The following is a 57,671-nucleotide window of genomic DNA, read 5'->3' on the forward strand; positions in this document are numbered from 1 at the left end:
GCCGGTGAACTCCGGCCGGTTGAAGCGCGGCAGCAGGCCGATGCGGGTTTCGAACACGCTCGGGTGCGGGATTTCCGCCGGCAGCAGCAGGGTGATCTCCTCACTGCCCGGCAGCACCGGCAGGGAGATGCCGCCCAGGGCGGAGGTGCGTTCGCCGTCGGCGGAGGCGAGGGCGGTGGCCTCGACGATCTCGAACTCGCCCTCTTCCACCGACCAGATCAGGCGGTGCACATGACCGGCCCAGTAGGGCTCGCGCCGCAGGTCGATCTCGTAGACGTGCTCTTCGCCATCGCCGATCACCGGAAAGGAGAGGGCGCGGTATTTCGTGGTCGCCGCCTCGTTCGACAGCTTCCAGCCGAGCTTGACGATTTCCGAAGTGCCGCGGCCTCGCACCTGGAGGCGGTCCACCCGCACCGCCGATAGGTCCACCTGCTGCACCCAGGGCTCCGCCGCCACCGTCTGACCGGTGGCGATCACCCGCGGTTCGGCCGCCTCGCGCTCGACATGCTCCGTCAGGCGGATGAAGGGCGGTCCCGGTTCTCGCGTGCAGCCGGCGGTGGCGAGCAGGATGAGGAGGAAAGAGGCGGCCAAGGCAGCGCGCCGGGCGAGGGTTCGCGCCGGGCGCCGCCGGAGCGCCGTCGCGGTGGAGGGACGTGCCATGGCGTGCCCGCTACTCGACGGTGACGCTCTTTGCCAGGTTGCGCGGCTGATCGACGTCGGCGCCGCGTCGCACGCCGATGTGGTACGCCAGAAGCTGTAGCGGAATCACGTTGACGATCGGTTGCAGCAGGCGCGAAATCCTGGGTACCCGGATCACCGAGTCGGCCACGCCGTCCAGCTCCGCCGGATCGCGGTCCGTCACGGCGATCACCTGGCCGTCGCGGGCCTTGACCTGCTGCATGTTGCTCACCACCTTGTCGAACACCCGGTCGCCGGTCGCCAGCGCCACTACCGGTACATCTTCGTCGATCAGGGCGATGGGGCCGTGCTTCATCTCGCCGGCGGGGTAGCCCTCGGCGTGGATGTAGGAGATTTCCTTCAGCTTCAGGGCGCCTTCGAGGGCGATCGGGTAATTCACCCCGCGACCCAGGTAGAGAAAGTTCTCCGCCCGTGCATAGTGCCGCCCCAGTTCGGCGATCTCGTCTTCCTGGCGGAGCACATCGTCCACCGCCTTCGGCAGGTGGGCGAGATCCGCCGTCAGCTCCGGCGCCAGTTCCAGGCCGCGCAGTTGCCGCAGATGCAGGCCGAGCAAGTAGATGGCGACGAGCTGGGTGGTGAACGCCTTGGTCGAAGCGACGCCGATCTCCGGCCCGGCGTGGGTGTAGATCACGCCGTCGCTGATGCGCGTCGCCTGGCTGCCGAGGACGTTGCAGATGGCGACCAGCTTGGCGCCGCGCTCGCGCGCCGTCTCCATCGAAGCCAGAGTGTCCGCCGTCTCGCCGGACTGGGAGATGCCGATGGCGAGCACCGAATCGTCGACGATCGGGTCGCGGTAGCGGTACTCGGAGCCGTAGTCCACCTCGGCGGGGATCTTCGCCAGCTCCTGGAGGATGAACTTACCCGTCTGGGCGGCGTGCCAGGAGGTGCCGCAGGCCACCAAGTGAATGCGGTCGAGGGTTTGAAGGTCGGCCTCCGAGAGGGCGAAGTCGTCGAGCTGGGCACCGCCCCGCACGAAGTCGACGCGCCCGGCGAAGGTGTCCTGGAGAGCCTGCGGCTGCTCGTGAATCTCCTTCGCCATGAAGTGCTTGTAGCCGCCCTTCTCGGTTTGGATGGGGTCCCAGTTGAGCACCTGTTCCGGCCGTTCGACGGCTTCGCCTTCGCGGTCCACCACTTCGATCGAGTTCGGCAGCAGCCGGGCGCGGTCGCCGTTTTCGAGAAAGAGTACCCGCCGCGTGTAGGCGAGGAGGGCGGCGGGATCCGAGGCGAGGAACTGCTCCTCGTCGCCCAGGCCGAGCACCAGCGGCGGACCCTGGCGGGCGGCGACGATCTCATTCTCGGCGCCCACCGCCATCGCCGCGAAGGCGTACATTCCCACCAGTTGCCGGCGGGCGGCGTCGACGGCGGTGGCCAGGTCGCCTTCAAAGAGGGACGACACCAGGTTGGCCACCACCTCCGTGTCGGTCTCCGAGGTGAAGGTCCAGCCCGCCTTTTGGAGCTGCTGTTTCAGCGTCAGGAAGTTCTCGATGATGCCGTTGTGGATGATGGCGATGCGCCCGCGGCTGTCGAGCACCGGGTGGGCGTTGCGTTCATTCGGTGCGCCGTGGGTGGCCCAGCGGGTGTGGCCCAGACCGTGGCTGCCGGAAAGGGGCTGAGCGTCGATCTTCTCGACCAAGCGGTCGAGCTTGCCCTCGGCTTTGAGGGTATCGATGTGGCCGTTCTTGGCCACGGCGATACCGGCGGAGTCGTAGCCGCGGTACTCGAGCCGCCGCAGGCCATCGACCAGTAGGGGGACCACCTCGCGGTGGCCGACGTATCCGACGATCCCGCACACGGTGTGTCAGTCCTCCTCGTTCGCTTTGCGGGCCTGGCGTTCGCGCCAGCCGGGAATGTTCCTCTGCCTTGCACGACCGACGCCGAGGTTGCCTTCGGGGACGTCCTGGTGGATCACGGAGCCGGCGGCGGTGGTGGCGCCCGGGCCGACCTCGACCGGCGCCACCAACATCGTATCGCTTCCGACGAAGGCCCGGTCGCCGATGGTGGTGCGATGCTTGGCGCGGCCGTCGTAGTTGCAGGTCACCACCCCGGCGCCGATGTTGGCGCCGGCGCCCACCTCCGCATCGCCCAGGTAGGCCAGGTGCCCGGCCTTGGCGCCGGGACCGAGGCGGGCGTTCTTGACCTCGACGAAATTGCCCACCCGGCTGCCGGCAGCGAGGTGGGCTCCCGGCCGCAGCCGAGCGAAGGGGCCCACCAGGACCTCGTTCTCCAGCCGCGCGCCGTCGAGCACGCTGTAGGGCAGCGCCTCCACGCCGTCGCCCAGGGCGCTGTCGGAGATCCAGCAGCCGGCGTGGATCTCACAGCCGGCGCCGACGACGGTGCGCCCGAGCAGGTGGACCCCCGGGTGCAGCACCGTGTCGAGACCCACTTCAACGCTGTCCTCGATCACCGTGCGGGCCGGCTCGAGCACCGTCACGCCGGCGGTCATCAAGGATTCGATCTTGCGGTCGACCAGGCGGCGATGGACCTGTGCCAGCTCGCTCCGGCGGTTGACCCCGAGGGTCTCGGAAGGATCTTCCAGGCGGTGGAGGGCCACCGTCTCACCGTTCTCGCGGGCGGCGCCGGGGGCGTCCGTCAGGTACAGCTCGCCCTGGGCATTGTCGGTGCCGAGGCGGCGCAGGTAGTCGAAGATCTCCGGCGCCGGCAGAGCGTAAAACCCGGTGTTGACGGTGGTCACCGCCAGTTCCTCGGCGGTGGCGTCGGCGGCTTCGACGATGCGGTCGAGTTGGCGGCCCTCGCCGCCGAGGGACAGCACCCGGCCGAGGGATGCGGGCTCTGCCAGATCGGCCACCGCCAGGGCGCCCCAGGCCTCGCCGCTCTCCACCCTCCGGGCGAGGGCGTCGAGGGTGGCGGCGGTCACCAGCGGAGCGTCGCCGGGCATCACCAGCAGGGTCGCCGGGGAGGCGACGAGCGGCTCCGCTTGGGCCAGGGCGTGGCCGGTTCCGCGCTGCTCTCGCTGCTCCACCCAGCGGAGATCGTCCGCGTCGCCGGCAGCCGTCAGCTCCTGGCGTACCGCCTCGGCGCCGTGGCCCACCACCACCAGGATCTCCCGGCAGCCGGCAACGCGCGCCGCCTGGACAGCCCAGGAGACCAGTGCCCTGCCGCCGGCCCGGTGGAGTACCTTGGGCCGGTCGCCACCCATGCGGGTGCCCTTGCCTGCGGCGAGTACGACGGCAATGCGTGGTGGGCCGATGGGCGGCGGCGAGCTACCGCCGGCGGACGGCGAGTGGGTATGCTCGTTCATGAGGCTTTCGGGACCAGGCCGGCGACCACCCGGGCGAGTCGTGCCGGATCATGACGGATCAAATCGCCTTCCGCCAGCAGGTCTTCTTCGATCACATCGACTCCGACGCTCTCGAAGGCCGCGCGGTCGACGGTCACCGGGGTGGATCCGCTGTCGGCATAGTTGCGCACCAGTTGCTCCGGCGGGGGAGCGGCGTTCGCCAGCACCGTGTCGACCAGCGATTCGCCGGCCAGGTTCTGGATCGCTTGCAGGTGGCCGATGCCGTCGAAGCCGTCCGTCTCGCCTGGCTGGGTCATCAAGTTCAACAGCAGAATCACCCGGGCCGAACTGCCGCGGATGGCGGAGCGAACACCGGGGATCAGTAGGTTCGGCAGGATCGAGGTGTAGAGGGAGCCGGGCCCCAGGAGGATCAGGTCGGCGTTGCGCAGGGCCTCGGCGGCGGGCGGGAAGGCCGGCGGCGCCGGCGGGTCGAGCACCACCGCCTCCATCGGCTCGCCGGAGGTGCCGATAGCGGATTCGCCTTCATACACCCGGCCGGAGGTGCCCCGGGCGCGCAGGCGAACGTCCTCTTGGGTGGCCGGTAGAATCCGCCCGCGCACCGAAAGGACCGACTCGGCGGTCAGGATCGCCTGGTAGAAGTCACCGGTGATGCCGGTCAGGGCGGTGAGGAACAGATTGCCAAAGGAATGGCCGGTCAGACCGGCGCCGTTCGGGAAGCGGTACTGGAACAAACGGGCGAGCAGGTCTTCGTCATCCGCCAGGGCGGCGATGCAGTTGCGGATGTCGCCCGGCGGCAGCACGCCGAATTGGCGCCGCAGGCGGCCGGACGAGCCGCCGTCGTCGGTCACCGTCACCACCGCCGTCAGCCGCGGCGCGGCCGGATCCGTCGGGTCAACGCGGGCTTTCAGGCCACGCAGCAGCACGGCGAGGCCGGAGCCGCCGCCGACGGCGACTAGCGAAGGCCCCCGCCCCTCCCCGGCGGTGCTGCCCTCAGCCAAGCTCGAAAAGCTGGTCGTGTTCGCCGGAGGTCCGCAGTGCGTCGAAGTCCGAATCGTGGAACGCGTAGACGCGGTTCTTCGGATTCTCGTCGATCGCCTTGCCGAGCAACTCGGCGGCCTGGTCGTCTGCTCCCTGGGCCGCCTGGATGGCCGCGGCCAGGTACAGGAAGCGCTCGTCTTTCTTGAGGCGGTCGCCCTTCTCGCACAGCGCCTGGGCGGCTTTGAAGTCCCCCAGATTGTGGTGCAACACGGCCGCCAGGAAGGGGTCGACATCCTTGTCGTTTTTCGCTTGATCGATCCGCCGCTCGGCGGAAACGAGGAGCTGGCGGGCCCGCTCGGCGAGTTCCGGTAGATCGGTTGTCTCGACGGCCTTTTCTAGCAGCGCCGTGGCCTTTTTCCAATCGCTGGCGTAGAGGCGGTCCATCGCCTCCTCGTAGATGCCGATTGCCGGATCCGTCGCAACCTCCGGCTCGGGCTTGCCGTCCTTGGTGACCAGACCGAGCTCGATCAGTTTGCTGGAAATCTCCCCGTGATCGACCTCGAAACGCTTCGCGAGTTCGTCGAGGGTCTTGGTTTTGGCGTAGCGGTTGAGGTAGCTGACTTCGGTGGTTTGCCAGGTTCTCGCCATGATCTTCCTTCCGATGTAGAGCGACAAGGGCGTGCTGTCGGAGCGCCCTACGCTGAAGTGACTGGAATGTACGAACCGCGAACGGCGGCGTCCTGCCTCGGCGACGGGCGTCGGTCTACCGTTTGCGCAGCTCGATCAGAATCTGTTTCGCGACCGACTTGAGGGTGTCGAACACCCCTTCGCCGGTCGTCGCGACCGCCTCGAAGGTGGGTTCGCGCTTGAAGTTGAGTATGCGGTACATCTTTTCCACCGGCTCCGCCGACGGCAGGTCCCGCTTGTTGAATTGCAGCGCGTACGGGATCTCCCGCAGGTCGAAGCTGAATTCCTGCAAATTGGCTTCCAGGTTGCGGATCGATTCGATATTCGCTTCCATCCGCTCGGCTTGACTGTCCGCCACGAACACCACCCCGTCCACGCCCTTGAGGATCAGCTTGCGGCTGGCGTCGTAGTAGACCTGCCCGGGGACGGTATAGAGGTGAAAACGCGTCTTGAAGCCGCGAATGGTGCCGAGGTCGAGCGGCAAAAAGTCGAAGAAGAGCGTGCGATCCGCCTCCGTGGCGAGGGAGATCATCTTGCCCTTCGCGTCCGGGGCGGTCTTGTTGTAGATGTACTGAAGGTTGGTGGTCTTGCCGCCAAGGCCCGGACCGTAGTAGACGATCTTGCAGTTGATTTCTTTGCTGGCGTAGTTGATGAACGTCATGCTAGGTGCCTCAAGCTCACAAAATCGCCACCGGTTGCTGTTTCTAGCTCAGTCCCGCGCCATTCGCAACTGCGCGTAACCGAGCCCGACAGGGGCTCGGCGGCAGCGTTAGCTGCCGAGGACGGGGTGAGCCCGAAAAAGCTGTGCTTTTTCGGCTGAGGGGGCGCCCAGCCCCCTAGGAAAACAGACTAGCAGGCGTGCTGAAATCATCGGCGAAGCACTTTCAGCCGCCTGCTAGTCGCTAAATAAGGCGTCGATGTCTTCGTCGGTGATCTCGGCGAAGGGACTGCTTTGGGAGTGGCCGGCTACCGTTTCCTGGCCCTTCCGCTGCATGGAATCGAAAATGGACTCCATCTCCGCGCTGGCGCGCTTGACCCGCAGCCGCACCAGGCCGAGGGATGAGCGTTCATCGAAGATGACCACCAAGATCGCTCGCTTCGCGACGATCGAAATGTGGATGTGGTCCTGTTCACCTTCATGGAAGAGGACCGAAAACTCGCGCTCGCCAATCAGCTTCGCCAAGCCGTCCGTCGCGGCGACGTTGCCGGCCGTCAGGGATGCGAGGGAGGTGGTGTCGAACTGCTCGATCTCGCCCTCCGAGGCGATCTGCTGGCCGTTCTTGTCGATCAAGAAGATCGCCCGGGCATGCGCATCGTGACGCAGCCGGCGCAGTGCTTCTACGAGCGCCTGCAACTCCTCCTCGAAGAGCACGAAATCTGTCGAAACCATGGTAGCGAACCCTTTCCCTCTGGCGCGAATCCGGCTTGAAAGCCGGCAAAGTGGTGACTCTACTGTATTTTGGCGATGCAGGGAACCGCGGTCACGTAGCTGGCAGGTCGCTGAAAAAGGCCTTCGGCCTATGATCTCAGCCTCCCTGCCCGCTTCTTTCAGGGGGGCTCAGCGCCCGCCCGCGGTCCGCCCCTCGCCCGAAAGGTACTGATTTTTCGGCCCCAACCCCATCTCCGGCGGCAGAGCCGCCGTCTCGCCTTTCAGGCTCGGAGCAGGGCGCTGAAGTGTGTTGAGAATTCTCTCAGCACCCTGCTAGCGAAAGTAGCGCCAGCCCCGAAGAATTTCGGACTCCTGCAAGACCAGTCGATCGCCCTCGAGCCGATGGGCCAATGGTACCGGTTTGCAGCCGCCGCCGCCATCGTTGACCTCGGCCAGGCGAAAGGCCTTGTCGCAGACTCGGCAGACCATCCATTCGCCGTCGTGGCGGTAGCCGCGCTTGCGCTTGAAGCAGATCTCGTTGGCGTCGAAGGCGGCCTGCACGGTGCCCTCGGAGTCGCGGCCGACGAAGAACTTGACCTCTTGGTTGCCGTAGTTCAGGAATCGGAAGAAGCGCACCGCGCCGGGGTCGAGGCCCGCGAGATCGATTTCCACCACGCCCTGGCGGTCCGGACTGACGCGCTCGAAGTCCGAGCCGCCGGGCAACACCTGGTAGATCGCCACCCCCATCATCACCAGGCCGATGAGAACGGCGCCGTGCCACGGGCGGAAGCGCGAGGGAGACTCGGCAGAGGACATAGGGGGGCTAGAAGAGGGTGTAGATGAACGGCGCGCTCGCCTGACTGGTCACCACCAGGAAGACCACCAGGGCCAAAACGAGGAAAAACGGCACCATCCAGTAGGCCTTGTGCTCGCGGGCAAAGGCCACCACCTCTTTGAACAGGGAACCGATGTAATTCAGCTTGCGCATGGAGCTGTCACCTTCTCCGAAATTCTACCCCAGGCGGAAGTCGCCTAATCGAGAGGATACTCGTCCTGCCAGTCCTCGCGCGCCTCGACCGCCGCCTGGTCCTTTTTGTCGAGTAGGAAGGAGCCGAGCACCAGGTAGTCCATCTCGGTACGCATAAAGCAGCGATAGGCGTCCTCCGGGGTGCAGACGATCGGCTCCCCGCGCACGTTGAAGCTGGTGTTGACGATCACGCCGCAGCCGGTGAGGGCCTCGAACTCGCGGATGATGGCGTGGTACTCGGGGTTCGTGTCGGCGGAAACGCTTTGTACCCGTGCCGAGTAGTCCACATGGGTGATGGCGGGGATCTCCGAACGCGGCCGATTGACCCATTCGCGGATGTCGAGGTCTTGCTCGTCGCCGCGCGGGGCGGTGCGCAGATTCTCCTCGACCCCGGCCACCAGCAACATGTAGGGAGAGGCGCGGTCGAGGTCGAAGTACTGGCTGACCCGCTCTTCGAGCACCGTTGGGGCGAAGGGCCGGAAGCTCTCCCGGTACTTGATCTTCAGGTTCATCACCGACTGCATGCTCTGGGAACGCGGATCGCCGATGATCGAGCGGTTGCCGAGCGCCCGGGGCCCGAACTCCATTCGCCCCTGGCACAGGCCGACGACGTTTTCCTCGGCGATGATTTGGGCGATGCGCCGGGGGCGCTCGTCCGCCGACAGCTCCTGGTAGGCGTAGCCGTGATGATCCAGGAACTCGCGGATTTCGTCGTCCGCAAAGCTCGGCCCGAGCTGCGCGCCGCGCATCGAGTCCTTGCCGGGCAGCGTCGTCCGGGGGTTGCCGAGGGCGTTGTGCCACACCGCCAGGGCGGCCCCCAGGGCGCCGCCGGCGTCGCCCGAGGCCGGCTGGATCCACACCTCGTCGAAGATCCCTTCGCGCAGCAAGATGCCGTTGGCGACGCAATTCAGGGCCACGCCGCCGGCCATGCACAGGTTCCGCTGGCCGGTGGCCTCCCGGGCGTGCCGGGCGAGGCGGAGTACCGCCTCCTCGGTGACCTCCTGGATCGACTTCGCCAGGTCCATCTCGCGCTTGGTGATCGGCGTTTCCGGTTCCCGCGGCGGCCCGCCAAAGAGCTCAGCGAACTTGGCATTGGTCATCCTGAGGCCGCTCAGGTAGCCGAAGTACTCCATGTTGAGGCGGAAGGAGCCGTCGTCGCGCAGGTCGATCAGGTGTTCCTTGATCAGATCCGCGTAGCGGCCCTCGCCGTAGGGCGCCAAGCCCATCAGCTTGTACTCGCCGGAGTTCACCCGGAAGCCGGTGAAATAGGTGAAGGCCGAGTAGAGCAGTCCGAGGGAGTGGGGAAAACGAATCTCCTCCAGCAGTCGCAGCCGCGAACCCTCGCCGAGGCCGACGGTGGTGGTGGCCCATTCGCCCACGCCGTCCAGGGTCAAGACCGCTGCCTCGTCGAAGGGCGAGGGGTAGAAGGCGCTGGCGGCGTGCGACTCGTGATGCTGGGTGAACAGAACCTCGCCCGGCTTCTCGATGCCGCACTGGGCGAGGGAGTCGTGAATGCGCGGCGGAATCCACAGTTTCTCCCGCAACCACACGGGGACCGCCTGAGAGAAGGATTTGAGGCCCCGCGGGGCGACGCTCAAATACGTCTCCAGGATGCGGTTGAAGGTCAGCAGGGGCTTGTCGTAGAAGACCACGTAGTCGAGGGACTCGCCCTCGCCCACTCCTCCCTCGGCCAGGCAATAGCGCACCGCCTGCAAGGGGAAGTCGGGGTCGTGCTTGCGGCGGGTGAAGCGCTCCTCCTGAGCGGCCGCGACGATCTCGCCATCGACCAGCAGGCAGGCCGCCGCATCGTGGTAATAGCAACTGATCCCGAGAAGTCTCACTGGTTGGGCACTCACGGGGTTCTCTCCGGGATCCGGCGCGGCTCGGTCGTCGTAGTAGGGACGGGCGCCATCAAAACTGGCGCCGGTAGGGCGCGAGGGAGGCCTCGATCTCGGGTGACTTTTCCCAATAGGACGTCCGCTCGGCTTCGGCACCGAAGGTCAGCCGCAGCCGCCCGAAGGCGCGCAGCAGCCAGCCCGCTGGCGTCACGAACAGGAAGTACAGCCCGGTCATCAACACCCAAGTGACCAGCCGAGCAACCCACAGGGCAAACACCGCCAGGCCCTGGGTGAGGGCGCGGTAGGCGGTGAGCGGAGCGACGAGGGCGAGCAGCAGAATGAACGCCGTCAGGCCGCCGGCGACCATGCCGAGGGTCGGCTTCCAAAGGTAGAGCAGGGCCGCAATGGTGAAGCCGATGAGGGCTCGAATCAGGCCCTCGCGACGGGCCCTCGAGGCCGCCTGGCGAGAGTCCGCGGCGGTTTGTTCGCTATGCCGCCAATTCCACGCCACGGTGGAGACGGCAGAGGACGATTTGTGTTCCGACATGGAGGACGCGGGTTCTCGGTTGGTAATTCAGGTCGTGGCGCCCATTTGGGGACGGATGGACGGCCGGAGCCGTATGTTACTCGATAAATCGTGTGGACCACCCCGAAAAGTGCCGTGGAACCTCCGGAATTGCACAAAAATGGTTGCAAATCATGAGAAAATCCCATACGGTGGAAATCCAGCCAGGAATGTCGTTTTCAGTCAGCTACAGGAGGTTGTACCCCCATGCCGAATAGGACTCTAAGACTTTGTGTTGTTCTCGCCTTCGGAACGCTCGCTCTGTGCACCACGGGAGTGGCGTGGGCGGAAGGCGTTTACGTGCCCGTCGCGACCAGCGTCGTGGACGACGGCGAGTTCAATCAGACCCGCCTGCTGGTGACCAACGAAGGCACCGAGGCGCGCCGTTTCCGCGCCCGCTTCATCCCTACCAACACCGACGGCGTGCCGCCGGAGGGCGACCCGATCGGGGACCTGATCTCCGTGCAGCCGGGGTCGACTTTGGTGATGGCGAGCGTCGCGCCGGAGGGCCAGGCCGGCATTCTCGAACTGGACGGCGCGCCGCAGCTCAGTTTCGCGGCCGAACTGGTGCGCCGCTCGGCATCCGGTGGCATCAGAACCGTCACCCCGATTCCGGTGGTGGGGCTCGATCAGGTGGCGAACGCCGAGGAAGCCCAGGAGATTCTCGGCCTCGGTCGCAGCCTGGATGGTGAAACGACCGACGTGGGGGTGGTGACCTTCGGCGCCGAGCCGGCGCAGTGCGACATCTCCCTCTTCCGCGCCGACTCGGGCCAGGTCGCCCAAACCGCCGTCATCACGGTGCCGGCTTCGGGCCACCGCCAGTTCGATGCCGCCTTCAACATCCTCGGTGTGGAGGAAATTGCGCTGGCGCGGATGAACGTCAAGTGCAGCCAGCCGTTCTACGCCTACGCTTTGAACCACAAGGTCGAGCCCGAAGACACGGTCTTCCTGTCACCGGCCACCAATGCTTCGCGGCGGGTCGGTCCGGGCGCCCCGGGTTCTGTCGGCATTCTGCGTTTGAACGGCGAGTTCTTCCGCAGCACCCTCGACGAGCCGGTGTTCCGGGTACCGCTGGACAACATCCAGCCGGGAGTCCAGTACTCGCTGATCACCTTCGAGTTCGACATGCGGGTGGAGCGCTACCGCGGGCCGCTGTTCAACGCGGTATTCAACTTCGTGCGCAACGGCGGGCCGCTCTACGGCGCTTTGTTCATTCGCGGCGACCGCAACAAAACCATTCTCGATCTCGGCAATGAGCGCGAGGTGCAGGGGCCGACCAACTGGTCCGAGCGCACCAACTACCACGTCGAGTTCACCTATGACGTGGCGGCGGGCCGGGCGACGCTGCTGGTCTTCCGCGGTGGCGAGGGCGGCGAGTTGATCCAGCAGGTCACCGGGGGCATCACCAACTCGAACGTGTCGCACAATGGCCAGGGCATCAACCTGATCTTCGGCCTGTCGCGGATCTTCGACGGTGCCTTCTACCCGCCCCTGAACTGGCGCTACTCCAATCTGGAAGTCCAGGCTTTCCCGCTGGAGTAGGACCCGGCGCAAAACCTCTGTAGCCTGACGGGCCGGTTCCTTCGGGAACCGGCTTTTGTTCGTTTTGGCCTAGCAGGGTGCTGATAGATCCGATTAGAGCTTCAGCATCCTGCGACCGAGCCCGCAGGGTGAGGCGGCGGCTAGGCGCCCCCGCCAGCGCTGCAGGGGTAGGCCGAAGGCCTTTCTCAGCGACCTGCTAGGTGCGGATCACCAGCGAGAAGCGGAAGGGAAACCGCCGACGGATCTGCGGATCCGGCCAATCCCTGACCAGGCGGCGGAGGTCGTCCAGACGCCAGCTCCGGCGCACCGAAACGATGCCGTCGTGGCGGGTAATGCGGCAAACCCCGAGGGCCGGAAGTAGGAGGCGCACGAGCAGGCCGGCGAGCGGATTCCGGCGGAGATCGACCACCGCGAGGCCACGCCGTGAGACGCGCCGCATTTCTTTGAGGATTGCGCGATTGGCCGAGCCGTCGAAGTGGTGAAAGAACAAGGTGGAGATCGCCCAGTCGCAGGTTCCTTCGCGAAACGGCAAGGCGGCGGCGTCCGCCACCACCGGCAGGTGACCGAAACCCGCCCGGCGACCGGCGGCCAGATGGGCGATCTGCCGGTCAACCGCCACCAGCGAGAGATCCACCCCGCGCCGGGCGAGGGGCCGGCGCAGTCGTTCGACCATCTCGCCGGTTCCGGTGCCGAGATCGATCGCCACCACCGGACCGGCCACCTCCGCGAGTAGCGGCACCAGCGTGCGGAGGATCGAGGTCGAACCGAAGAGCCACCGGTTCACCCGGCTCAGGCCCGCCAGGGCGCGCTCGCGCACCTGGGGATCGAGGTCCGTCCGGTCGAGCAGCTCCGGTTCAGCGAAATGGGGGTCGGCGGTCGCCATCGCGCTGAGTGTACGGCATCGCTGCTAGCATCTGTGGGTCGATTCCGCCATGCCGATTTCCCCCAGGCTTCGCGCCTTTCTCGTGACCGGTTTGCCGCCGCTGGCGGGTGGCGCCCTGGTGCTCCTCAGTCTTCCTTGGGGCGTTGCGCCGGCCACCCGCATCGTGCCCGGAGTGGCGAATCCTTCTACCCTTGTCGGATTGTGGATCGTCCTGACCGTGGTCGCCGCCGTCGCCGCCATCCATCGGCCCCTCGGCGGACGCACCCTGGCGGCGGGAGCCATCGTGGTGCCCGCGGCGCTCGCACTCTTCGGTCCGCCCTTTGCGGCCCTGCTGGCGGGGCTGGCGGTCGGGGTGGGTGGACTGGCCTCGGACGCCCGTCCCCCATGGAGCCGATGGCTGCTGCGCCACGCCCGCGCCGCCATGCGCTACGCCGTAGCGGTGCTCGCGGCGGGCTTCCTCGCCGGTTTCCATCGTCCGCAGGTAGCTGCCAGTTTCGCCGCTTCGGTCAGGCCCCTGCTCGCTGCGCTGGTCGGCTACTTGTTGCTGCAACTCGCCTTTACCGCGGCAGACCGCTTGCTGCAGGCGGTCGATCCGCGACCGATGTGGCGGCGGAGTCTCGCCTGGCGGGATCTCCCGCCGCTGGCCATCGAAGCGGTGGCCTGGCTCGCCGGTTGCGCGGCGGTAGTGGCCGGTCGGCGGGCCGGTTGGTGGCCGGTGGCCATCCTGCTCGCCGCGATCGCCGCCGTCTCCTTTGAGGCCGCCCGCAACCGCTGGCGTCTACGGTCCGCCAGCCGTCGCCTCGAAGGTTTCGACCGGGTCCGCCAAGCGTCCGAACGAATGATCGGTCCGGGGATCGAGCTGGCGGCGGTGATCGACCGCATTCGGAGCGAGTGCGTCGACGTGGTCGACTGTAGCTACTTCGCTCTCGCCCTCCACTCGGCCGAGGACGGTGCTGCACGGGAGGGCGCCGAGACTGCGCAAGGCTCGGCGCGCCGTTGGTGGGCCGGCCCGGACGGAGCGCTGCGCGAAGGGATCGTCCAGTTGACGTCTCATCCCCCTCCGATTCCCGGTGTACACCGGCGATCCGAATGGCAAATTCTCACCCGCTCCCTGGGCGAGCGCGAAGGGGTGTCGGCGCGGTTGCGGTTGTGGTGTGATCCCCGCCGTCTGGTGGACGATCAGCTCACCCTGTTCGATGCGCTGCTGCCGCAGATGTCCGCCTCGCTGCACCAAGCGCTACTCGATCGTGAAGCGCGCGAAGATCCCCTGACCGGTGCCGCCGTTCGGCGGGTGCTCGAACGGCGCCTGGCGGAGGCCTACGTTCGGGCGGTCGAGGGCGGCGGCGCCTTCGGCGTCATCCTGTGCGACCTCGACCATTTCAAGGCGATCAACGACACCCACGGCCACGGCGCCGGCGACCAGGCCTTGATCGCCGTCGCCCAGACCCTCGCCACCCACAAGCGAGACCGCGACCTCTTCGCCCGCTACGGCGGTGAAGAGTTTGCCCTGCTGCTCGAGGACATCGATGGGCCCACCGCCCTCACCATTGCCGACCGCCTGCGCCAGCGGGTCGCCGAGATCGATCTCGAAGTCGAAGGCCGGGCCATTCCGCTGCGCATGAGCGCCGGCATCGCCGTCTTCCCGGAAGTCCACATCAAGACCGCCAGCGAACTGTTTCTGCTGGCCGACGAGGCCCTCTACCAGGCCAAAGACCACGGTCGAAATACCTGTCTGCTCCAGCTCGGCGGCGGCCGCTACCGGCACCCGGACGGGCGGGTTCTGGGAGGCGAGGCGGTTCGAGAAGCTCGCGCCCCACAGTTGTTCGCTTGAGACCTTGGTTCCTGGCTGACAGAAATGAGAGCCACGAAGAACCGCAGTAAACTATGTAGGACAATTGAAATTGAACAATCTCTTGGCGAATGTGATGCCGTCGGCGAGGACGCCGGGTGCTCGCTGTACTTTGGGAGACAACGGCTGGAACTATTGACTTTGGAGGCTGCAATGAAACGATTCGCTGCACTGTTTTTGACCATCTTCTCCATCCTGTTCTTCGCTGCTCTCGCTGCGCCGGCTCTGGCTCAGGAGGCGGAAGAAGAGGAAGCGTCGGTCAGTGAGGAGATCGTGTCGGAAGAGATCACCGTCACCGCTCGGAAAAAAGAAGAGACCCTGCAGGAAGTACCCTTCTCGGTCGTCGCGACCACCGAAGAAGTGCTGCGGGATCGGGGCGCGGAGTCGATCGAGGACGTTTCCGCGAACGTCGCCGGATTCACCGTTCAGAACCTGGGACCCGGCCAGAGCCAGGTCGCCATCCGCGGCGTCTCCGCCGGCCAGATCGTGCGCGACCAGCCGGGTGTGAAGGAGCAAGTGGGCGTCTACCTGGACGAGTCGGTCATTTCCCTCTCCCTCTTCACTCCCGACATCGATCTCTTCGACATGAACCGAGTCGAGGTCCTGCGCGGTCCTCAGGGCACCCTTTTCGGTTCGGGTTCGCTGTCCGGTACGGTGCGCTACATCAGCAACCAGCCGGAGATCGGAGTGCAGGACGGCGTCGCCGAACTTTCGATCCACTCCATCACCGACGGTGACATCGGTGGCAGCGCCAAGGTCGCCTTCAACCAGCCCTTGGGGGAGACGGCGGCCATGCGGATCGCCGCCTACTACACCAGCCTCGGGGGCTACATCGATGCGGTGCAGCCCGGTCTGCGGCTGGACGAAGACGTCAACGGTGGGGATCGCACCGGGGTCCGCTGGTCCTTCCTGATTCGACCGAACGAGCGCTTGAAAATCACGCCGCGTCTCCTCTACCAGGAAGTCGACATGGACGGCTGGAATCGTGCCGATGCCTACAACATCCTCGGCAACCCATTCACCACCACCCGGCCAGCCGTCGACTTCGGGGAGCGTGAGCAGTTCACTCAGATCGGGGAGCCCTTCACGGATGAGTTCCTGCTGGCCGATCTCAACATCGAGTACGACTTCGGCGACCTGAGCCTGACGTCAATCACCTCTTTCACCGATCGCGACGTACTGGTGGTGCGGGATGCGACGGCCTTGACCGCCAGCATCACCGGCGGCACCATCGGCCTCGCGGAGCCGGTCTACTCCATCGATGCGCCCCTCGACGACGCGACGACGGCCCAAACCATCACCCAGGAATTCCGCCTGGCCGGTCAGCGAGATCGGTTGGATTGGGTGACCGGTGTTTTCTACAGCACCACCGAGCGCGACTACGACCAGCGCCTCCTGGTGGACGGATTCGAAACCGCATCGGGTATCTCGACGGTTGGCCTGCGGGCGCCTCGTGACGTGTTGTTCTTTTCGGATCTCGACTACGAGTTCGATCAAGTCGCCCTGTTCGGAGAGGCGACCTACGCCGTGACCGACCGTCTCCATCTCACCGGAGGTCTGCGTTTCTACGACTTCAGCGAAGACCGTACCCAGGTGTTCGACGGCATCTTCGGCAACAACGACAACGGGACCGCCCTGGTTTCGACCACCGGCTCGACCTCGGCGGACGGATTCGCTCCGCGGGTGATCGCCAGCTTCGACGTCACGGAAAACACCCAGTTGAACGCCCAGGTGTCCAAGGGCTTCCGCCTGGGCGGGATCAACGATCCCCTGAACGTGCCGCTCTGCACCCCCGAGGATCTCGACACCTTCGGCGGGCGCGAAACCTGGGAAGACGAAGAACTCTGGAACTATGAAGTGGGCGCCAAGTCCACCCTCCACGGCGGGCGCACCACCGTCAACGTGGCCGCCTTTACGGCGGACATCAGCGATCTGCAGGCGACCGTCACGGCGGGATCGTGCTCCTCCCGGGTGGTCTTCAATGTACCGGACGCCAAGAGCACCGGTCTCGAATTCGAAGTGGCTTCGCAGGTCACCAACTTCTTCGATTTCGCCATCTCCGCCAGCTACAACGACTCGGAGTTGGGGTCGACCCTGACCTCCACCGACGCCGCCGGCAACGTCAGCGTGGTGGCGGGCATCGAGGACGGAGCGCGCTTGCCGACGGTGCCTCGTTTCCAGGCCGCTGTGGCGGCCACTCGGCGTTGGGAAATGAGCCGTGGGTGGGCCGGCTACCTCACCGGCAGCTACCAGCACGTCGGCTCGAGGTTCACCCAAATCGGTGACCAGGCGGCGGGCTTCGGAACCGTCAACCTGTTGGCCTTCGATCCCAACAACATCGGCGGTCCGCTGACCCAAAGCGCCTTCAACTTCGATCCGGAACTCCCGGCCTACGACCTCCTCAACCTCCGTCTCGGTTTCCTCAACGAAACCTGGGATTTCGCCGTCTTCGTCAAGAACATCACCGACGAAGTGGCTCTCCTGGCCCTCGATCAAGAGCGTGGAACTCTGGCGCGAGTCGGCTACCTGACCAACCAGCCGAGAACCTTCGGCGCGACGGCCCGGGTCCGGTTCTAGCAGATTGCTGAAAAGGCCTGTGGCTTATGATTTCAGCAACCTGCTGGATTCTTCATTGCCGGGTCTAGGCGCCCCCTCGATCGAAAACACCAGTGTTTTCGGTCTCACCCCATCCACGGCGCCTGCGGCGCCGCCTCGCCTGTCAGGCTTGGTGCAGGGTGCTGATATAGATCTTGAGCACCCTGCTAGAGGGTTGCGGAGGGTGACGAAGGCCTTTGGCTTTGCCTTCCTGATCCTCGCTGTCCAGGCGTGGGCCGCATCCTCCGCGGCTGATTCAGCCGCGGAGGATGCCTACCCGTGCGGCGAGCCGCTCGGAAAGCTGCCGGCGAGTGCGTGCCTGTTGCCGCCCGAGTTCGCCATGGCTTCCGATCCGGTCCAGCAGCAGAACACCTTCTACGACTTCATGTGGCGGTCGTTCATCGCATTGAACTGGCCGCATCAAGAGGGCGGGGAGCGCGGCCAACCGAGCCAGACCGACAGCATCCTCACCCAGGCGGGCTTCGGCCCGCTGGTGCCCTCCGTTTGGGAGACTTACCGTTCACCGGACGAGATCTTTCTGCCGCCGGTGCAGTGGAACGACTATCCGAGCTGGAACACCCCACGGCCGCCGACCGCTGGCGCGCCGTTGCCGGCCGGCGCCAGGCCCCTCATGGGGTACTCCGATTTGGTCGAGTACGCCTCGGACATCCTGCAGCCGGACGTCTTCCCGGACCCCACCGGTCTGCTGGTGGACCAATGCGGTGGTGTCGTTCGCTACGAGGTGGCGACCAACCAGGCGTTCTTCACCTACATCGAGCACTTCCGCTACTTCGACTGCAACCAGCAGATCGCCGACGTGCTGCTGCGGGTCGAGGATCCGAACAATCCGGCCGGCTTCCAGCAACCGCCCTTCGGCACCAAGGCGCAGTTCGGCGCCGGAGGCTACCTGCAAGACCTACCGGTGTGGGCGCGCCAGGGCATGGTCGACGTCAAGGCCGCCTGGCGGCCCCTCGACCCGGTCCGCGACCGCCTCGACCGCTATCTCCATCGCAAGATCGACACCGGCGAACGGGTGCAGCTGATGGGGCTGGTGGCCCTCCACATACTGCGCTTCACGCCAAATGGCGCCAATCGGCAAGGACGGGTGGCGGCGACCTTTGAGCAGGTGGACAACGTCTCCCTCGAAGAGGCCGTCTGCCCGGACTTCGAGCCCACCTCGCCGGCGCCCTCGCGGCCGAGCTTCAACCGCGGCACCTCGCCCTCGAACATCCAGTCCCGTCTCGGATTCGAAGGACCCATCCCCACCACCTCACCGACCCCGGTGGACATCTACCGCGTCACTCCCTTGCCCACCGCGGTCCAAACCGCCAACTGCCGCTACCGCAAACTCCTGCGCGGTTCGGTGTTCGAGCACTACCAGCTCATCGGGACCCAGAACAAGCACCCCGGCAAGACCGTGCCCCAATCCGACCCGGCCAACAACGGCCACGAGGGCCCGGTCACCGGCACGTACACCAACACCAACAACCTCATCAACGCCGCCCTCGAGTCCTACACCCAGGCGAACTACAGTTCTATCCTCTGCCACGTCCGAGCGCGCCCCATCGGCGTGCCCATGAAGGCCTCCGAAGTCGACGACTTCAAAACCCTCACCTTCCTCCTCCAAAGCGCCCACGGCCGCCCGATCAAAGGAGTGTGCAACTGCCGACAGTGTTCGGAGGAGGGGGAGTGAGGCTCAATCCATGGCCGATGCAAGAGTCGAAATAGGCGGTCAAGAGGTTCCTGTGTCATCGGTGGGAACCAATCACTCGCTCAACTTCGGCCGTTTCGAACGCGGGGAGATCACGATCCATCGCTACTGGGCGATGGTCCCCAGGCGTTCTGTCGTGCTGAACCTTGAAGCGAAGTACCTCCGCCTCGTTCGAGAGCTTCAAAACGATGATCACTTCGAGCCCTCCAGGCTCAGCCAGATCGGCTATCCGCCCCTCGAAGAGGTTCTTCTTCATCACCCAGCGCACATCTCCGAGATCGTCGATCACCTGGGCCGGGATCTACTGTCTGCCCTCTTTCCGTTCGGTGCTCAAAGCTGCTACGTGATCAACAGCATTGACGGTTTTGAGACGAAGCAAAACGGATTGACGTTCCGAGGTCGGTGCTTCGAGTTCTCAAACATCCACCCCAATCCAGTCTGAAGTTCTTCGAGAAATCCAGGTAGAAAAAAGTGGTTCGGAAGAAGACGAAGGGATTCGCCCAGAAGAGGAGGGAATCCTTCGAGGAGTAGTGGGTAAGTGTCTGCAGACGGGGAGCTTGCGAGTCATCCTCTGTGCTTGCAGCGATCTGCGGCTTGCGACTGCCTGCGCGCCGTTGCGTCTCTCTTCGCCGGTTTCCCGCCGGTTTCGGGGCAATGTCACCTGAAATGTCACTCGCTACTGTGACGGGTAGACTCCGGCGATGCGATCCGCCCTCACTGCTCCAGGCGCTCTTGGAGTCCTTCGAGTGGTGGTGCTTGCTCGGCTACTCCTGCACGTCTTCTTCGTTCCGGTGTACGAGGGGCCAGACGAGCCGTTCCATCTGGCGCGAGCGATGGCGGTTGCCGGCGGCGAGATCGACTCAAGCGGGCAGGTGTCGAGCGAGATTGTCGCCTCGGTCCTCGCGCATCCCTGCGGGCCTGACCTGACGCGTGCGTTCGGCTGTCCTGCCTTTGGTGGGCAAGGTGCTGCCTTCAACATTCTTGGCAAGCACGACGTAGGCGAGGACGCGGAGCCACGAGACAACTACCAAGCACATCAACCTCCGCTGTACTACCTTTTCTCTGGCGCCGTCCTCTGGCTCTTGGGACTTCCGGCGGGTTCTCTCAGTCCCGAATTATCACTCCTGACACTTCGCCTAATCGCCTTCCTGCTGGTTGGGCTGGGGCTCTGGCGGCCACTCCGGACGCTGGGTACGAGCCACGGACGCTGGTTCGAGGGGCTCTTCTTGGGATCGTTGCTGCTGCCGGGAGCGGCGGAGTCCCTGATTCGCGTAGCGAATGATGCTCCTTTGTTTCTATGGTCACTGCTCGTCCTGGTTGCCCTCGACCGTGGGATAGCCGCAGTGTGGATCGCCTCGCTCCTCGCTCTCGGGCCCTTGTTGAAGCTCACGGCACTGCCCGTCGTGGCTTTTGCGGTGGTGGTTCTCTGGCGAAGTCGAGGCCGGATCGCAGCCGTTCTCGGCATGCTGGCGAGCCTCGCCTTCGTTCCGATTCAGCTTCTCCGTGGCTTCGACCGCGGCGGTGTCTTGGAGCTGAATGCACTCAACGGGCTCGAGGAGACTCTCGCGGTTGTCGTCAAGGGGATTATGCACAGCGCGTACACCTTTGTGAAAACGGCAGCTTGGCTTGGTGGGTGGAGTAGCTTCCGACCACCGCTGTCGGTGCTGGTGACCGGCTTTGTGCTTCTCATCGCCTGGGCGATCTGTTCGCGATCGAAGTCATCCGGCGAGAACAGGTTCGCTCATGCGGTTGCCCTCGTCGTCTTCGCAGGAGGATTTCTTCTGTTCGCTATCGGCAAGCGCCAGCTCTTTGACGTGTGGGGTGCGGTGGGCGGGTGGTACTTCTGGGGCATAGTGCCCTGGGTTGCCTGTCTCTTCTCAGACCAAGTACGCCTCGTGCCAGGCAGCCAGAAGCGTCTCTTGCTGGCTTCGGCTGCCTGGCTCGCAATGGCGAACGGTGCCTGGTTCTGGATTTCGCTGAAGCTCTACGGACTGCCGTGAAGACATCGGGCGCTTGAGCACCCTCGTCCAGCAGAATGTCACTCGGGGTACTGCCGCCCCGCCTGGCGAGAGCCGAACCACTCAGTCTGCAGAAGAAATCGATGGCGTGTTCCTAAATGGGCGGAGAGGTTGGTTATCGGGGGCTTCATAGATTCGCCCTGTAGATCGACAGCTGGGGGCTGTCGATCTACAGACCGAAGCGCTCCCGAACCGTCATGAGCTGAAAGCGAATGGCGGAGAGGGAGGGATTCGAACCCTCGGTCCAGGTTACCCCGGACAACTGCTTAGCAGGCAGCCCCGTTCGACCACTCCGGCACCTCTCCGCGAGGCAGGCGCGTCATTCTATGCAGCCCTCGAGGCGGAGTCAAAGACGCCGCGGGCGAGGCATTGCAGGGAGGCGGCGAAACGGCGAGCAATCCACTAGACTAGGCTTGACCGCCACCGACCCCAAGAGGATCCTGAGCCCATGAATCAAGCCTCCGCTCCGGCGACGGCCGCGTCCGCGGACCGCCTCGCGATCAACACGCTGCGTTTCCTCGCCATCGACATGGTCGAAGCCGCCCGCTCCGGCCATCCCGGTGCGCCGATGGGGCAGGCCGCGTTGGCCTACTGGCTGTGGACCCGCTACCTGCGCCACGATCCGGCGAGTCCGGATTGGCTCAACCGCGACCGCTTCGTGCTGTCCTGCGGCCACGCTTCGGCGTTGCTCTATGGGCTGCTGCACCTTTCCGGCTATGACCTGCCGATAGAGGAGCTTAAAAACTTCCGGCAGCTCGGCTCGAAAACGCCGGGCCATCCGGAGCACGGCCACACGGCGGGGGTGGAGACGACTACCGGCCCCCTCGGCCAGGGCTTCGCCAACGCGGTGGGCCTAGCGATGGGCGAGCGGTTGCTGGCGGCGCGGTTCAATCGCGAGGGCTTTCCGATCTTCGACTACCGGACCTGGGTGATCGCCAGCGACGGCGACCTGATGGAGGGGGTGGCCTCGGAGGCGGCTTCCCTCGCCGGCCACTGGGGCCTGGGCAAGCTCAACGTTTTCTACGACGCCAACGAAATCACCATCGACGGATCCACGGATCTGGCCTTTTCGGAAGACGTGGCCGGCCGCTTCGAGGGCTGCGGCTGGCATACCGAGCGGGTGGACGACGGCAACGACCTCGAAGCGATCGACTCCGCTTTGCGCAGCGCCCGGGCCGAGACGGAACGCCCGAGCCTGGTGCTGGTGCGCACCACCATCGGCTACGGCAGCCCCAACCGGGCGGACACCGCTAAGGCCCACGGCGAGCCGCTGGGGGAGGATGAAGCGCGGCGCACCCGAGAGGCTCTGGACTGGCCGATGGAGCCGAGGTTCCATGTGCCGGAGGAGGCCCGAACGGCCTTCGAGAAGGCGGCGGAGCGGGGGGCGCGGCGCACCTTCGAGTGGAATCGCCTGCTGGAGCGCTACACCGCCGAACACCCGGAACCGGCCGCCGAACTCGCAGCGCGCCGCAGCGGAACCCTGCCGGCAGACCTGTGGAACACCCTGCCGGCCTTCGGCCCGGAGGACGGTCCCATCGCCACCCGCAAGGCGTCCGGCAAGGTGCTCAATGCCCTGGCGCCGCATCTGCCGCAACTGGTCGGCGGGTCGGCGGATCTGACCGGCTCGAACAACACCTGGTTGGCAGACGAAGGTGTCTTCAGCCTGGACGACCCGGGCGGGCGCAACGTCCATTTCGGTGTGCGCGAGCACGCCATGGGGTCAATCATGAACGGCCTCTCGCTCTGCCGGTTGTTTATCCCCTACGGCGGCACCTTCCTGATCTTCTCGGATTACATGCGCCCGCCCACCCGCCTGGCGGCGCTCACCGGCCTGCAGAATATCGCCGTCTTCACCCACGACTCGATCTTTCTCGGTGAGGACGGCCCCACCCACCAGCCGATCGGCCAGCTCGCTGCCCTGCGGGCGATTCCCAACGTCACCGTGGTCCGCCCGGCGGACGGCAACGAGACCGCCGCCGCCTGGCGCATCGCGATCGAGAACCGCACCGGCCCGACGGCCCTGGCGCTCACCCGACAAGGGCTGCCGATTGGCGAGGAGCTGGCCGCCCGCGGTCGCGACGGCGCTCTGCGGGGCGGCTACGTGCTGGCCGATCCGCCGGCCGATGCCGCGCCCCGCGCCATCCTGATCGCCACCGGTTCGGAGGTGTCTCTGGCCCTCGCCGCCTCGGAGGCGCTGGCGGCCGAGGGCGTGCCGGTGCGGGTGGTGAGCCTGCCCTGCTGGGAGATCTTCGATCGCCAGGAGCGCTCCTACCGAGAGTCGGTCCTGCCGCCGGGGATCACCGCCCGGCTGGCGATCGAGGCGGCGAGCCCGCTGGGATGGGAGCGTTACGTGGGCCTCGCAGGCGACGTCCTGGCCATGGAAGGCTTCGGCGCCTCGGCGACCTGCGCCGACGTCGCGGAGCACTTCGGTTTCACGGTGCCGAACGTCATCGACCGGGTTCGCGTTCTCCTCGGCGACTAGACGGACTCTCCAGGCGTCGGCCTGGGTGGGGTCCACGGCGCGCCGCCACCCTGTGGGAAGATCGGAGGGATCTCTCTCGCGTCTTCCACCGGGAGAGTCTCCTGAGGAGATTCCCATGGCCGTCGCCGACACTTCCGGTTCCGCCCATTCCCTGACGGAAGACCCGCGTCTCTTCGCCTTCCTGCCGCCCTTCTACGTCGCCTGGGCGGACGGTGAGCTGACCCCTGAAGAGATCGCCGCCATCGGCGACCAGGCCCTCGCCGTGGAGGGTTTGGAGGACTGCTGTCAGGACGCTCTCGAACGCTGGCTCGATCCGGAGCGTCCACCCACCGCCCAGGAACTTCAGAAACTGTTGAGTGCGATCCGCCGGCAGTCGGCCTCGCTTTCCCTCGGGGAGCGGCGGACGATGGCGGAACTGGGGGTGGAGCTGGCGCGGGTGGGCGGCCACGAGCCGGCGCCGGCGGAGATCGAGGCCCTAGAACGCCTGGAGACGGCGTTGTCGTTGCCGAGTGCCGAAGTCACCCGGGCGCTGGTGGTCAAGGAGCGGCCGGTGGTGCCCGAGCCGGTGCCGTCGGCGGCCGCCTTCGAGCCGCACGCCCTGAGGCGCTGGCTCGACGGCGACCGCCACGCGCTCCGCCAGGAAGTTCGCGAGCTGCTCGCCCAGCCGGAGATGCAGCCGCCGGCGGAGGTGTCGAAGGAGGAGTACCGCGAGTGGGTGCTCGCCCGCTGCCGGACCCTGGCAGAGCGCCGCTACGGCGCCCTCGCCCTGCCCGAGGAAGTGGGTGGCAAGGGCGATATCGCTTCCTTCGTGGCGGTGTTCGAGACGCTGGCCCTCGGCGACCTGAGCCTGGTGGTGAAGTTCGGGGTGCAGTTCGGCCTTTTTGCCGGCAGCATCCATCAACTCGGCACCGACAAGCACCATCAAAAGTACCTGCCGGCGGCGGCGAGTCTGGAGTTACCCGGCTGCTTCGCGATGACCGAAACCGGCCACGGCTCCAACGTGGCGGACCTCGAAACGGTGGCTCGCTTCGACCGCGCGACGGACGAGTTCGAGATCCACAGCCCCACGCAGGCGGCGCGCAAGGACTACATCGGCAACGCCGCCCGCCACGGCCGCCTGGCGACGGTCTTCGCGCAGCTCGAAATCGATGGCGAAGGGTTCGGCGTCCACGCGTTCCTGGTGCCGATCCGGGACGAGAGCGGAAACCCCATGGCCGGTGTGGAGATCGGCGACTGCGGCAAGAAACTGGGCTTGAACGGGGTGGACAACGGCCGTCTGCTGTTTGACCGTGTGCGGGTGCCGCGGGAGGCCCTGCTCGATCGCTTCGCCCAGGTCTCCGCCGAAGGCGAGTACACCAGCCCCATCGTCAGTCCCTCGAAGCGCTTCTTTACCATGCTGGGTACCCTGGTGGGAGGGCGGGTGAGCGTGGCCCGGGCGGCCCTCTCGGCTTCCAAAGTGGGCCTGGCGATTGCGGTGCGCTATGGTGACCGGCGCCGACAGTTTGGCGCACCGGGTGAGCCCGAGACCCGTCTGCTGGACTACGTCACCCACCAGCGTCGGCTGATGCCGTTGGTCGCGGAGGCCTACGCTCTGCACTTTGCCCTCGATCACCTGGTCGAGCGCTTCGCCGCCTCGCAGGAAACCGATGGCTCCGGCGAGGACACCAAGGGAGAGGCCCGCCGCGAGGTCGAAACCCTCGCCGCCGCCCTCAAGTCCGTCGCCACCTGGCACGCTACGGATTCCCTCCAGACCTGTCGCGAAGCCTGCGGTGGGCAGGGCTACCTGGCGGTCAACCGATTTGCGGACCTCAAGGCCGACTCGGACATCTTCACCACCTTCGAGGGCGACAACACCGTCCTCCTGCAGCTCGTCGCCAAGAGCCTCCTCGGCGGCTATCGGCACATGTTCGGGAGCTTCAGCACCCTGCGCCTGGCGCGCTACCTGATCGGCCGGGTGGCGACCCATGTGGTGGAAACCAACCCCGTCATCACCCGCAAGACCGACGAGGTCCATTTGCGCGACCGCGAGTTCCAGCGCGGCGCCTTCCGCTGGCGCGAGGAGCGCATGCTCGCCACCGTCGCCCAGCGCCTCAAGAAGCGGATCGACGACGGCATGGAGAGCCAGCAGGCCCTCATCGATTGTCAAGATCATTTGGTCGCCCTGGCAAAGGCCCACGCCGAGCGCATCGTGCTCGACCGCTTCGCGGAGGCCGTCGATGGCACCCCGGAGCCGGAGCTGCGCGCGGTGCTCTCGCTACTTTGCGACCTCTACGCCCTGCACCGGCTGGAGCAGGACCGGGCCTGGTTCTTGGAGCGAGGGTACTTCGAGAGCAACAAGGCCAAGGCTATCCGCGACCTGGTCAACGCCCTGTGCCTCGAAGCGCGCCAGCAAGCGGTGCCGCTGGTTGACGCCTTCGGCATACCGGATGCCGTGTTGGCGGCCCCCATCGCCTTCGATGGAGGCCAGATCGAGACCTGAGGGTCAGCCGAAAGAACCGGGATCGTCCGCCGAAGGTCCATAGACCGAAGGTACGGGCACGTCGAGCAGGCGCAGAAACACCGACATCTGCCCGCGGTGGTGCACGACGTGGCTGAGGATGAAGGAGCGCAAAATCGCCGCTTTCGGCGCCTCCACGGCGATGTGGTCTCCCATCCGGAGTTGCCAGTTTCGGGAAAGGTCTTCATCGGTCACGCCCTGGGTTGAGCCGAAGAACGTCTCTAGCGCCCGGTCGTGGCCTGCGAGCAGCTCGGCTCGAGTGGCGGGATGGAAGGGCTGATAGGCGTCGTCGCCACCGAGGTCCAGAAAATCGGCCTGCAACGTATCCGGTCCCCAACCGGGGATCTCCGCGATGTGCCCGGCCAGGCGGCCGAGGGACATGGACTTCTCGTGCGGTTTCCAGGCGAAGTGCTCTTCCGGTACCACCTCTAGGACCCGACGGGTGGTGGCGGCTTCGTGCTTCATCTCCTGGGCGAAGAGTTTGATCAAGGCCATGGGCTGCTCCTGACTTTCCATAGGGAATGGGATGGACTCGCGGCCTATTAGGTCAATGAGTCCGATGCCCGACGTCAGCCTCCAGAATCGAGGGTGGATCAGTCCGCCCGCCGCACCTCGAATGGCCATTGGATCGAGCAAACGTCGCCTTGGTAGGCGGCGTCTTTCACCGTTAGGGTACCCGACATGCGGTCGTCGGATAGGACGTTGATGGAGTAACGCGCCCGCAGGTCCGCCGCGCCCTCGAAGAGGTCAGAAGTTGTCTTCGAGCCCTGAAAGTTCGGCACCGTCTTGCCGCTGACCCGGACGTCCTTCCCCTGGCGCACCACCACCAGCGTGTCGCCGGACTTGCTGCCGGAGACCTTCATCTGGATGCCGTCGTTGTAGATCTCCACTTTCTCCGTGAAGCCCGGCAAGGTCACCGGGAAGGGCAGCTTCTTGCAGGTCAGTTCGCCGGCCTTGAAGGCCCAGTTCCACTCACCGTCCTCGCACGCTGCCGGCCGCTCCTCGATCTCGGCTTCGCGCACTAGGGTGAAGCGGGTTTGGCCCTCCATTCCGGCGTACTGGTGGGCTGGATCGTCCGTCGTCGCGCCGGCGGTGTCGATCTTGGCCATGACGTCGTAGACCTCCGTGAACTCCTTCGGCGGCTCCTGGCAGTTCTGCCATCGGCCGGCGTCTTCCACCGGCGGCGCGGTGAAGCAGGTCGCTCCGGAGCCATCGAGTTTGCCGGCGGCGAATCCGCTCTTGGCGGCGAGCTCTCGGCCGTTGCGGCTGAAGGTCCAGTTGAGCACCGGCTCGCCCTCCAGGTAGACCGACTGGAAGCACAGCTCCACCGGCTGATGGGCCGATGCTCGAGTCGGGGTGCTTTCGAGAGCGTCGAGTTCGAGCGCAATCTGGCCGGTGACGGGCAGGGCGACCAGCCCAAGGCACAGAAACGAGGTGAGGCGAAGGGCACTAGCTGACGGAATGCGATGCATGATTCAAATCTCCGCTGAGGCATGAGCGCTACACAGTCAACAGATAATTCCATCTCGAGCGTCTGGGTAAGTAGGTATGCTCCCCTAGGATACCAACTGCGTCCCTAGCCTTCTCGGCGCGTGCCTACGCTCCCTTGAGGGGCCAGTTGATTTCGGTCAGCCAGTCGGCGGGATTCGGCACTTCGCCCGGATCCGTCAGGTAGACCTCCCATGGGGCGCCGCCGACCTCTTCGTCATTGTCCTCAAGCCAGTTCTGGATCGCTTCGTGGGCTTGACCCAGACTGTCGTATGAGCCCTTGTGAATCGTGGTTACCACTTCGCCACCGAAGAGAGAGCCGAGCTGGATCTCGCCCTCTCCCTCTCCTGGTCCAGCGATCGGCATGCCCGCTTCAATCGTGACAAGACCTGGACCGAAGCAGGGATAGCGGGAAGTCGGCGGGCCCGCGAAGGGGATGCCCTGCGCTATGGCGTATTGAAATACCGAACCGAACATGGTGCCGAGAGCTTCGGCAATGGCCTCCTGTTTCACTTCGCTTCGCATGAAAAGAAACGGAGTTTCCGCGAGTGTTCTCTTGGTGATTTCGTAGCTCATTTCAGATCCTCCCAACATTGTTTTTTGTAGTTTGCTTGCGATGGACGTCCAGCAGCAAGGCTCGGCGAGGCTCTTGCACTCGCCATCGACCTCAGACTGTCGAGCGAGAGCGGCAGAAGTTCTTCGAGCGGACTAGGCATCGTCTGCATTGTCGCTCAGACGGCTGCGAAAGTCTTGACCCTTCTTGCGATCAGGCGCTGGTCTGCCGCCTCCGTGCCCCTCGGAGCCGCAGCAACGACACCACGCTAGAGAGGAAACGGGGCGGGTATTGAATCTTTACATTGGTGTTCGAGAGGTTCCATGCCGCGAATCGATCCGGATGGCGGAATGATTATATAAGCTGAGTGGTAAGTAATTATAATTGTCGGGAATCACCTTTGGAAGGCACGGAACGAGACATGGCGGCGAGACCTTCGCCCAACGGTCCTCGAAACTCATTTCACAGTGCATGAATAGAAAAAGGGTCTCAATGACTCTCTTCTCAGTTACTTTGTAGCTCATTCCAGGCCCTCCGGGAGTCGTGTTTCTTGCTGACTCTGCAACAAGGGCGGGAATCCACGGCTCTGAGAAGACGGGAAGGTTTTTCGAAGCTTTTTTGAAGGTCTCCTGCCTCGTAGTCATTCAGGGTTTGCCTCAAATCGGCGGAAAGTTGACTCTAGCTAGCCCGAGCAATCCTTCAACGGATGTCGGGCCGGTCTCTTGCTGCTGGGGAGCGAGGTGAACGTGAAGTGGATCAGGGAAGCCTTAGCGGTAGTTCGTTGCCGGAATCGAGGTGTCCAGGGTTTGTGCGGGGCCCTGGGCCTCATAGCCTTCGCTCTTTCCGCTAGCCTTTCTGCCTCGGCGCAAGAGCTGGGTAGTGGGCGCCTTTCCATTGTTGGAGCTCGCCTCGCCGCTTCACCGGAGAGCCAGACGGTTCCGCTGTCGACGCCGACGATTGTCGAAACGTCACTGGTCGGCTGGAATCCATCCAACGGCGTTCTTCCCTCGAATCTCGTTGTGGTCGGTGAGCTGTCCGGACCGGAGATCTCCGGATTCCTCAGCCTGTCGACTTCTCCCGGCGAGCCATTCCGAATTCCGCGGCTGGCCCTCGAAGGCGAATATCGGTTGGAGAACATCCGGCTGATGCAGGATGGTGAGCTTCTTTCCTATGCCGAGCCGCGGGACGCCGCCATCCTGGTGACGCAAGTGCTGGTCACGCGAGTCAGCTCGCGGCCTCTGACCCTCGACGAGGTCCGCAGTTACGGTGTCGTTCTGGGCGACGACAATTTCCGCGCTTTCAACTTCACCTTCGGTTTCGCTGTCGATGGCGAGATCATCGACTACAACCTGCCGGTGTTCTACAACGCGCTCAATCCGGGTGAGACGCTGACGGTCTTGGGGCAATCGAGCCCGCAATTTGGAGCGTCGAGCGGTACCACCTCGCCGCGCTTCAAACCGCCGCAGATGGCTCCCTTTACGTTGCAGATGGAATCTTCTGGCGGTGGTGGTGCTAGTGGGTTGACCGGTGGTTGTCAAAACGCCGATGGCTGTTTCGAAGACGAGCCGGTGAGTCTGCCGGGGGTGATCTTGTTCCCCTCGGAAGTTTCGCTTCTCAACCAGTTCTTCTCCGTGGTTCTGGTGGCCAAGAACGACGCACCCGAAGGTGATCCATTGGTGATTCGCGACCTGATGGCCCGGGTGATCCTGCCGCCGGGTTTGCGAATGGCGGAGACCGAGCCGCCGACACCCCTCGGGGTGCCGGTGCCGGTGCGAGTGCCGGGGCCCGATGGTCTGCTGGGTACGGGGGATGATCTGACGTTCTTGATCGCCCAGGCCGAAGGCCAGGCCGAGGTGGTGGTGGAGGGTCGTCAGCAGGGAACCCACGTTGTCGAATTCCAGCTTGAAGGGGTGCTCGACGGGCTCCCCGGAGGCGTGGAGCGGGTCACCGGTTTGGCCCGCGGTGCGGTGGTGGTGCGCGATCCAACCTTGGCGATGACCGTCACCCATCCGGATGTGGTGCGCAACGACGAGCAGTACAAACTGTCCGTCACGGTGACGAACACCTCGAGTCAGCCGCTGAATCTGGTGTCCGTTTCGTTGCCCCCCGGCGGGCTGTCGGGAGTGGAATTGCTGACCTCGGGGCAGCAGACGATTCCTTCGCTGCCACCTGCGGAGTCCGAAGTGGTTGAGTTTGGTTTGCGTTCTCTGCGCACCGGTCGGGTGGTGGCGACCTCGGTCAAGAGCGGTAGCCTGATCGATCCCACCTTCGAGCTGACGGTGGGGGTCGGCGATGCCGGCATACCGCTGTCGCCCGATGCGTTGATCTTGCCGCGCTCCGTTGAGCAGCTGCCGGCGGCGGTGCAGCGCCACGCGCTGGGCTTGCTCGGTCTCGGCTTTTCGCTATCGAGCGCTCCGGAGTCCGCGACGACTTCGGGCTTGCCTCGCCTGTCGCGGGAGCAGATCGATGAGAAAGCCTACTGGTTGGCGCAGGCCGGTCGGCATGTGGCGCTCGGCGAAGACTCCTTCGACAGCTTGGCGGTGGTGGCTGCCGAGTGGGCTGGCGCCCGCGATCGCGACTGGGAATGGGACGAGCTACGTCGGATCACCCAGCGTGGTGGCTTCTGGGCAAGTGCTTTGGCGCACACCTTCGCTGCGGAAGCGGCGGCGACCTCCGGGCGCGCCGCCTTCGAGCGCTTTGCTCGTACGACTTCGTTTCTCGGCCCTCTGGCCGGTGCGGTCGTCGAGGGTTCGGCGGCACGGCTGGAAGTCGCCAGTCGAACGACCGGCGACCGGCTTTCGGGAGAGGGCAGCGATCCATTGCGCATTCGCGAGCTGTCCTTCGCTGACCTCTACGGTCTCGGTGCCGAAGGTCAGATGGCGTTGCTTGCCGGTGCCGAGGCCGGTGGCTACCAGGTCCGCTTGACGGCTGAGGGCGGATCGGCGGACACGCTGACTCTGTGGTTGCCCGACGGTGCCGGCGGCTCTCGATGGGTCGATTTCACAGGGATCGCCTTGCCCCCTGGCGGCCTGGCGATCGTCGACTTCGCGCCCAGCGACAGTCTCTTTACGTTGTTCGTCGACCGCACCGGCGATGGGTTGGTCAACGAGGAGATCCCCGGCGCGGTCTCCACATTGACGCTGCGACCCTTCACGGCGGTGGCGGCGGTGCAGAACGCCGAGGAAGATCCTTCCGGTCACATCGTCGATGTGCTCCTGACCCAAGATCTCGATCTCGCGAGCTTGTTGCCCCTCGATCCAGGCCGATTCTCCTTGCCGGGGAAAGTATCCAACGGCGGTCTGGTGCCGGTCGAAGAGGACATTGCCAACCACTTTGAGACGGTGGCGGAGAATCCCTTTGAGGGACTGCGCAACAGCCGTATCGTGCGGGTGATCTTCGACAATCCGATCAGTCCCTACGTTGCGCACGCCCTGACCATCCGTGATCTCTCGAGTGTTGCCGGCGCCACTCTCTCGGGGGTCACGCTGCCGGTGACGACCACCGTCACCGAGCCGGGGACCCAGGTCGAGGGCACCGTTCTCGGACCCGATGGCCAGCCGGTTCCGTTTGCTTTGGTTGAACTCTACGAAGTGGATTTCTTCTATCACTACCCAACGCCGTGCCGGCGCCACAAGACGGCGGCGGTGCGGGCGGACTCTGCTGGCCGATTCAGTTTCGACTACGTGCGCCAGACGAGGTGCTCCGACGTGTTCACGTTGGTGGGTACCGACCCGGTGAGCGGCTATCGTGGCGACGCCCGTGGGCGGATGCGCTTTGCCGGAGGCAGCCAGCAGCTCGACATCCTGATGCTGGGCCGTGGCACCCTGCGCGGCCGCGTTAGCTACGAAGACGGCACGGTACCCGAGAGCCCGCGGGTTGTGGCGTACAGCCCGGTGTTCTTTGAGGGCAGCGAGGCGCGTGTTTTCGCTGACGGTCGCTATGAGGTCAGTGGAGTTCCCGTCGGAACGGTGAGCCTGGCGGCGACGGACCGCGAAGGTAGCTCTGTCTTCCAAACCGTCGAACTACCCACCGCCGGTTCGGTGGTGGAGCGCGACTTGGTCATCATCCGGCGTTCTCCCGACGATTCGACCGGCGACGTGCAGGGCACGGTATTCGAGGCCGACGGAATCACCCCGGTATTCGATGCCTATGTGGCTCTCTATGTCGACGGTGAACTCGCCGGAGTAGAGAACAGTGATCTCGATGGCAGTTTCGATTTCGGCACCGTGCCTGCCGGCCGGGCCGAGATCGAAGCTTTCGATGGCGAAACTGGGCTTTCGGGAGCGCAAGTTTTCTTCGACATTGCCGCGGACCAGGTCAACGACATCGCCCTCTTGCTGTCGGATGAGCGGGGAACCGTTGAAGGGACGGTCTACCGGCAAGAGATTACCGGCCAAGTGCCGGTGGCGGGTGCCGTGGTGTGGGTGAGCGGTACGCCGTTTTCTACCGTGACCGACGCGGCTGGCTTCTACCAGCTCGATAGTGTGTTCGCCGGTGAGCGCACGGTGCTGGCGGCCGACCTCGACCGCCAACTGCAAGCCTCCGCGGCGGTGACCGTGAACGGTGGCGGTGCGGTGACTTTCCGTGACCTGATCTTCCCGGGTGCGTCCGTGGGCAGCGGTATTTCCGGCGAGGTGCTGGGCTTTTCCGGCGACCCGGTGCCGGGTGCCTTGGTGCACATTGCGACCGGTGGTGGCCGGTGGTGGCATGAGGTAGCCACCGATGCGCTTGGACGCTTCACTCTCCCCGAACTCGCCCCGGGCTCCTATGAGCTCCACGCGGTGGACGGCGCCGCTGGGGCGAGCAAGACGGTCACCATTCGGTTCGAGGGCGAGACCCCGTTCGTCGGCCTTCGGTTCAAGAAGGGCAGTATCCGTGGCACGGTTCGCTTCGAGAACGCGAGTGGCGACCTGGTCGGCGTCCAGTCGCTGGTGACCTATCGGACCACGGTGGTGCAGGAAGGGTTGGTGGGACTCGATTGGTCACCGCACACGATCGAGACGGCCGCTGACGGTAGTTTCGAGATCCCCGACGCCTTGGTGGGGCCGTACTCCCTGCATGTTTCCAATCCCTTCCACGGTGAGCGAAGGATTCACGGCGATCTGGTGTTCCACGGCGAGGTTGCGGAACACGATGTTCTGTTTCAAGAGAACGGGACGATTCGGGTGCAGGTGCTCGATTGGGACGGCGAAACCCCGTTGCCGGGTGCGCGAGTGGACCTGCAGCACCCGGCCTTCTCGCTTTACGACCTGATCGCCGATGAGGAAGGTCGGGTGACCTTCGAACTGGTGCCGCCGGTGGGAGGGCGCTTTCCCATCGAGGCCGAAATCACTTCCGGCAGCCTCTTCCGCCGGGCCCGTGGTTGGGTGCGGTTCAATCGATTTGGCCAAGAACTCGACATCGAGATCGTCATGCCGCGCCAAGGCACCGTCTCGGGCTTCGTCGAGGACGCCAGCGGCAACCCGGTGCCCGGCGCAGTGGTGACATTGCGCGAGCATGCCTTCCCCGGACGTTGGGTCACCCAGAACGCCGACGGCGAGGGCAGCTTCCGATTTACCAACATCTTTGCGGGCACCGTGTCACTGGCTGCCAAGGCACCCTCCCTGGGTGGACTGGGCAGCAAAGCGACCGTCGAGCTGGCCTCCGAGGGTCAAGAGGTCTATACCCTTCTCCAGCTCGAGGCCACCGGTGAGATCGTCGGTCGGGTGCTCTCCCCGCTGACCGGAGAGCCGGTGCCTTCGGTGCAGGTCTCGATCTATCGCCACGGTCACGGTTTGTTCGACAGCCTCACGGCGGCAGCGGATGGCACCTACCGCTTCCAGCTTTTGCCCCTTGGTCAGTATCGCGTCTGGGTGTTCGATCCGGCCACTGGCCGCCACGGGGAGCGTGAAGGTGCCTGGGTCGAGTTCAACCAGCATGTGCGCGAGGCAGATGTCACCCTCGAAGTGCGCGGGGAGATCGACGGGCATCTCTCCGATCCGGGTTCGGGCCATGGCGTGCCCGGGGCCACGATCCGCGCTGCGGTGCACTCGTTGGTGCCCTTTGTGACCTACTCGTCGACCGATGTTGAAGGCTATTTCGAGTTCTTGGGGATCCCCGAGAGCACTTTCCGCCTCGACACGAGAGAACCCGAAGGTCGGCGCCGTGCCTCGGGCAGCGGGTCGATCAACGCCGAAGGCGAACGAGTGACGGTGGACCTGGTCCTCGAAGCTTCGGGCTCGGTGACCGGCACGGTGCTCAATCCGCCGGGCGCACCGACGGGACCCTTTGCCAGCGTCAACACCTTGATCTACCAGGATGGTCAGGTGGTGGGTGCAACCCTTGACAATCCGTACACCTTCGACGGGCTGATCGCTGGCCGCAGCTTCCGCATCGAGGCGCACGAGGTCGGCGGCGATCACCGTGGTGAGGCCACGGGTCGTCTCGAAAGTGAAGGCGAGCTGGTGACCGTCGACGTGACGATGCGTCCCATCGGCGAGGCCGAGGTGACCGTTCGTGACAGCTTCGGCAACCTGGTCGCCGGGGCCAATGTCGGCTTGCGCAGCTCGGGTTTCTACCGGCAGGGTGCCTTCTCGGCGTCCACCGGAGCGGCGGGCACGGCGCTCTTCACCCAGGTCGGTGAGGGACACCTTTCCACCTGGGCCAGCAGTCCGGCCACCGGGCTCGGTGGCTCGGCGGAGGGTACGTTGACCTTCGAAGGGGAGCGGGTGCCGCTCACGGTGCAGCTCGCTGATTCGGGCGCCGTGGAAGGAGTGGTGCTGCTTTCCGACGGCACCACCCCGGCCGAAGAAGCGCTGGTGGTACTGACCATCGCCGGCCGCACGAGCCAAACCTTCGCAGCGGCCGACGGCAGCTTCCGTTTCGACGCGGCTCCGCTCGGTTCCTTCGCGATATTCGTCCAAGAGCGCTTCGGGCCGGGCACGGCTCGGGCTCGAGGGACACTCGCGGCCAATGGTGGTTTGGTCGACGTGGGCACACTGGTGATGGACGACGCCGATCCGGCGGTGATCGAACTCCTGCCGGCGCTGTACTCGGTGGATCAGTCGCTCGCCAGTACGGTCACGATCCGCTTTAGCGAGCCGCTGGACGTGGCGCGCTTCACCAACGCCTGGGTCAGCTTCCGCAGCCTGTCCGGTGCGACCGTCGCCTATAGCGCGAGCTGGATCGAGGGTAATGCGACTTTGGTCCTCACCCCGAACGCGCCGCTCGCCAGTCACACCAGCTACCAGGTCACCGTCCAAGATGCCTATGACCCGGCCGGTCGGCAGCTGTTCGAGCCGGCGCGTACCATCTTCACCACTGTGGATGTCACTCCACCGACGGTGATCGACGTGTTGCCGCGCGATGGAGAAATCCAGCTACCGGTCCATACCCAGATGCATCTGACGTTTTCGGAGCCGGTGGTCCCTGCCTCCCTCAACGGCAGCTCCCTCCAGCTCACCGATCGGACCACCGGTACTGGGGTTTCAACCACTTGGTTGCAGATTGCCGACGGTCGCAAAGCGGTGGTGACCCCGGTGGGCGGCCTGGCTGCGGACCGCGAATACCAGCTCACCATCCAGGGTCTCGAGGATGGCTCAGGCAACGTGATGACCACTCCCGTCATCACGACTTTCTGGACCCTCGACACAACGCCGCCGGACATTGCCAGCGTCATCTTGCCGGCGGGCAACAGCTTCACCGCCGGAGACGATGTGCCGGTGCAGGTGGATGCGACCGACTCGTGGGGGGTGGCGAGGGTGACGGTGCAGGTGAACGACTGGACCTTCTCCGACGAAAGCGAGCCCTTCGAGATCACCGCGCTAGCTCCGATGGTGGCCTCGGCCGAGACGGTGAGTCTCACTATCGAAGCGGTCGATATTCACGGCAATGTGGCGTCGACGACTCGAGACATTCAGGTCGATCCGTTGGTGAACGCTTCGACGCCGGAGACCTGGGCCGGTTGTGCCCTCAACGGCGACGCGGTGGTGCCGGGCATCGAGATCGGGATCGGTGTCGAGGCAGAGGACGACCAGGCGATCGAAAGCTTGACCGCCTTCGTCGATGGTGTCGAGATTGGCTCGGCAAGCCCGGTCAACCTGGCCCGCGGCTCGGCGATCTTCCCCTGGACGCCTCCGACCGGAGCCTCTCCGGGAACCAGCTACAGCGTTCGGCTGGAAGCCCGAGACTTCGCCGGCAATCTGTCGGTCCATGATCTCGTGGTATCGGTCCCGACCGGTACGATCCTGGTCGGTGGGCGGAGTTTGCTCGGTCCCTACGACGGAGAGGACATCACCCTCGCGGAAGGCATCTTCCTGGTCCGCAACCCTCTAGCTTTCGCCTCGCTGCGCGTCGTGGGTGGGGCTTCCATCGAGCCGCCGGAAGGCTTCACGGACCTCGACCTGACGGCCAGCGGAGAAATCCGGGTTCAGTGTGGCGCGGAGGTGCGGCATGGGCCAGAAGGGCGGACCTCTCTGTCCGCCGGTGGCGACGTGATCTTCGCGCCGCGGTCGTCCGCCCTCGCCAACGACGTTGCCGCTCAGAACATCTTTGTCGGGGTCGGTTCCGACATTCGGCATGCCCCGGGGGGCTGGCTGCGGCTCGCTGCCGTCTCGTCGGCCGTCATCGGTCCGGGTGCCGTGGTGGATGTGACCGGCGAAGGGTTTGCCGGAGGAGCCGATTGGGAGTGGTTCGGCCATGCGCCGTCTGAGGTTTCGCCGTCGGCTGCGGGTGCCGGTGGGAGCCACGGCGGCTTGGGCGAGTCCACTCAGCCCGGCTATGAGGTGGGAGAAAGCTACGACAGTGTCTACCGGCCGACCCTCGCGGGGGGCGGTGGCGGCCCCCGTCGTTTCAACACGGCTGCTCCGGGGCAGCCCGGTGGTGGAGTCATCGAGGTCGCGGCATCGTCTCTCGTGCTCGATGGGACGCTACGCGCTCGCGGCAGTGAGACCGCGGGGCAATCCGGCGGTGCCGGGGGCACGGTACTCCTGCGGGTCGGCTCCTTGTCCGGCGGCGGTCTGGTCGATGCCTCCGGTGGCGACTCCCCAGGATGCACTGCGGTCGGCTCGATGGGCGGCGGTGGCGGCGGCCGAATCGCCGTCCAGGCCGATGACTTGAGCGGTTTTGATCCAGTGACACAGACTCGGGCGTGGGGTGGCCGCCGAGACCGTTGTTGGTCGCATTCCCTATTTGCCGGGCCAGGAACGGTCTATCTGCGCGATAACACGTCGACCTACGGTCGTCTGATGGTCGACAACGGTCTCGACGAGAACGGTGCCGAGCGCTCAGGGCCGACCACGCCCTTGCCGGCGCTCGGCGCGGGTTCCGTGGCTTCGTTCCAAGGTCAGGGTGCGGATGCGTGGCTGACGGCCGCTGAGGGGCCCCGGGCGGTGCGGTGGCTGGGCACCTGGGTGACCCTGTCGGATGCTGCCGGGCTCGAGCTCGGTGCCTTCGAAGTGCTGTCCGTCGACGCGGCCGGGCGCCTCCTGCTGCGCGACGCCGGTAGCTTGTCTGGGGTTGCTGAGTACCGGGGTGAATATCGGTTCGACAGCATCGATTTGCTCCACGGTGCGGGGCTCGAAGCCAGCGACCCGGTGAGCGGCACGAGGGTGGATCTTAGGGGTGAGGTCGAGCTCGAAGGAGAGGTACATGCCGCCGACGTTGTGGTGCATGCCGGTGCGGTGATTCGTCCCGCTACGGGCGGGGTCGTGCGGATGGTTGCGACTCGCTCGGTGGTGATCGAAGCCGGCGCCGTGGTGGATGTGACCGGCGAAGGCTTCGCCGGGGGAGCGCATTGGGAGTGGTTCGGCTATGCCCCAGCGGAGGTTTCGCCGTCGAGCGCAGGGGTGGGTGGCAGCCATGGAGGCTTGGGTCAGGCGACCCAGACCGGGTATGGGGTAGGGGAAAGCTACGACAGCGTCTTCTGGCCCCAGCTCGCGGGCGGCGGTGGCGGTCCCCGCCGGTTCAGCACGTCTGCTCCCGGACAGCCGGGGGGCGGCGTGATCGAGATTGAGACGCCTTCGCTGCTGCTCGATGGTGAGCTCCGGGCGCGAGGTGGCGAGACCGCGGCGCAGTCCGGTGGTGGTGGCGGAACGGTGCTCCTGCGGGTCGGTTCCCTGGCCGGCAGCGGTCTGATCGATGCCTCCGGTGGCGATTCGCCGGGTTGTACTTCGGTCGGTTCGATGGGCGGCGGCGGTGGCGGCCGGATCGCCCTGCATGTGGATGGTCTGAGCGGCTTCGATCCCGCGACTCAGACCCGGGCGTGGGGAGGCGAGCGGGGCTTGTGCTGGTCGCATCCTCGTTACGCCGGGCCGGGCACGGTCTATCTGCGAGACGCCGAAGCGACCCACGGACAGCTCTTGGTCGACAACGGGCTCGACGAAAATGGCACCGGACGCAACAGTTCAATTCCGACCCCATTGCCCAGCCTGGGTCGTGGGTTGATCGGCATGGTCGAGGTGGACCTCGACCACCCGGCGGATCTGTGGGTCGAGCCGCAAGATCCGGATCAACGGGTGGGCTTGGGTGTCGTCGGGGTGTTCGCACGCATCCAGGGAGTGGATTACCCGGTCCTGGCCGAAGCGGGGGATCGGCGCCGATTCCTGCTCGGCGGAGCCTCCGGCGCTGTTTCCGTCGGCGATGCCTTTGTCGGGGTGTACAAGTTCGACGAAGTGGTGGTGACGCGAGGTCATCTGACTCTGGAGGACGGTGTCGAAGTCGCAACGCTGACCGTAGGACCGGAGTCGTCGATGGCCTCCACAGATCTCGATCCGCCCGCCATCGCGATCATCGCTCCGACGGAAGGTGCGGCCTTTACGTCAGGCGAAGCGATCGCTGTCGCCGCGACGGTCACCGATGCCAGCGCGATCGACTCGGTGGTCTTCACCTTGGGGAGCCAGACTTTCACCGACACGACGCCGCCGTGGGAGTGGACGGTCGCGGCTCCAGCAGTCACCGAGGAGGGCGATGCCCTCATTCAGGTGGCAGCTACCGACGCCGAAGGCAATGTCGGCACGGCGCAACGGACGGTGCACTTGTTGCCGCTCGGATCCGCTTCACTGCCGTCGGTGGCTATCGCCTGCCCGTCGGACGGTGCATTGTTGGCACCCGGAACCGGCCTCGAGGTGGTGGCCGATGCCACTCACGAGAACGGTATCGAGAAGGTGGAGCTGTTCATCGGCGGTTCGTCGCAGCCGGTGGCGACGGACTTCGCAGCACCTTACTCGCTGCGCCTCAATGCTCCGTTGGAGGCTGTTTCCGGCCAGGTGATCGCTGCCACGGTGCGAGCCACCAGCTTTGCGGGAACGAGGGCCGAAGTCACCCGGCACGTGACCGTGGTGGAAGGGGCCGTGCTGACCGCGGACACCTTCCTCGCCGCGGGAGATACCCGCCTGGATGGCGGTGCGGTGATCGTGGCTGGCGGCACGCTGACGATCGAAGGACCGCACAGCTTCACGAACTTGGTGGTGCTCGACGGCGCGGTGGTCACCCACCTGGAGTCGACCGATCTCGCCTCGACCGAGCGACTGGATCTGGCCCTTTCAGGAGATCTGTTTGTCGCTTGCGGCGGCGGTATCGATGCCAACGGCCGGGGGCACAGGACGGCTGCCGATACTGGGATTTTCGCCGAGGATCACTTCGCGACGTCGGCATCGCTGAATCAGTGGCAGGTGGTGGATGAGGGCACGAGCCAGGGGCCGTCGAGCTGGGTTGTTTCCGGGACTCACCTCAGGCAGCAGTCCAACATCAACACGAGTGGAGCGACCTGGGGAACGTATTTGCTGTGGGGTGAGGAGCTGCCGGTTGCGGACTATCGACTGGCGGTGCGAATGAACTCCAACGACGACGACTCGATCGGTGTGATGTTCCGCTATGTCGATGCGAACAACTATTACAGGTTCCGGTGGGGGAGTCAGACTCCGGGCCAGTGGCTCGAGCGGATTGAGGATGGACAGGTCACCCTTTTGGCCAGTAGTTCTGTTCCGTATCGCTCGTCGGTTTGGTACTGGGTCGAGGTGGATGTTTCGGGTTCGGCGATCGAGGTTCGGATCGACGGTACGACGGCGCTCACGGCGACCGACACCAGTCATTCCTTCGGCCGAGTCGCCCTGTACAGTGCGGGCAACGACGGCAGTGTTTTCGACGACCTGATCGTCAGCTCGCTCGAGGATGGGTTGGAGGCTGCCGCCCACTTCGAGGACAACTCTTGGAACAACGACTGGGAGATCGTCGACCAGCCGGGAGCGTCTGAGGGTCCATCGAACTGGTTCCGCGACGGCAACGCCCAGTACCTCAAGCAGACCAGCAATATCTACCGCAACCCAGATGGCTTTGGCACCTATGCGCGGTGGCTGGGGCCGGTTCCGGGTGCCGACTATCGAGTAGGGGTGAACCTGGTCTCCGGGGACGATGACCACATCGGCCTGCACTTCCGTCAGTCGGATCCGGACAATTACTACCGGTTCCGTTGGTCTCGAGCTAGCGGCGGCGCCCAGATCCTGGAAAAGGTCGAGAACGGTCGGGTCATCGAGTTGGTTCGCCGGACGGCGGCGTACGCGCAGTGGCGCTGGTACCGAGTGGACATCGAAGTGGTGGGCTCCCGGATGCAAGCGTGGGTCAACGGCGAGCTCGTCCTCGCCGCGACGGACTCCACCCATACGGAAGGCACGGTGGCGCTGTACTGCGGCGGCAACGTTCACAGCTACTACGACGATTTCCGGATCAGTTCTCCCTCGCGCTCGACGGTCGAGGGAGGCTCCCACGGTGGTCGCGGCGGGCTTTTCCAAGGTGGCGGCGAACTCCAGGGAACGCTGTTCGATCCTGCCGAGGCCGGTTCCGGCGGCGGTGGTCCCTCCGCCATGCCGGGAGGGGGTGTCGTGCGCATCGATAGTTCCGGCCGGGCGGTAGTCGATGGCTCGGTGACCGCCCTCGGTGTGGCGTCCGATACGCGGGGTGCGGCCGGCGCGGGCGGCTCGATCCAGCTTCATGCGGACTCGGTGACCGGCGGAGGTGTTCTTCGAGCCGACGGCGGAGACGGATCCGGCCTGCACGCTGCGGGATCCGGCGGCCGGGTCGCGGTCTATGCCGGCTCGTGGAATGCGGATCTTCCGGAGCGGATTTCCGCCGCTGGCGGCCTCGGTACCACCGACGAAGCCACCGGCGCCGCCGGCACGATCTTCCTCAAGCTCGATCACCAGCCATTGGGCGATCTCCTGCTCGACAACCAGGGCCGGGCGACAACCCAGTTCACCGAACTGCCAGCCCTCTTGCCGGGGACCGTCGGCTCGGTTACGGCCGACTCGATCACCGATCCGGCGGCGAGCTTCCCCGACGGTCTTGCGGGCGCTGAGCTGTACTTCAATGGCAGCACCGGATCGCTGTGGACGGTGGCGGACAACGACGGCCAAAGGCTGAAATTCGACGAGTCGCAGGGACCGGTGAGTGCTCAACCGGGTGACGGCTATCAGGGTCTCTATCGCTTCGACCAAGTCACCGTCCGTGGCGGTGCCCGCGGGATCGCGCGCAATCCGGTGTGGACCTCTGGAACGCCGACGGTGGAACCGGGCTCTGAGTGGTTGGCCGACTACCGGCCCACGCTGTCGATCACGGCGCCGTCGGCGGGAGCGGACTTCTACGGGGGCGATTCCTTCGATGCGACGATTGCGGCGACCGACGAATTGGGCATCGCCTCGGTGCGTTTCACTCTGGCTGGGATGGAGTACACCACCTCGGTAGCGCCCTACGTCTGGCCGGTGACCATTCCGGTGGTGCCGCTGACGCTGACTCACCCGTTGACCGTGGAGGTGACCAATTTCTCCGGGCAGGTGACGGTCGCTTCGGTGGACGTCACGCTGAGAGCGAGTGGCGATGGGACGGCGCCCGTTGTGTCCCTCGACTCCGCCTCGGTGCGGAAAAACGAAGTGCTCCTGCCGGGTACTTGGGTTCACCTCGACTTCACCGCCACCGACGAAGAGGCGCTACAGAGCTACGCCCTCGTCGTCGGAGGCGTGGTCGAGCAGGAGCAAAGCCTGTCCGGAGAAACCGTAGTGGCCGCTGGCTTCGATTGGTTGGTGCCGTCCGATGCACCGGTCGGCACCCATTACACCTTGCGCATCGAGGCGCGCGACTTTGGCGGCAATGTCGGTGCCGTAGAGCATCCGGTTCGGGCTCCGGCCGGTCCCGTTCTCACCGGCAACCAAAGCCTCGATTCAGCGGTCGATGGAACTCATGTCACTCTCGGTTCGGGTACGTTTACGGTTTCCGAGGCGATTTCTCCAGCTTCGTTCATCTTGCTGTCGGGAGCCGTGGTTCGGGGCGAGGCCGGAGAGCTACTGTCGGTCTCCACCGGCGAAGTCCGCCTGCAAGCGGGATCACAGATCGACGTCGCGGAGCTCGGGTACGGCGGCGGTACTCAGGCCGCGCCGGTGGGCGGGGCGCCGCCTGGGATCGCCGGTTCGCAACCCGACGCGGGCGGTAGCCACGGTGGTTTCGGCTCGCCCTGGGACCTGACAGCGGGTCCGGCTGGGGAGGTCTACGACAGCGTCTACCTGCCGCAATTGCCCGGTGGCGGCGGCGCCTTGGACGGCGATGGCTTCGGAGACGGCGGCGCCGGCGGTGGCGCTGTCTGGATGGAGGCGACGGAAGTGCTGGTCGATGGCGACATCGTCGCGACCGGTCACCTTTCGAATGCCGATGAGAAGAGTGCGGGAGCCGGCGGTTCGGTGACCATCCGAGCCGACCGGCTGTCCGGCACCGGCAACATCAGCGCCGTCGGCGGCTGGGTCCGTTCCTGTGCGGGCCACCAGGGCGTCGGTGCGGGCGGTGGCGGTCGCATCGCCCTGTGGGTCGACGACCTGACCGACTTCGATCCCAAGACGCAAGTGCAGGCCGTGAGCAACCCCTTCTTCGGCTGCGGCTGGAATATCTATCGGTATGCCGGGACGGGGACCGTGTACGTCACCACCGCGGACCATACCTACGGTGACCTGAGGATCGATGCCGGCGAGGAGCCCAATGGATTGGACCGGGGGGATGGTCCGACCACCGAGCTGCCGGCCCTCGGCTCCGGGGTGGTAACGGCCTTCGCCCCAGCCGGCACCGACGCTTGGGTCACCGGTTCCGGACCCTTCCGACCTCGCTGGCAGGGCGCCTGGATGGCACTGGAGGACGCTGGGGGAGAAACCATCGGAATCTTTCGGGTGGTCGATCTCGACGCCGCCGGCCGCACCTTGCTGGCCGGAGCCGGCGGCGTCACCGGTGCGAGTTCGTACCGCGGCGAATACCGGTTCGACCGGATCGATCTGATGTCTGGAGCGGGTTTGCTGGCTCGCGATCCGGTCCTGGCGGCCAAGATGGAAGTCGACGGTGCGGCGGAATTGTCCGGACCGGTCATCGCTGACGACCTGACCATTCGAGCGGGAGCCGTGGTGGTTCCGGCCGAGACCGGGACGCTCCGACTGGAAGCTCCCGGCAGCCTCACGGTCGAGGCGGGAGCCGTGGTCGACGTTCGAGGGCAGGGATATGTCGGCGGCACTCCGGCCGCTCCCGATGGTGGGGCTCCGGCCGGAGTGCAGGGTTCTCTGCTCGACGCCGGTGGCAGCCATGGCGGCCTGGGCTCGCCCTGGGACCTTGCCTTCGGCCCTGCTGGAGAGGTTTTCGACAGTGTCTATCTACCGAGTTTGGCCGGTGGTGGAGGAGGCTTCGACAACGACGGTGCTGGGGATGGGCTGGCCGGCGGCGGGGTGATCGAGATCGTGGCTGGCAGCGTCACTCTCGACGGCGACCTGATGGCCGACGGTTCCTACAGCAACGATGCCGGGCAGTCGGCCGGAGCGGGTGGCACCGTCTCGATCGATGCGGCCTCGCTCAGCGGAGCCGGTCGCGTGTACGTCAACGGAGGCTATGCCCGAGCTTGTGGCGCTTGGAGCACGGTCGGGGCTGGCGGTGGTGGCCGGGTTGCGGTCCGCGTGGGCAGTCTGTCGGGCTTTGATCCGGCAAGCCAAATCCAAGCCTTTGGTAATGGTTTCTACAGTTGCTCTTGGCATCTCTACCGATGCGCAGCCTCCGGAACGGTGTATCTCTGGCAACCTTCGATGACCCACGGCGAACTGCGGGTCGAGCACTGGTCCGGTTGTACCGGGACCGAGCTACCCAACACGCCTCTGCCTGCCCTGGGGAACGGCCTGGTGGGCCTCATCGAGGCGGATGCCGCGGTGCCTTCGGATCTCTGGATCGAGCCGCAGGATCCGGCGGCCCTGTTCGACCGTGGCGTTGTCGGCATGACCGTGCGGATCGCCGGCTCCGACTTCCTGGTCGTCGATCAGACGCCGGATCGGCGCCGAGTGCTGCTCGCCGACGCGGTCGGGCAGATTTCCGTCGGCGACTCCTACGAGGGAGTTTACAAATTCGACAAAGTGACCGTGCGCGGCGGCGCGGTACTGGAATTCCTGGATTCCGCTGAAGTCGGGATCTTCGACATCGATGCCAACTCGCAGGTGATCCAACCATGACCCGAATCTTCTCGCCGCGGCTCGCGCCGCTCGCTATCGCTCTGCTTCTAACGGTATTTGCCGTGCCCGTTGCGGCTCAGGACACCGATCCACCGGAGATCCGAATTCTCGAGGGCGGTGTTGAGCTTCTCGGCGGCGAGCTGTTTGCCGGACCCGTGACGCTGACCATCGAGACCACCGACGCGTCGCCGCCGGTGGACGTAGTGGCCACCGTGGACGGTGCCATCTTCACCTCCGGTGGCACGGTGTCCGGAGACGGCTTGCACCAGGTGGCAGTGACCGCCACGGACGCGGCGAGCAACCGGACGACGGCATCGCTGTCGCTTGAGATCGACACCACTCCGCCGGCCTTCGGCCCCACGTTGCCGGTTGGGGGTACGGTGACGGCGGCCGCGGAAGTGACGTTGTCGGGCGAGGTCTCCGGTGCCGTTGCGGTGACCGTCGACGGGCAGGCGGCGACGCTGGTGGGCAGTCAGTGGAGTGCCGGGCCGTTGCCGTTGGCGGAAGGGGAGCGGACGTTCAACTTGGTGGCGACGGACGCGGCAGGCAACGCGGCGCAACTCCCTCACTCGGTGGTGCGCGACACGGCAGCGCCGTCGGTGTCCGTCACGCAACCGGCGGTGAATTCCCTGCTCGGCCAAAACAGCGTGGACGTAGCGGGCTTGGTGAGTGATCCGCACTTGCTCTCGGTGACGGTCAACGGCATCGCCGCCTCGGTCTCGGGGGGCAGCTTTGTGGCCCTTGGCGTGCCGCTGACCGAGGGTTCGAACACGCTCACCGCCGAGGCAACGGACGCGGCCGGTAACCGGGCGAGCGCCGGGCGCAGCGTGACCCTCGACACGCAGCCACCTGCGGTGGCGATCACCGATCCGGCTCCGGGCACGGTGGTTCCGGGGGCGACCCTTTCGATTTCCGGTACCGTGGCCGACGCGAGCCTCGATCGGGTCGAGGTCGGTGGGATCCGGGCAACGATCAGTGGGGAAACGTGGTCGGCGTCGGTGCCGTTGGTAGATGGACCGAACACCCTGACGGCGGTCGCCTTCGACGCACTGGGTCACAGCCGTTCGGACTCGGTGTCGGTGGTGCGCGATTCGCAGGCTCCGGCGATCCAGATCACCTCGCCCAGGGACGGTGAACGGCTGGCGACTCCCACGGTGGATGTGGAGGGGACGGTCGAGGAGGAACCGGGTCTGTCGGTGACCGTCAACGGTGTCGCGGCGACTCCCTCGTCGGGCACCTTCTCGGCCTCTGGCCTCGAGCTGCTGGAAGGCGACAACCGTCTGATCGCTCGGGTGACGGATTCGCTGGGCAACCAGGGTGCCCACACCCGCTGGGTGTATCGCGACACGGTGTCGCCGGAGTTCGTGAGCGCGTCGCCGTCGGCGGGCGCGTTGGCGATCGCTCCGGCGACGACCTTTACGTTGACCTTCAGCGAAGAGCTGGCCTCGCCGGTCAGTGCGGGCGCCTGGCGTCTGGAGACGGCGGCGGGGGCGCCCTTGGCATCTCAGGCCAACGTCGTGGACGACACCCTGACGGTTCAGCCGACGGTGCCGTTGCCGTCGAGCGCCTCGGTGCGGCTGATCCTGACTTCGGGCCTGGTGGACCGTGCGGGCAATGGGTTGTCCAATCCGCAAACCCTGGGCTTCAGACTCGCGGATGTCACTCCGCCTCCTGCCCCGGCCCTTTCTCCGCCGCCGCCCTCTCCCGTGTGCGCCTCGTCGGTGCCGGTTGCGGGCACGACCGAGCCCTTGGCGGATGTGGTGGTGACCGGCGGTGCCGGTTCGGTTTCGGTGCGTGCGGCGTCCGACGGTTCCTTCAGGGTGGTCGTGGCTCTGGCAGCAGATCGTTTGAATTCCCTCGAAGTGGTCGCCACGGACCCCGGCGGGAATGCTTCGTCTGCCGGTCGACTCGAGGTCGTGCACGACTGCACCGCTCCGGAGGTGGTGGGGGCGGTACAGTCCGGGGACTCATTCACCGTGGAGTTTTCGGAGCCGGTGTCGGCGTCGAGCCTGTCCGGTGCCGTGACCGCCGTCTCGGCGTCGGGCGCGGTGTCCGGCACCGTGTCGGTGGCCGGTGGAGGTTGGCAGGCGGTATTCACGGCGGACACTCCGTTGCCTGCCGAGCCGGTCCAGCTTTCGGTGTCGACGGCGGTGACCGATGTGGCGGGCAACGGGCTGGCGTTTCCGTATTCTGAGCTCTTCGGCGGCGCGGTGACGCAGAGCTTCGTCGCGGGCCGGGTGATCGATGCGGCGACCGGGCGTCCCCTGTCCGGCGCGCTGGTGGAAGTGGTGGTGACCGATGGCGTCGCCAATCTCGATCCGGTACCCGGCCAGACGACCGGTGGCGCGGGGCGGTTCTCGATCCCGGTGGTACCGGGCACCCACCGTTTGTTGATCTCGCGTTCCGGCTATACGCAGGCGCTGGCCGTGGCGACGGCGCCCTCGGGAGTCGGCGTCGACGTCTTCGACCCTCGGTTGACTCCGACTGCGGCATCGGTATCTCTGGGAGCCGCGGGCGGTATTTCCACCTTCGGTGATTCGGCGCGTTTGGAGGTTTTCGCGGGCTCGCTGGCGGCGGCGACGGATGTGACGGTGACGTTCCTGGCTGAGCAGGCGCTTCCGTCGCTGTTGCCCTATGGCTGGTCTCCGCGCGGCGCGGTGTGGGTGGATCTGGGCGGCGCTGCCTTGTCGTCGCCGGCCGAGTTGTCCCTGCCGGTGGATGCTTTGGACGGTTCGACCTTGGCGGTGGTGCGTCTGGACGAAGGCACTCTCCAGTGGCAGGTGGAGGAGTTGGCGCTGGTGATCGATGGCCGGGTGACGGCGTCGCTTTCTGGGCCGGGTGGTTGGGCGGTGGTCGAGGAAGATCCGGGGTCGACGGCGCCGCCGCCGGCCGGGGTCGGCTCCCCGCTGTCGGCGGGTCCGGCACCGGAGGCGTCGCGGGTGACCGCGGCGACCCTGGAGTTCGATCCGGAGGTGGTGCTGCCGGGTCAGTCGAGTGCGGCGACGGTGAGCTACGCGGTGAGCGACGTGGTGACGAGCGGCTTGCCGCTGACCCTGACGGTGCAAGAAGAACTGACCCTTCTCGACGGCTCGGTGCGTCGCGGAGCACCGTACGAGGCGGATGTGGTGGTCTACCGGTCGCCGGGTGCCGCGGGGCAGAACCGGACCCGTTTCGCTCTGGTGCCGTCGTCGGAGGCGCAGAACCTGCCGCTTGAGATGGGGTCCGAAGACGTCTCGGTGGTGCCCTACGGGGGGGAGACGCTGCAGGGCGGTGTGTTGGGGCCGGCCGGTGGCGTCGTGACGACGCCAGAGGGGGACCGAGTGGATCTCGCCGTGGGTGCTCTGCCGGAGCCGACGCCGGTGGCTTTGGCCCGGCGCGCCGAGGCCTCCCTGCCGCTGCCGCTGCCGAGTGCGGTGAGCTGGCTCGGCGCGCTGGATCTCGATCTGGCCGGCCGCTCGCTGGCGTCCGATGCCACGCTGACCCTCGACCTCGGGGCGGCTCCGACGGCCGGCGAGGCGGGTCTGCTCTTGACGCCGGTGGATTGGGGTACGGATCCGGTGTGGCGTCCCGTGGCGCAGCTCACGGCGACGGCCCGTGGTTGGCAAACGGCGTCGATCGATCCGCAGGATCTGCCTTGGCCGGGGGTACGCGAAGGAGGCGTGTACGTCTTCGCGAAGCTCGAGATTCCGATCGGTTACCTGCGCGGCACGGTGACCGTGGAGGCCGGTGCCCCGCTCTCGGCGGCCTTCGTTGCGCGGGCCGATGCGCCGGCACCGTGGGTGCAGGTGAGCGGTGCCGGTGGGCTCTACGCTCTGCCGGCGGCGGTGGGCACTCTGTCCGTGTCGGCGGTGGATCCTACGACCGGCGATCGCGGTTTGGGGGCCACATCGATCCCTACCGCCGAGGCCCGGGTGGACCTCGATCTGCGGGTGCTCGCCACCGGTCCGCAGCTCATTTCGGTGGATCCGTCCGACGGTGCGGTCGAGGTGATCTCGGGAATCGAGCCGGTGCTGACCTTCAGCGAAGCGGTCGCCCCGACGACCCTCGCCACAGGCGTGCAGCTCTACGAGGGTGGAGAGCCGTTGCCGATCAGCCTGGCGGCCACCGGCTCGGTGGTACGCATCGTCCCGAGTGCGACCTTGCGTCCGGGGGCGGTGCACGAGATTCGTTTGAGCACAGCACTGCGGGATCTCCAGGGTCGTCGCCTTGCCTCGGCGGTGACGACCACCTTCACTACCGCCGAATCGTTGGCTAGCGGCACCCTCGATCCGTCGCGGATCCATCTCTTTGAGCCGGCGACCTTCAATGCTCAAGGGGTCGGTCCGGCGCGGGTGCTGGGACGTCCGGGCGCGGTGCCGTCGGGCTCGTTGGTGTTTGTCGAGAATCTGACCCGGTTGGTCTCCACCCCTTCGGTCACGGCACCGTCGGACGGCTCCTTCGAGCTGTCGATTGACACGGCCCTCTCGGACTCATTGCTGCTCCACATCGTGCCGCCTGGGGCCAACGAATCGGTGTTCGTGCTCGGTCCGTTCCTGTCCGCCGATGGTCGTTCGGCGCGGCTCGGCTTCGAGCCCGAGGAGACGACGGTTTTCACGACGCTGGACGATGTGACGGTGACCGTCGAGCCGGGCACCTTCCTCGAACCGGCGGTGGTGCGCCTCGAGCCGGCGCCGCTGTCCGAGGCGACGGCGCCGCTGCCGTCGGACTTTGCTTACGAGGCGGCCTACCGGTTGTCGATCGAGGGGGGCGAAGCGCAGCGCGGATTGGGCCTGGAGCTGCCAACGCCGGCGGGGGTGACGGCCGACGAGCTGCTGCTGGCGAAGCTCGAGCGGATCCTGGGTGAGGACCATTGGATGGTTCACGACCTACTGCGCCGCGATGGCGACCGACTGACCACCGAGCCGCTGGAGGCGCAGTCTGGGGCGGCGACAGTCGCTCGAGGACAAGGGCTGAGCTCGAGGATTGAAGAGACCGTCATCGCGGCCGGTAGCGTTCAGCCGTTTGTTGCTCCGGCACGAATGGGCGATCGGCAGGAATACTTGCCGGGCTCCGCCAACCCGGGCCTGTACGTGGTGATGAGCCACACTGGGTTCTTGGACTGGGTGGGCTTTCCATACGGTGCTGGGTTGCTGTCGAGCCAGGCCTACATCATCCACCACATGATCGAGGGGATGATCACGTCGGTCAATCAGTCGATCACCCGGCTACTCGAGCACGACGCCATTCTCATTCCGACCCGGCGTGGCCAGATCTACACCCTGGAGGGCCGGGACCTCGCTACCGGGTATCGGTTCTTCCAAGGGACCTTCGACCCGCCCACGCCTGGGGAGATCACCCTGCACCCGCCGGACGCCTTCGACGACGGGAACCCGCCGTGGCCGGTTGCCGGCTCGCCGCTCCGCTTCTTCGTGCTAAGACCCTGGCTGGCCGGGAGCGAAGATTTGGTTCCAGGGCTGACCTGGTCGTTCGATGGCTCTCTCCTTACCGTCAACGGAGGGGCCTCGCCTGCCCGCGCCGGAGCCCATGTCCGCCTCCTCGGGCTCGACGACTCGATCGACTATGAGACTGGCGCCGGGGCTGACGGCTCGTTTGACTTGACCCTCTCGGTTGTGCCGGGTCGGCGCTACTTGCTAGCGGTCGGCGCCGAGGTGCCTCGGACCGCTACCCTACTGCTGGACTTCTCGGAGGGTCTTGCCCCCGACCTGACCGGGATTTCGATGCTGGACTCTCGAGGGGCTCCAATTGGCGCCTCCATCGTCTACGGCTCGTCGGCGGCGCAGGTCCGCATCACCCCATCCGGCGGCTGGCTGGCCGGCGCGACGTATACGTTGCGCCTTGGCCCCGAACTCGCCGACGCGGCAGGCACAGCCTGGGGAAAGACCCTAAAACTCGAATTTACGGCGGCTACGAGTGCTGTGGGCGACACCCTCGGCTTGGCCGAGGTGCGCGATGTGGCGCGCATGGGGAGCTGGCTCTTCGTCGCCGCCGGTGCCGATGGACTGGCGGTCATCGATGCATCCGATCCAGCCGCCCTGAAGCATCTGGTCCACGATGACGCAACGGGAGAGCCGGTCATCTGGCCCTTCGCCCTGGCCGACTCGGTGGCGGCGGTCGCGGTCGATCCGCATGGGCGGGTGCTGGTGGCCGGTGGCGGTGTGACCGGTCCGGGGCAGCTCAAGATCTTCGATCCATTGGCGCTCGACCGCGCGGCCGTGGCGGCCAATCCGTCCGATCCGTCGGTGCTCTACGCGGCCTTCCGCGGCTCGACGCTAGTGTCCGACCGTATCGGTGGGGGTACTGGCACTTCATTGCCCGAGGGGCTGCCGCGTCGCGTCACAGTGCTATCGGACGATGAGATCGATCGCTGGCGCCTGGGGGTTGAAGCGGCTCCAGACGGCGTTGTCCTGACGCCGGCCAACCCGCCAACCGGCGGCGATCCTTACCGCCTGACGTTGACCGGTGGCGGCGGGGTCGCCGGCCAGCCGGTGACTGTGCGCAACGTAGACGCCGGGGGCCTGGCTCGGGTGGATGCCGATGCGGCCGGCGGCTGGTCGCTGACGGTGACGGTCGAAGCGGGGCAGGGTTTGGAGCTGTTGCGCAACCGGCAGACTCTGGCGTATTTGGCGACGCTGGGGGTGGGCATCGAGGTGGTGGATGTTTCCGCGTTCTATGGCGAGACTCCCGAGGACCCGCTGACGCCGGACTTGCTCTCCGATGTCTTGGGCGTTTACAGCGGAATCGATGACCCAGAGCTGGAACTCTGCAACCAGCCGGTGTCCGGTATCGGGTCGGCGTTGGTGGATCTGGGCACTTTGTTCGATGCATCCAACGCTCATCCGTTGACCGTGGTGGGACTAGTGGGCTTCCGTGGTCTGGCTCTGTTTGAGAGCGAAGTGGGCAATGTGGGTTCGATCTCGTTCTTCAACGAAGTCTGCCTCGAGATCAACGGCTCCGCCCATATGGGTGGGCTCCTGGTGGTGGAAGACTATGGCTTCGATTGGGATGGCGATGGCCGCGTACGCTCAAACGAGATCGATGACTATCTGATCGTCACCCATCGCACGGCCGGGGTGTTGATCTTCAATGCCACAGACCGCGATGACCTCCGGCTTGTCGGCCACGTCCGGCTGCCGGGGCAGGCCGGCGAGGTGTCGATCGACCGCCTCGGACGCAGGCTCTGGGTCTCTGGCTTGGGAAGCGGTCTGTACGCTGTGGACTTTGATGCGGTGCCCCGCACCGGTTCGGTGGACGGCAACGGCGATGGTCTCGACGACCGGGTGCTCGAGACGATCGCCCTCGACGGCAACACCAACGCTCCGGCTCTGCTCGTGCCAGAACTGGGGATTGCCTTTGCCGGTGGACTCGATCGTGGACTGACCCCGATCGGGGTCAGTGGACCACGGATTTCTCTACTCGGCCCAGATGGAGCCGGGGGATGGCTGCCGATCGATCGGGTGGCACCTCTTGGTAGCCCTACGGCGATGGTGGGAGAGCACGAGCTCCCGGCCGGTTTCCGAGTGATGGCGGCGTTGCCCGGCGGCCTCGGTCCGCAGATCCAGTTGGACGTGGAAAGCCTCGGTCCGGGTGGTCTGCGGATGCCCGATGCGGGCGATCCGTCGGTGTGGCCTGGCTTGCCATCGACCGCCCTGACCGGCCCAGACGGTCTGCTGCTACGCCGGCTGGCCGAGCAGCCCTGGGAAGAGGGCTACCAGATGTATCTGTCCGATCCGGTAGTCACCGTGGCCGACCTGCGCGCCAGTGAGGCTTATGTGCGGACTTCCGACGAAGCCGCCGAATGCACCCGCTGCGACGGGGGATCGGAAGGGTTCCCGGCAGGCTCGCCGGAGATCCTCTCCGGTCATGAGATCGCCGTTCGGCTGCCCGCCTCGCTCCGTTCTTCATTGGCCGGCCTCTACTCGGCTTCCACTCTTGAGCGGGTCGAGCGGCGTTTGGTGAGCGTGCCTTGGGATATCTCTCCGGCGCTCCGCCAAGAACCGGCGCTTTCTGCTTCGACCGGCTCTGGCGACGCAGTGCCCGGCACGCTGCTGCACTCGGGGGAGATGACCCACGCCGCGACCGATCTGGTGGTACGCGGTCGTCGCCTCGGGGTTGCCTTCACTCGCACCTACCGAAGCCAAACGGTGGGCACCGGCCCGCTGGGTCCAGGTTGGGAGTTGGGCTATCGGGTGCGCCTGCGGGAACTACCGAATGGTGCGGTCGAGCGCTACGACGGGAACGGCCGGATTGAGGTCTTCACGCCGCAGCCCGGCGGCGGTTACATATCCCCACCCGGTGTGTTCGCCGAATTGATGAAGACGTCCGCAGGCTGGACTCTCATCGATGCCCAGCTCAATCTCTTCCGTTTCGACCGCTGGGGTCGGCTAGTGTCGATGGCCGACGCGGTCAAGAATTCTCTCGACACCGGCAATGAGATCAAGCTGGCCTATGACCTTGTCGGGAACCTGGTCAGCGTCACCGACGACCTAGATCGTTCCTACCAGCTCGCCTACGATGCGGAGGGGCGCCTCGTCTCGATCGAGGACTTCATCGGCCGCACCGTCACCTATGGCTACGACGCCGAAGGCCGTCTGGAGACCGTGACCTCGCCAGCAGTAACGGTGGGTGAGTCCACTTTCCCGAGCGGCCTTACGACCACCTACGGTTACGAATCGATTCCAACGGGCGATCTGGCGACCGTTCTCAACGCCCGCGACCGTCTCGCTTCGATCACCAACGCCAAGGGCCAGACCTGGCTCGAACTCGCCTACACCGACGCTGATGGCGATGGTCACGCTGACGAGGTGACCGGCCAGACCTGGGGCGGGCACCCGCTGTCGATCGTCTACAACTTCGGAGCCGCGAAAACAACGGTGACCGACCGGCGCGGGAAGTCGACCCACTACACCCTAGACGCCTCGGGCCGCACCACCTCTGTCCAGGATCCGGCGCTGCGGGTGACGACCTTCGACTACGATTCCGAGGGCAACCTTGTGCGGACGGTGTCCCCCTTGGGTACCGTCCAGGAACTCACCTTCGCGACGGGAGGCGACCGTCGCCAGGCTGGCAACCTGCTCTCGGCCCGGGTCGACCCGGGAAGTGGGGGTCGCAACGGTTCGGCAGAGTTTCTGACCACCCCGCTCGAGAACGACCCGCGGTACAACCTGCCACAGCAGCTGACTGATCCGCGCGGTGGAGTGGTGGAGATCGAGCGTGGGGTGGGCGGTCTGCCGGAGGTGATCCGTCGGGCGGTCGGCCAGCCGGAGCAGTCGCAGGCTGTCGTCGAATACAACGCCTTCGGCCAGCCCACCCGGCTGGTGAACGACAACGGGCATGAGGTCCGGTTGGAATACTTCACCTCCGGCCCGAGCCGCGGCTATCTAAGCCGGCGGATCGTTGACCCCAGTGGTCTAAATCTGGCCACACGGTTCGAGACCGATCCGCTCGGTCAGGTGATCGCGGTGATCGATCCACGCGGTGTGCGGCACGAGGTGGACTACAACGAGTTGGGCTGGATGGTCGAGTCCCGGCTTGCCACAACCCCCTCAAACGACGGCGCGGCCCCGCTCTCGTACCGGACGCAATGGCTCCACGACGAGGTGGGAAACCTGGTCGAAGAGCGTCTCCCGTTCGGTGAAACCGGGACCTCGGTGACGCGGGTTTGGCGGACCTTCGGAGAGCTCGGCGAGCTGATCCGCGAGGAGCGCGAGGTGTCGCTCGGTGAGACCGTGGCCACTACCTTCGCCTACGACCCGAATTTGAACCTGACCCGGGTGACTTCGCCGGAGGGCGAGATCACCGAGTTCGTCTACGACGAGCGAAACCTGCAGGTGGAGAGGAGTTGGGGCGCTCCGGAGTTCGATCCGCCCTTAACTGCCGCCTACGCCTACGACGCCGAGGGCCGCCTGCGGTCCTACATCGACCCGCGTGGCGAAGTGTGGCAGATCGCCTACGACGGCTACCAGCGGCCGATGGAGACGATCGACCCGCTGGGTCGCGCAGTGCGCACCGTCTACGACGATGGCGGCAATCCAGTGGAGCGGCGAGTGGTCGACGAGGCCGGCTGCCTCTTCTCCTACTCGACCGCTGAGTTCGACCGGCAAGGCCGTCAAACCAAGACGACGAACTACCTCTGGGAGTACCCAAACCCGACACCCTGTGAGGACCTGCCGCCGACAGCTCGTGCTTTGTCGACCCGACTCGAGTACGACGGTGCGGGCAATCTGCTGCGAGCGATCGATTCCCTCGGCCGAGTGAACGAGCTGACCTACGACGGTGCGGAGCGATTGCGCGAGCGGATCGACGCGGCGGGAAACGTTTTCACTCAATCGTGGGACGCCGCGGGGAACCTTCGCGAGGCAGAGGTCACCGAAATCCTCCCCGGCGGCGGCACATCGACCGTCGCGGTCAACCACCGCTACGATGCGCTCGGCCGGCGGATTGCCAGCACCAATGCACTGGGCGACGAACAGCGCTGGCTTTACGACGCCCGGGGCAACCTTCGGCTTTCGGTGGACCCGGAGGGGTTCGTGACCGAGCGGACCTATGACGGGCTCAACCGCCCAACCAGCGTTACCCAGCCGAATGGCGTTCGGGTCGAGGCCGAGTACGATCGTGCCTCCCGCCCTGTCCTCTATCGCGATGCGCTCGGCAACGAGACGACGCGGACCTACGATGCCGCCGGTCGCCTCACGGACATCTTCTATCCCGACGGCACGGGTCAGTCCTGGGAGTACGACCCGGCCGGCAACCCGACCCGCACGACTGACGCGCGAGGCACCGTCATCGACCAGACCTACGACGCGGTGGGTCGGCTGTTGGCGCGGGCTGTGGTGCCCTCAACTGGGGTCGAAGGGCCGCTGTCGGAAACCTTCGTCTACGACGCTCTCGATCGGATGGTGCGCGCCGAATCGGGTGGGGTGATCACCGAACATAGTTACGACTCCCTGTCACGGCTGCTGACCGAGACCACCGCGGGTCACACCGTCGCCTACGCTTACGACGACGCCGGACGGCCGGGGGCGATGCAGTACCCGTCCGGTCGGACGTTGGGCCGAACCCTCGATGCCCTGGGCCGGCCAACGGCGATCGGCGTCGCCGGCTCGCTTCCCAGCGGTGGCGCGCCGGCGGTGCTCACGGAGCGTTTAGCCGGCTTTGGCTTCCAGGGGCCGGCTCTCGTCGCTTCCAAGATCCTCGGGTCGGTCGCCGCGCCGACGGTGACCGGCACCGTGGCCTACGATGCGTCCCGTCGGATGACCTCGACCTCATACCGGGGGGCGACCACCGGCGAGGTGTTGGGAGAGGCGATCGCCTGGACCGATCGCGGACTGTGGGCCAGCCACGAGCGGCGGGATCTCAACGGCTTGGTGAAGTCCCTCTCGTACGACGGCAAAGGGCGGCTCACGGGCGTCGCGGCGAGCGGGAGCGGTGGCATCGCGGGCCTGACGGAGGCGATGAGATTCACCTACGATGCCGCCGAGAACCTCGTGGCTCGCAGTCGCGAGACCTTCGTTGGAGACTCGACCACCGAGTTCCCACTCGATGAGTCCGGCCGCAATCGCCCGTCGACAGTGAACAACGAACAGCTGGTTTGGGACGCGGCGGGTAATCTGACCGTCAGGGGCGACCTGCGCTTTCACTATGACTTCAAGAATCGCCTGACTCGGGTCACCGAGGCATCTGGCGCCGAACTCGTTCGGTACGAATATGACGCATTCAATCGTCGCACCCGCCGCACCGCGGCCGGGGTGGTCGCCGAGACCGCCTGGAGCGGTCTCCAGCCGATCGAGAGGCGGATTGGCGGCCAGCTCGCCGAGCGTAGAGCCTACGGGCTTGGTCTGGACGAGCTCATCTACGTCGAGCGAGACGGCGATGGTGACGGGAGTCTTGAATTAAGTTACCGGCCGCTCTACGACGCCTCGGGCAACCTAGCCCTCGTCGTTGACGACGAAGGCGTGCCGATCGAAAGGTACGACTACTCTCCCTACGGCGAGCGCTTGATCCGGGTCAACGACCGCACGCCGCCCGCGGTCGAGCAGATCCGGGTGGTGAACGACGCTCTGTGGCTCGAGCTCTCCGAAGAGGTCTCCCTGGACGCCGTCCAGACCGCGGTGGTGGCCGGTTCGCTGCGGCTAGTCGATTCCCTGACGTCGCAGACGATTGCCCTCACGGTCACACAGCCGATTGTGCAAGGTCCGCGCGCCGGCCGGCGGCTGGTGCTGGCGCCGACTCCGCCGCCATCCGCTGGGGCGGCGGTCCAGCTAGAACTCGGCTCTGGAGTCCTCGAAGACCTCTTCGGTAACCGATTGAGTACTCCAGAGGCCTTGTCCTTCCCCTGGGAGACGAGCGTGGTCCAGGACCATGCATCGCCTCGAGTGGTCGCGGTCTGGGCCGAGGCCGGCGTTCTGCGGGTGGCCTTCTCCGAGGAGGTCGACTTGGACTCGACCTCGGCGGGGCTTCAGGTGGACGGAGTCGCCACCACCTGGTCGATCGGCACGGATCGATACATCTTGGAGGCCGCGACCCCGCTCGGACCGGGCTCACACAGCGTCTCAGTCACGGCTCCGATCGCCGACCTCTCGGGCGCAACGCTCGCCGTCGGTGACGCCTGGAGCTTCACCCTCGACGCGGTGGTGAGCGATGAGCTGGTCTTCTTCGAGCCGGCTCCCGATGTGGTGACTGCCTCCACCGTTGGCAATGGCTTGGGCTTCCACGGCTTAGAAGCCGACTCGCTCACTGGCCTCGTCTACGCCCGAAACCGCTGGTACGACCCGTCGATGGGCCGGTTCATCACCCTCGACCCACTGGGCTATGTCGATGGACCGAATCCGTACCAATATGGACTCAACAATCCCTACGCATTCTCCGATCCCCTCGGTCTGTGCGCCAGCTGCGGTTCTACGGCGGCAGAGTTTGGACAGTTTGGACTTGGGATTGTCAAGGGCCTGGCCAGGCAAGGCTGGGATGTTGTTACTGGGACGTGGAATGCGGTCACCCATCCGGGGGATACCGCGCGAGGCGTTCGTGACCTCTTCCTATACCCAGAGCGAGCGGTCGAGGGCGTTGCCTATTCTGTGCTTGGCACCCTCGGAGGATTGGCGAGTTCGGACCCAGCCGAGGCGGGAGATGCCACCAGTGTGGTTGGCGT

General features: G+C 65.9%; 25 protein-coding genes and 1 tRNA gene (2 of these 26 cut by a window edge). 10 read left to right on the forward strand and 16 right to left on the reverse strand.

The features are described from left to right. The 11 genes from AAF481_05760 to AAF481_05810 form a co-directional block, all read right to left on the reverse strand. Window positions 1–660: the start of a sulfatase gene (locus tag AAF481_05760; protein MEM7480659.1), read on the reverse strand. It extends 1,506 nt beyond the left edge of the window; only the first 660 of its 2,166 coding nucleotides appear in the window; its start codon is at window positions 658–660; the stop codon falls past the left edge of the window. A gap of 10 nt (window positions 661–670) precedes the next feature. Next, the gene (gene glmS, locus AAF481_05765) at window positions 671–2,491 is read right to left on the reverse strand and encodes a glutamine--fructose-6-phosphate transaminase (isomerizing) (GenBank protein ID MEM7480660.1); all 1,821 of its coding nucleotides are present in this window, start codon (window positions 2,489–2,491) and stop codon (window positions 671–673) included. A 6-nt stretch (window positions 2,492–2,497) separates the two neighbouring features. Beyond that, window positions 2,498–3,958, reverse strand: a complete 1,461-nt coding sequence (gene glmU / locus AAF481_05770) for a bifunctional UDP-N-acetylglucosamine diphosphorylase/glucosamine-1-phosphate N-acetyltransferase GlmU (protein ID MEM7480661.1) — start codon at window positions 3,956–3,958, stop codon at window positions 2,498–2,500. After that, window positions 3,955–4,956 carry a uridine diphosphate-N-acetylglucosamine-binding protein YvcK gene (yvcK, locus tag AAF481_05775; protein ID MEM7480662.1) on the reverse strand — a complete coding sequence of 334 codons (1,002 nt, stop codon included), beginning with the start codon at window positions 4,954–4,956 and terminating at the stop codon, window positions 3,955–3,957. Before yvcK ends, glmU begins: the two co-directional genes overlap by 4 nt. After that, window positions 4,949–5,584, reverse strand: coding sequence for a hypothetical protein (locus AAF481_05780; GenBank protein ID MEM7480663.1), 636 nt, complete (start codon window positions 5,582–5,584; stop codon window positions 4,949–4,951). Before AAF481_05780 ends, yvcK begins: the two co-directional genes overlap by 8 nt. 115 nt (window positions 5,585–5,699) lie before the next feature. Beyond that, window positions 5,700–6,284, reverse strand: a complete 585-nt coding sequence (locus tag AAF481_05785) for a GTPase domain-containing protein (protein MEM7480664.1) — start codon at window positions 6,282–6,284, stop codon at window positions 5,700–5,702. 234 nt (window positions 6,285–6,518) lie between these two features. Then, complete coding sequence (locus AAF481_05790) at window positions 6,519–7,013, reverse strand: roadblock/LC7 domain-containing protein (GenBank protein ID MEM7480665.1); 495 nt, start codon at window positions 7,011–7,013, stop codon at window positions 6,519–6,521. A gap of 312 nt (window positions 7,014–7,325) precedes the next feature. Next, window positions 7,326–7,808, reverse strand: a complete 483-nt coding sequence (locus AAF481_05795; GenBank protein ID MEM7480666.1) for a Fe-S-containing protein — start codon at window positions 7,806–7,808, stop codon at window positions 7,326–7,328. 7 nt (window positions 7,809–7,815) lie between these two features. After that, window positions 7,816–7,980 carry a DUF5989 family protein gene (locus AAF481_05800; protein ID MEM7480667.1) on the reverse strand — a complete coding sequence of 55 codons (165 nt, stop codon included), beginning with the start codon at window positions 7,978–7,980 and terminating at the stop codon, window positions 7,816–7,818. 44 nt (window positions 7,981–8,024) lie between these two features. After that, a complete protein-coding gene (locus tag AAF481_05805) occupies window positions 8,025–9,860 on the reverse strand; it encodes a carbamoyltransferase (GenBank protein MEM7480668.1) in 1,836 nt (611 codons plus the stop codon). 70 nt (window positions 9,861–9,930) lie between these two features. Next, window positions 9,931–10,404 (reverse strand): hypothetical protein, encoded by a 474-nt coding sequence (locus tag AAF481_05810; GenBank protein MEM7480669.1) that lies wholly within the window; start codon window positions 10,402–10,404, stop codon window positions 9,931–9,933. Window positions 10,405–10,629: 225 nt separating this feature from the next. Between AAF481_05810 and AAF481_05815 the strand changes: the two genes are divergently transcribed. Continuing rightward, window positions 10,630–11,964 carry a hypothetical protein gene (locus AAF481_05815; GenBank protein ID MEM7480670.1) on the forward strand — a complete coding sequence of 445 codons (1,335 nt, stop codon included), beginning with the start codon at window positions 10,630–10,632 and terminating at the stop codon, window positions 11,962–11,964. Window positions 11,965–12,160: 196 nt separating this feature from the next. Here the strand turns inward: AAF481_05815 and AAF481_05820 are convergent, their stop codons facing one another. Beyond that, window positions 12,161–12,847 carry a methyltransferase domain-containing protein gene (locus AAF481_05820; GenBank protein MEM7480671.1) on the reverse strand — a complete coding sequence of 229 codons (687 nt, stop codon included), beginning with the start codon at window positions 12,845–12,847 and terminating at the stop codon, window positions 12,161–12,163. Between the two features lie 49 nt (window positions 12,848–12,896). On the opposite strand from AAF481_05820, the gene AAF481_05825 reads away from it, so the two are divergent. From AAF481_05825 to AAF481_05845, 5 genes are all read left to right on the forward strand, one after another. Beyond that, window positions 12,897–14,678, forward strand: coding sequence for a GGDEF domain-containing protein (locus tag AAF481_05825; GenBank protein ID MEM7480672.1), 1,782 nt, complete (start codon window positions 12,897–12,899; stop codon window positions 14,676–14,678). A gap of 171 nt (window positions 14,679–14,849) precedes the next feature. Beyond that, window positions 14,850–17,273, forward strand: a complete 2,424-nt coding sequence (locus AAF481_05830; protein ID MEM7480673.1) for a TonB-dependent receptor — start codon at window positions 14,850–14,852, stop codon at window positions 17,271–17,273. A gap of 358 nt (window positions 17,274–17,631) precedes the next feature. Continuing rightward, entirely contained in the window at window positions 17,632–18,984 is a 1,353-nt protein-coding gene (locus tag AAF481_05835; protein MEM7480674.1) for a hypothetical protein, read from the forward strand. A 10-nt stretch (window positions 18,985–18,994) separates the two neighbouring features. After that, entirely contained in the window at window positions 18,995–19,444 is a 450-nt protein-coding gene (locus tag AAF481_05840; GenBank protein ID MEM7480675.1) for a hypothetical protein, read from the forward strand. 304 nt (window positions 19,445–19,748) lie between these two features. Beyond that, a complete protein-coding gene (locus tag AAF481_05845; GenBank protein ID MEM7480676.1) occupies window positions 19,749–21,002 on the forward strand; it encodes a DUF2142 domain-containing protein in 1,254 nt (417 codons plus the stop codon). 231 nt (window positions 21,003–21,233) lie between these two features. Here AAF481_05845 and AAF481_05850 read toward each other — a convergent pair. Next, window positions 21,234–21,325 (reverse strand) — tRNA-Ser (locus AAF481_05850). 143 nt (window positions 21,326–21,468) lie between these two features. On the opposite strand from AAF481_05850, the gene tkt reads away from it, so the two are divergent. Both tkt and AAF481_05860 read left to right on the forward strand, forming a co-directional pair. After that, a complete protein-coding gene (gene tkt / locus AAF481_05855) occupies window positions 21,469–23,502 on the forward strand; it encodes a transketolase (protein ID MEM7480677.1) in 2,034 nt (677 codons plus the stop codon). 115 nt (window positions 23,503–23,617) lie between these two features. Beyond that, window positions 23,618–25,981 (forward strand): acyl-CoA dehydrogenase, encoded by a 2,364-nt coding sequence (locus tag AAF481_05860; GenBank protein ID MEM7480678.1) that lies wholly within the window; start codon window positions 23,618–23,620, stop codon window positions 25,979–25,981. Window positions 25,982–25,984: 3 nt separating this feature from the next. Here AAF481_05860 and AAF481_05865 read toward each other — a convergent pair whose 3' ends face one another. From AAF481_05865 to AAF481_05875, 3 genes are all read right to left on the reverse strand, one after another. Next, complete coding sequence (locus AAF481_05865) at window positions 25,985–26,494, reverse strand: DinB family protein (GenBank protein MEM7480679.1); 510 nt, start codon at window positions 26,492–26,494, stop codon at window positions 25,985–25,987. A gap of 98 nt (window positions 26,495–26,592) precedes the next feature. After that, window positions 26,593–27,471 carry a hypothetical protein gene (locus AAF481_05870; protein MEM7480680.1) on the reverse strand — a complete coding sequence of 293 codons (879 nt, stop codon included), beginning with the start codon at window positions 27,469–27,471 and terminating at the stop codon, window positions 26,593–26,595. Between the two features lie 124 nt (window positions 27,472–27,595). Continuing rightward, the gene (locus tag AAF481_05875; GenBank protein MEM7480681.1) at window positions 27,596–28,063 is read right to left on the reverse strand and encodes a GyrI-like domain-containing protein; all 468 of its coding nucleotides are present in this window, start codon (window positions 28,061–28,063) and stop codon (window positions 27,596–27,598) included. A 783-nt stretch (window positions 28,064–28,846) separates the two neighbouring features. Here AAF481_05875 and AAF481_05880 point away from each other — a divergent pair. Next, entirely contained in the window at window positions 28,847–44,527 is a 15,681-nt protein-coding gene (locus tag AAF481_05880) for a carboxypeptidase regulatory-like domain-containing protein (GenBank protein MEM7480682.1), read from the forward strand. After that, on the forward strand, window positions 44,524–57,671 hold the 5' portion of the coding sequence (locus AAF481_05885) for an Ig-like domain-containing protein (GenBank protein MEM7480683.1). Its footprint extends 733 nt past the window's final position; the window shows 13,148 of its 13,881 coding nt (coding positions 1–13,148); its start codon is at window positions 44,524–44,526; its stop codon lies off the right edge, out of view. The genes AAF481_05880 and AAF481_05885 overlap by 4 nt, the downstream gene beginning before the upstream one ends.

It is taken from the genome of Acidobacteriota bacterium (assembly GCA_039030395.1).
GTDB lineage: Bacteria > Acidobacteriota > Thermoanaerobaculia > Multivoradales > JBCCEF01 > JBCCEF01.

What these genes read in the sequence shown, in the direction of transcription:
- AAF481_05810 (MEM7480669.1), bottom strand. Translation starts at nt 10,404, where the DNA reads ATGTCGGAACACAAATCGTCCTCTGCCGTCTCCACCGTGGCGTGGAAT.
- AAF481_05825 (MEM7480672.1), top strand. Translation starts at nt 12,897, where the DNA reads ATGCCGATTTCCCCCAGGCTTCGCGCCTTTCTCGTGACCGGTTTGCCG.
- glmU (MEM7480661.1), bottom strand. Translation starts at nt 3,958, where the DNA reads ATGAACGAGCATACCCACTCGCCGTCCGCCGGCGGTAGCTCGCCGCCG.
- AAF481_05800 (MEM7480667.1), bottom strand. Translation starts at nt 7,980, where the DNA reads ATGCGCAAGCTGAATTACATCGGTTCCCTGTTCAAAGAGGTGGTGGCC.
- AAF481_05860 (MEM7480678.1), top strand. Translation starts at nt 23,618, where the DNA reads ATGGCCGTCGCCGACACTTCCGGTTCCGCCCATTCCCTGACGGAAGAC.
- AAF481_05780 (MEM7480663.1), bottom strand. Translation starts at nt 5,584, where the DNA reads ATGGCGAGAACCTGGCAAACCACCGAAGTCAGCTACCTCAACCGCTAC.
- AAF481_05875 (MEM7480681.1), bottom strand. Translation starts at nt 28,063, where the DNA reads ATGAGCTACGAAATCACCAAGAGAACACTCGCGGAAACTCCGTTTCTT.
- AAF481_05785 (MEM7480664.1), bottom strand. Translation starts at nt 6,284, where the DNA reads ATGACGTTCATCAACTACGCCAGCAAAGAAATCAACTGCAAGATCGTC.
- AAF481_05795 (MEM7480666.1), bottom strand. Translation starts at nt 7,808, where the DNA reads ATGTCCTCTGCCGAGTCTCCCTCGCGCTTCCGCCCGTGGCACGGCGCC.
- AAF481_05815 (MEM7480670.1), top strand. Translation starts at nt 10,630, where the DNA reads ATGCCGAATAGGACTCTAAGACTTTGTGTTGTTCTCGCCTTCGGAACG.
- AAF481_05790 (MEM7480665.1), bottom strand. Translation starts at nt 7,013, where the DNA reads ATGGTTTCGACAGATTTCGTGCTCTTCGAGGAGGAGTTGCAGGCGCTC.
- AAF481_05835 (MEM7480674.1), top strand. Translation starts at nt 17,632, where the DNA reads ATGGCTTCCGATCCGGTCCAGCAGCAGAACACCTTCTACGACTTCATG.
- tkt (MEM7480677.1), top strand. Translation starts at nt 21,469, where the DNA reads ATGAATCAAGCCTCCGCTCCGGCGACGGCCGCGTCCGCGGACCGCCTC.
- AAF481_05870 (MEM7480680.1), bottom strand. Translation starts at nt 27,471, where the DNA reads ATGCATCGCATTCCGTCAGCTAGTGCCCTTCGCCTCACCTCGTTTCTG.
- AAF481_05865 (MEM7480679.1), bottom strand. Translation starts at nt 26,494, where the DNA reads ATGGCCTTGATCAAACTCTTCGCCCAGGAGATGAAGCACGAAGCCGCC.
- AAF481_05830 (MEM7480673.1), top strand. Translation starts at nt 14,850, where the DNA reads ATGAAACGATTCGCTGCACTGTTTTTGACCATCTTCTCCATCCTGTTC.
- AAF481_05820 (MEM7480671.1), bottom strand. Translation starts at nt 12,847, where the DNA reads ATGGCGACCGCCGACCCCCATTTCGCTGAACCGGAGCTGCTCGACCGG.
- AAF481_05840 (MEM7480675.1), top strand. Translation starts at nt 18,995, where the DNA reads ATGGCCGATGCAAGAGTCGAAATAGGCGGTCAAGAGGTTCCTGTGTCA.